This is a genomic window from Porphyrobacter sp. HT-58-2, assembly GCF_002952215.1.
Lineage (GTDB): Bacteria > Pseudomonadota > Alphaproteobacteria > Sphingomonadales > Sphingomonadaceae > Erythrobacter.
On sequence record NZ_CP022600.1, the window covers coordinates 2,141,508 to 2,198,222 of the forward strand.

Here is a 56,715-nt window from a genome sequence, read left to right on the forward strand (position 1 = left end):
ATCACCCGCAAGGATCCTGGCGCGCTGCACGCATGGCTGATGCGCGCCGCCGGGGCGCAGGAGTTGTGGGAAGGGCCGGACGGCTGGCAGCCGCCGATGGACATGCGGGTGCGCCAGATGCTCGGGATGCCCGCGGATGCGGACGAGGCTTGGGCCGACGAGCCGCTGCACCCCGACATCTTTCCCGACGATCACGTCATGGCAATGATCCCTCCGCTTGAAGCATGGGGCACCGCTACCGCCGACAAGTGCCTCGCCTTCATGCGCGATTGGCTGGCCCTGGACGGATCGGCGCGGGTGGCTGCGGTGGCCGGTTTCCGCGGCACGCTGCTGAAGGCCGATGGCACGCCCAGCCTCAACCTGAAGAAGCCCCGCGAGAGCGATCCCGACTTTGCCGACAATCAGGAGATGGTGGCCGAAGCCCTGCGCGTTCATGACGACCGCCGCGCTCTGCTCGCCTGCGCCGGGATCGTCACCAGCGCGCTGGAGATCGGCCGCGCCTTTGCCGTCCGCTGGGAAGCGCGCAAGGCCCGCGAAGGCCTGCTCGATTTCGGCGATCTGATCCGCAAGGCTGCGGCGCTGCTTGGCCAGTCGGACGCTGCCGACTGGATCCGCTACAAGCTTGATCGCCACTTCGATCACATCCTGATCGACGAGGCGCAGGACACCAACCAAAGCCAGTGGGACATCGTCGAGGCGCTGATCGACGATTTCTTCACCGGCGAGGGCGCGCGCGGTGACAAGCTGCGCACGATCTTTACAGTGGGTGATTACAAGCAGGCGATCTTCGGCTTCCAGGGCACCAGCCCGGAAAACTTCGCCCGTGCCAAGGAACGCATCCACGCCCGCATCCGCGCCGCGCAGGACGGCATCCGCGCCAGCCGCACCAATCGCGGCATTCCCGGCTGGAAGGATCTTGATCTTGGGCGATCATTCCGCACCGCCAACATCGTGCTCGGCTTCGTCAACCGCATGATGGAGGTGCTGGGCTTTGCCGCATTCGGCCTAGACAAGGCGCCGCCAGAGCACGAGGGCGCGGAGCGGCCCGGGCTTGTCACCTTGTGGCCGCCCGTGGTGCCCGAAAAAGGGGAAATCACAGAAGAGGACGAGGACGAGCAGGATAACGCGCGCGACTGGCTGCCGCGCCACGATACGCTGCTGGCCGAAAGGATCGCCGAGCAGGTGCGCCGCTGGGTGAGCGGTGAAGAACCGTTCGTGCTCGAAAAGGGCGGACGCCGTCATGCGCAGGCGGGCGATGTCATGGTGCTGGTGCGTCAGCGCAAGGAGCTCGCCGCGCAAATCGTCGCCAAGCTCTATGCGCGAGGGGTGCCAGTTGCCGGCATCGACAGGCTGCGGTTGGGGACGCCGCTGGCGGTGAAGGATGTGCTCGCCGCCCTGCGCTTTGCCGCGCAGCCGCAGGACGATCTTTCGCTCGCGAACCTGCTTGCCTCGCCGCTGCTCGGGTGGACGCAGGAGGATATTCTCGAACACGTCCCGCGCGCGGAAAAGCAGCGCCTGTGGGATCACTTGCGCCGCGAGGACGCGCCGCCGCTGGTGGCACAGACCGCCGAACGGCTGCGCGATTTGCTGCGCCGCGCCGATTACCAGACCCCGCAAGCCCTGATCGCTTGGCTTCTCACTGGACCGTGGCAGGGGCGTGCGCAGCTGGTCGCGCGGTTGGGGGCGGAGGCCAATGACCCGCTCGACGAACTGCTTAACGCCGCCTTCGCCTACGAGGCCGAACACTGGCCGAGCCTGGCCGGCTTCCTGACGTGGTTCGATTCCGGAACAAGCGAACTCAAACGCGATTCCGACAGTGCCGGCGGGCGAGTAAGGGTTATGACGGTGCATGGTTCGAAGGGCTTGCAGGCGCCGATCGTGATCCTTGCCGATGCCACCGGCGCGCCGGGCGATGCAGGCGATCTCGCGCTGGAGGACGAGGTGCTTGGGCTGGCTTCTGGACGCAAGCGCCTCGTACCGCTTCCCCAGCTCGGTAAGGATGAGAAACGAGGACGGATTGCCGAAGCCGAGCAAGCCAAGCAGATTGCTGCGCTGCAGGAGCACTGGCGGTTGCTTTATGTCGCTTTGACCCGCGCCGAAGAAGCGTTGTTCATCGGTGGGTCGTTGAATAAGAACGAAGCGAAAAAGGGCTTGCCTCACGAGGATAGCTGGCACGCGCGCCTCGCGCCGTTGTTTGAAGATGAGCCGCTGGAAGACCCAGTATGGGGCTGGCGCAAGGAATGGGGAGAGCGTGCCGCGCCGCTCACGCTGGATGGCGACGCGGGGGAAGTCCCGGCAGCACCGCTCGAACTGCCGGGCTGGGCCGTGACGCCGATTGGCCCCGAACCGCGCCCTCCGCGCCCACTTGCGCCGTCTTCTGTCGGTGAGGACAAAGGGGCAGAGCCGCCGCTGCCGCCAGAGGCAGCGCGCGATTCTGCGCGGCGCGGCAGTCTGATCCATGCACTTCTAGAACGCCTGCCTGATGTCCCCTCGGCCGAACGCAGGGAAGCGGCGCTGCGCTGGCTGAAGCGGCAGGCGGGCGACCTCGACGACACATTGCGCACTGAGATGCTGGACGCGGCGATTGGCGTGCTCGATCACCCGGATTTCGCCGCCATCTTCTCGGAAAGGGCGCTCGCCGAAGTGCCTCTGGCCGCGACCGTCGATGGCGTGGTCGTGGCCGGCACCGCCGATCGGCTGCTTGTGGAGGACACCCATATCACTGTCGTAGATTTCAAGACCACCCGCCGACCGCCTGCCAGCCTCGCTGAGGTACCTGTTGCCACGCTTGGGCAAATGGCGGCCTATGTTGCCGCGCTCCAGGCGATCTATCCAGGGCGCGACGTGCGTGCCGGCGTGCTCTATACCCACGCGCCTGTATTGTTCGAGCTGATGCCGGCCACGCTTGCTGCGCACAAGCACAGCTTGCAGGCCCCGCAGCAATCATTCTTGCCGCCAGATATTGAGTGATAAGCCCGGCAAACTAGATTGCATTCATGAGACCGGCGCTCCAATGCTCCGGCAAAAGGAGACAAGCGACATGGCGACCGTCAACGTGACTGATGCAAGCTTCAAGGCCGACGTGCTGGAGAGTGATACTCCCGTATTGGTGGATTTCTGGGCTGATTGGTGCGGGCCGTGCAAGATGATCGCCCCGGCACTGGAGGAAATCAGCGATGAATTGGCCGGGCAAGTGAAGATTGCCAAGGTCGACATCATGGAGAACACCGACATCGCCACGCAGATGGGGGTGCAGTCGATCCCGCTGATGGTGCTGTTCAAGGATGGCAAGCCCGTCGCACAAAAGCTGGGTGCAGCGCCAAAGGGCGCGCTCAAGGCATGGCTTGAAGGCGAGCTTTAAGGCTCAACCCGTTACCCGCGCGACGAACGCGTCCCAGATGGCCGGGTTCGACGCGCCCACGAGGCCGGGCGCATCGTGCTGGTCGACCCGGTAGGCGCTGCCGTCAAGTCGCGCCGCCTTGCCGCCCGCTTCATTGAGCCACAGCACACCTGCCGCGTGATCCCATGCGAGCGTGCGCTTGAAGCTGGATATGTCGTTCTCGCCCAGCGCCAGACGCGGATACTGCTCGGCGGCGCAGCGTGGGATGTCGACCAAGGTGTAATGGGGTGCAAGTTTTGCGTCGACCATCGCGGATTGTTCTGGGGTGAGGAAGATACGGCTGACCGCAGTGACCGGCTGTTCGTGACCAGTGGTGCGGGCCGCGACCTTGTCGCCGTTTACAAACGCCCCTTCGCCGCGCCGCGCGTGGCAGAAACGGTCCTTCACCGGATCATAGATCCACCCTGCAACGGCCTCTCCCCCATCGGCAAGGGCGATGATGATCCCGAAGGGTTCCTTGCCTTCCGCAAAGTTGGCCGTGCCGTCGAGAGGATCAATGATCCAGCACTGGCCCGAGAGGTGTTCAAGCACCGCAGGGTCGGCGTGCGCGGCCTCTTCGCCCACCACTGCGACCCCGGGGGCAAGGCGGGTGAGGGCTTCGGTCAGAAAGCCTTCCACTTCGCGGTCAACGATGGTCACGGGATCGTCCGCGCCCTTCATTTCCACCTCGTGCGCGGCAAGTTGGCGAAAACGCGGAAGCATTGAACGCTGCGCAGCAAAGCGCATCAGATCGCGAATCTCGTCGTCGAGCGCACTCATGAGCGGTAATCCGCGTTGATCGCGATGTAGCCGTGGGTGAGATCGCAGGTCCAAACACAAGCGCGGCCTGCCCCGATCCCGAGGTCGACCGCGATGTCGATCTCCTCGCCCGTCAGGTGCGCGGCGACGGGAGCTTCGTCATAGTCTTCGACCGGCACCCCGTTTCGCGCAGTCCATACCCCCCCGAAGGCGATGGAGAGCCGGTCGCGGTCGGCTGGCTGTCCTGCCTTGCCGACCGCCATGACCACGCGGCCCCAATTGGCATCCTCGCCAGCGATGGCGGTCTTGACCAGAGGCGAGTTGGCGATGCTGAGGCCCACGCGGCGCGCGCTGTCGTCACTGGACGCGCCCGAAACGCGGATGGTGATGAACTTGCGTGCACCTTCCCCGTCGCGCACCACCAATTGCGCAAGGTTGCGGCACACGTCTGCGAGCGCCGCTGCGAAAGCATCCGCGCCAGGGCTGTCCCAGCTTTCGATGCGGGCATTGCCTGCCTTGCCGGTGGCGAAGACCAAAACTGTGTCGCTGGTCGACGTATCGCCATCGACTGTAATGCAGCTGAATGTTGCGGCATTGGCGCATTCGAGCGCCTCTTGCAGGAAGGCAGGCGCAATGTCGGCATCGGTAAAGATGTAGCCGAGCATGGTCGCCATGTCTGGGGCGATCATGCCGCTTCCCTTGATGATCCCGGCAAATTCGACACGCTGGCCCCCCACCATTGCGCTTGCGCCAGCCCCTTTCGCGAAGGTGTCGGTGGTGCCGATCGCATTGGCGGCTTCCTCCCATCCGCAAGGTTCGGCGGCGAGCGCGGCGGCGATCCCGGCCTCAGCCTTGTCGATGGGCAGTGGCACACCGATCACGCCGGTCGATGAGACGAACACCTCGTCAAGGCCGCAGCCCAGCGCACCAGAAACTTGCGCCCGGATCGCTTCCACTGCAGCGCGCCCGCGCCAACCGGTGAAGGCGTTGGAGTTGCCCGCATTGACGACCAGCGCCCGCGCACGGCCAAGTTTGAGTGCCTCGCGGCCGAGTTCCACTTCAGACGACGCACAGGCGCTCTTGGTAAACACGCCCGCTGCTGCCGTACCCTCGGCGAGTTCGGCAAAGGTCAGATCACAGCGATCCCATGTCTTGTAGCGCGCCCGCGCGACGCGCAGGCTTACACCCGCAATCATTGGCATGGCGGGGAAGGGACGGGCGAGGGGTGAACGATCGATCTGCATGGCAAAGCCCTCTAGGCACGTGATGGTAGACAGTAAATCGGCAAAGCTGGTGGACGAAACGCACGGACTTGCCTATTTAGCCCTCACCATGACCCGGCATTTTCTTGCGCTTCTGGCCCTGCTGACCGGCCTTGCCGCACTTGGCGGCCCGGCCCATGCGTCGCTGGGCGAGGCCTTGGCTTGCAGTGCCAGCATTGCGGCAGCGGCGGGTGACGAGGTTGCGGGTGGAGAGACTGCCGCTGTTCAGCCTGTCCCTGCCACAATCATGGAAACCCGCGCTCTGGCCGTACCAGAAGCCCGCCCGGCCATGCCTGATGCGCTGCGCCTGCCGGTCTTGATGGGGATCGAACGCGCCTTTGAATAGGCTGCGGAAAGTCGATTTTCTTCGTTTTTCAGCGTTTTGCGCTGCTGCCTACGGCCACGCCGCGCTTTGTGTTTCGATCCGTTTCAGGCCCATGCACGGCCCGCACCCCATCAAAGGTTCTCTTTCCCATGTTCAATGCTCTCGTCAAATCCGTGTTCGGATCCGCCAATGATCGTCACGTGAAATCGCTGCGCAAGATCGTCGACAAGATCAACGCGCTTGAACCGCAAATGCAGGCGCTCTCCGATGAAGAATTGCAAGGCCAGACGGCCAAGCTGCGCGGTTTGATCGATGGCGGGGCGAGCCTTGATGACATCTTGCCCGAAGCTTTTGCTACCGTGCGGGAGGCATCAGTGCGCGTTTTCGGGATGCGTCACTTCGATGTGCAGATGATCGGCGGGATCACGCTTCACCGCGGCGAAATCGCCGAAATGCGCACGGGCGAGGGCAAGACCCTGATGGCGACGCTCGCAGTCTACCTCAATGCGATCGAAGGCAAGGGCGTCCACGTCGTCACGGTCAATGATTACCTCGCCCGGCGCGACGCTGCCGAAATGGGGCGGCTTTACAATTGGCTTGGGCTGACGGTTGGCGTGATCGTTCCGGGCATGCCGGAGGAAAGCAAGCGCGACGCTTACAACGCCGACATCACCTACGGCACCAACAACGAATTCGGCTTCGACTATCTGCGCGATAACATGAAGCACGAACGCAGTCAGATGGCGCAGCGGCCGTTTAACTTCGCGATCGTCGATGAAGTGGACTCGATCCTGATCGACGAGGCCCGCACCCCGCTGATCATCTCCGGACCAACCGAAGACAAGTCGGAGCTTTACGTCGCGCTCGATCAGGTGGCGCGGGAGATCCCGGTTGAATGGCTGGACATCGACGAGAAGGTGAAACGCGTCCAGTTGACCGAGGAAGGGCTGGAAGAGGTTGAGAAACTGCTTCTCGAAAAGGGTCTGCTGGCGACCGAGAACCTTTATGATGTCGAGAACACGCAGGTCGTCCACCATCTCGATCAGGCGCTTGTTGCCAATTTCGCCCGCAAGCGCGACACCGATTACATCGTCAAGGATGGCAAGGTCATCATTATCGACGAGTTTACCGGCCGCATGATGGATGGCCGTCGCTGGTCGAACGGGCTGCATCAGGCGGTCGAGGCCAAGGAAGGCGTCCGAATCGAGCCCGAAAACCAGACGATGGCGTCGATTACCTTCCAGAACTATTTCCGCATGTACCCGAAGCTTTCGGGCATGACCGGCACGGCCGCGACCGAGGCGGCAGAATTCTGGGACATCTACAAGGTCGGTGTGGTCGAAATCCCGACCAACCTTCCGGTCGCTCGCATCGACGAGGAAGACGAGTTCTACAAGAACACGCTCGACAAGTTTTCAGCCATTGCCAAGGCGATCAAAGAGAAGAATGCGATCGGTCAGCCAGTGCTGGTCGGCACGGTTTCGATCGAGAAGTCGGAACTGCTCAGCCAGTTTCTCGACAAGGAAGGGGTCAAGCATTCGGTGCTGAACGCGCGCTTCCATGAACAGGAAGCCGGTATCGTGGCCCAGGCTGGCCGGCTTGGCGCGGTGACCATTGCTACAAACATGGCAGGGCGCGGGACTGACATCCAGCTCGGGGGCAATGTCGAATACCGTATCCGCGACGAACTCGCCGATATGCCCGAAGGGCCGGAGCGCGATGCCGCAATTGCCCGCATCAAGGCTGAAGTTGCCGAGGAAAAGGAAAAGGTGAAGGCAGCGGGCGGCTTGTTCGTGCTCGGCACCGAGCGCCACGAATCGCGCCGCATCGACAACCAGCTGCGCGGCCGTTCGGGCCGTCAAGGGGACCCTGGCCTGTCCCGGTTCTACCTGTGCCTTGAGGACGACCTGCTGCGCATCTTTGGCCCTGACACGCTGTTCGCCAAGATGATGAATTCCAACCTTGCTGACGGCGAAGCGATCGGTTCGAAGTGGCTGTCCAAGGCGATCGAGACCGCGCAGAAGAAGGTTGAGACGCGAAATTACGACACCCGCAAACAGGTCGTTCAATACGATGACGTGATGAATGATCAGCGCAAGGTCGTTTACGAACAACGCGCTGAAATCATGGATTCCGAAGCGGTCGATGACGTGGTCGTCGATATGCGCCATGACACGATCAACACTATCGTCGGCAGCGCCTGCCCGCCAGGCTCCTATCCCGAGCAGTGGGACATGGCGAGCCTCAAGGCCAAGGTCGAGGACATCTTCGGGCTTCAGCCGCCCTTTGATGAATGGCTTGAGGAAGATCAGGTCGAGCCGGAGCTGCTCGAAGAACGCCTGCGCGAAATGACCGATGCGATGATGGAGGAAAAGATCACGCGATCCGATCCCGCGATCTGGCGGATCGTGGAAAAGGACGTGCTGCTGCGCCAGCTTGATCATCACTGGAAGGAACACCTCGCCACGCTCGATGCGCTGCGGCAGGTGATCTGGATGCGCGGCATTGCTCAGAAACAGCCGATCAATGAATACAAGCAGGAAGCATTCGGCCTGTTCGAAACCATGCTCGATACCCTGCGTGAGGAAGTGACTAAGATCCTGTTCCGTGCTGAACTCAGGATCGAACCGCCGCAGCCGCAGCGGCTCCCCGAACTGCCGGATTTCCTGACGGGCCATATCGACCCGCTGACCGGGCTCGACAATTCGGCTGACGGCGACGGGTCGGAACTGCGTCCCGAATTGTTCGGCTCACTGGCAGGAAGCCCGCGGGCGGCAACTGGGCCTGGCGGAGCGAACATTGACAACCCCTGGGCCAATCTCGACATCAGCCGCAATGCGCCCTGTCCTTGCGGCAGCGGCAACAAGTACAAGCACTGCCACGGCGCGATTGCGGGTGCGCAGATCGTCTGAACGGGGTGCAGGTTAGGCGGGGGCTGCGATGATGATCGGAGCGGTTCCGGCGTTTCTGGCGCTGACCTTCGGAGTGACGGCGCTGCTTTATGCCAGCGTCGGCTTCGGCGGTGGTTCCACCTATTCGGCGCTGTTGGCACTATCGGGGCTGGATTACCGCCTGCTGCCGCTGGTCAGTCTTGCGTGCAACATCGTGGTGGTAACGGGCGGGAGCATCCGCTTTGCCCGCTCGGGGGTGACCCCTTGGAGAAAGGCGCTGGTGATCGTCAGTCTCGGGGCTCCGGCGAGTTTTGTCGGCGGCCTGACCCCGATCAAGGAAGCGACTTTTCTGACGCTGCTTGGTGCCAGTCTGGTGCTGACGGCGCTTACCATGCTGCTTCCGGTGCGGGACAGCGTCAACGGGTCAGCGACCAGGCTTGCGCGCTGGATGCCCCTCGCAGCTGCACCGCTGGGTTATCTTGCCGGGCTGGTGGGGATTGGCGGCGGGATCTTTCTTGCGCCTCTTCTGCATCTTGGCCGATGGCACGAGGCGCGCGGAATTGCTGCAACAGCAAGCCTGTTTATCCTCGTAAACTCACTCTTCGGCCTTGCAGGTCAAATGCTCAAGAACGGCCCCGATCTGTTCGGGACGGCAATCAACGCGGCGTTGCCTCTGCTGCTTGCAGTCGTGATTGGCGGTCAAGTCGGCAGCCTGATGGCCGCGCGTCTGCTTCCGCCCAAGTGGATAAGGTGGCTAACCGCCCTGCTGGTACTGGTGGTGGGCGCGCGCCTGCTCGCCGGAGTGTGAACTCCGTTATAGCGGCGAAAATGGAGGAAAATGGCTCCCCGAGTAGGATTCGAACCTACGGCCATTCGATTAACAGTCGAATGCTCTACCGCTGAGCTATCGGGGAGCAACCGGCAGACAAGTCCGCTGGCAGAGGCGCGCGTATATGGGGGGTGCTGCGGGATTGCAAGGGGGTTTTGAACAGCCTGCGATCACAAGCGATCCAACCCGGTGCGCGGCGGCCTCGCGGCTTTGCGAGCAAGAGCCGCGCGCGGCATGATGTGCGCAAAGCTAGGCCGTGACAAACTGCTCCGCCACGATCCGCTCCTCCAGGCTCTGGCCCGGGTCGAACAGCAGCGTGAGGTCATTGTCATGCGCGATTCTCAGGCGCACTTCCGCAATGTCGCGCAGTTCCTTCTGGTCAGCCACGGCCGCGACCGGGCGTTTGGCCGGATCAAGCACCTTGAGAATGATTGGCATCCGGTCAGGCAGGATCGCCCCACGCCAGCGCCGCGGGCGAAAGGGGCTGATCGGGGTCAGCGCAAGCATCTTGCTGTCGAGCGGCAGAATTGGCCCCTGCGCGGACAGGTTATAGGCGGTCGATCCCGCTGGGGTCGCCACCAGAACCCCGTCGCACACCAGTTCGCGGATCCGCACACGGTCGCCCACGGTGACCTCGATCTTGGCGGTCTGTCGGGTTTCGCGCAGCAGCGACAGTTCGTTGATTGCATTCAGAACGTGCGTTTCGCCATCCTGTGTTACGGCCTCAACACGCAGAGGTGAAATCGTCCAGCGTCGCGCCTTGTTGACCCGCGGGGCGATCAGCGCGCGCTTGTCATAGCGGTTCATGAGGAAACCGACCGTGCCGAGGTTCATCCCGAAGGCAGGGATCACGCGTCCGGCATCCAGCATGGCATGGAGCGTCTGGAGCATGAAACCGTCGCCTCCCAGCACAACCACGGCATCAGCCTCGGCCAGCGACACCCACTCGCCCTGTGAGAGCAACGCCTCATGCGCTTCAAGCGCGCGGGGCGTATCGGAGGCCAGCAGCGCGAGGCGCTGATAGGTCACATCATTGCTCGCCATTCTTTCCCCTCCGGCAGCAAAGCAGACCGGGAGCACTTATCCCCGACGCTTCGCTTGGCGATGGCCCTGATGTGCCATATCGGCTCGGATTGCAATTGATGCGAGGCATGGGGCCGTTCAATGGCTAAGGAGAGGCGGGCAAGAGGAGCGTGATGGAACAGGGTCGGACATCCTTGCGCGGGCCAGCAACCCGTGGGCGCTTTCCCGGCGTGAGCCCGGGTGTGCTGGAGGCCGATCTGTTGCGCGCGCTTGACCGGCGCGAGATCGAGGTATTGTTCCAGCCGCAATTCTCCTGCGTTACCGGTGCGGTTGTCGGGGCCGAGGCCTTGGCACGCTGGCGGCACCCGACATTGGGAGCCATCGGTGCGCGGGATCTGTTTGCAGTGGCCGAGCGTGCAGCACTGGTTGCTCCCTTGTCGCGCCATGTCGTTGCCCGTGCATTGGAAGACGCGGCGACCTGGCCGGATAATCTTACCTTATCGCTCAACATCACGCCCGAGGAACTGGGCGACCCGCGCTTTGCGGCGGATTTCGCTGCCCTGATCGGGCGGTCTGACATCGCGCCAAAGCGGTTGATGCTGGAGATCACCGAGGATTTGCTGCTGCGCAATCTGCCGCAGGCCGCAAGTGCGCTGAAAGCCTTGCGCGGCCTCGGCTTCTGCACCGCACTTGACGATTTTGGTGCGGGCTTCTGCAATTTCCGTTACCTGCGCGAACTGCCCCTGGATGCGCTCAAGCTCGACAAGGTGATGGTTGAGGGCGTGCCAGCCGACCCCACGGCCCTTGCGGTGTTCCGGGCGATTGTCCAGCTTGGCAAGGCGCTCGGCCTTTCAATCTATGCCGAAGGGATCGAGACGGAGATCCAGCGCGCCGCGATCACTGCCGAGGGCTGCGATTACTGGCTGGGTTTTTTACGCGCCCAGCCCATGCCGAGCGAAAGCGTGCTGGCAATGGCTCGCACAGCGCGCGGAATGGGGCACGGTTAACCGGGAAGGCTATGGGCTGGGCGTGGCGCCTTTGAGGTGCCGATCGAACCAGTCGATGATCCGCCTCAGCGAATCGATCTGGTTCTCTCGCTTGGCAAAACCGTGGCCTTCGTCGCGGTAGAATACCGTCTCGTTCGGAATACCGATCTCGGCAAGAATTGCCGCGACTTCCTCTGCCTGTCCCCGCGGCACACGGATATCGCGGTCGCCCTGCAGCGAAAGCAGCGGTGCTTTGATGTTCCGGATATAGGTGATCGGCGAGTTCGAGGCGTAAACCTCGCGGTCCCTGACTGGATCGCCCAGCAGCGAGATCAGGTATTGCTGCAGCAAGGCATCGGCCGTGTCGTACATGCTGAACCAGTTAATGATGCCAAACAGCTGCGCTCCGGCCGCGAATTCATCGGGCGTTCTGGCGAGCGCGATAAGGGTCATGTAGCCGCCGTAGGAGCCGCCCGTGATCCCGACCTTGTCCGGATCGACATAGCCGCTATCGATCAGGAACTGCTTGCCCGCGATCACATCGCGCAGGTCGCCGCCGCCCAGATCCTGATAATTCGCGTTCTGGAACGGTTGTCCATAGCCGGTCGAGCCGCGAACATTGGGTTGCATCACGATGTAGCCACGGCTGGCAAGCGCGGTGGCCGTGCGGTTGAACCCGTCGCGGCTCTGGCCGGTCGGGCCTCCGTGTGGCAGCAGGATCGCCGGGTTGGTGCCGTCGCGCTTGAGGTTGAACGGCATGGTGACGATCGCGCTGATCAGTGTCCCGTCAAAGCTCTTGTAGGTGACGATCCGGGTTTTGGGCAGGGTTTCGGACTTCAGGCTCGCCACGCCCATCGCGGTGATCGGTCTGGCATTGCCGCTTGCAAGATCGACCAGTTGAAGGTCGCTCGGCCGGTCGGCTCCCGAATGGATTGCCAGAACGCGTCCACCATCGGGGGAAAACGGCGTATCGGCACCTGCAAAGCCATTCGTGCCGGGCGGCAGCGCCAGGGGCGTCTCTGCCAGCGTTTCGACATTCACCAGTGAGGCAATGGTGCGGCCATCTTCATTGCGGGTCACCGTAAGAGTGCGGCCATCGGGGCTGAATGATCCTGCCGATTGCTCCCACGGAGTCGGTTTCAGCCAGCGCCATGCGCTGGTCTTTGTGTCGTAGATCCCTGCGCGCAGCTGGCCGGTCTCCTGGTTGGTGGTAACAGCCACCAGCCTGCCGTCGGCGGTCACGTCGCTTGCTTCGTAGATTGTGCCGGGCTGGCCTAGCATCAGGCGTTTTGCGCCGCTTGGGACGTCAACGCGCCAGACCTCCGCCATGGTGCTGTTGGCGTTGGAGCGCACTGCAATCAAGGCCTTCCCGTCCTCGATCCAGGCCACAGGTGCCCAGCGCAACGCCGGGTCAGGTTCTGTGACAAGCGGCGTTGTCCTGCCGCTCGTCAGATCGATCAGGGCAAGGTTGACCTGCCCTTCGCTTTGCAGCTTGGTCGCGATCACGCCCCTCTGGCCATTGGGCGCGATGATCAGCGACGTTTCGCGCAGCTCAGGGGTGTTGGTGAGGTTGCGCACCGGGCCGCCATTGGCTGGTACGGCAAAAATATCGAACTGCTCGTCGCCGCCAACATCCTGTGTGAAATAGAGCACGCGTCCGTCGAGCGAGGGCATCAAGCCGCCCTGACGCTCCTCCGAACGGGTCAATTGTACCGGCCAGCCGCCGGTTGCTGGGATCTTCCAGATATTGTTCCGACCCGTAAGATTCGTGACGAGGAAGATCTCGTTCCCGTCCCGGCTCCATGCGGTAGCGCCCAGCGTGCGTGAATAGGACAGATCCTCTACCGGAACGGGGACGGCATCGGGGTTGGTGGGGCTTTCCAGCTCTGCGGGATTGCTGACGGGACGTTCGGGGCTGGGGACTTGAGCCGTCGCCGGAACCGCAAGGAAGATGAGCGAGGCCGATGCCAATGGCAAACATGATGGCAAAAGACGGCTGCGACTGATTGACCTTGATGTGCGCATGGCATTCCCCCTTGGCTTCCCTTGTTCTCCCCGGAAAAGCTAGCAGAACAAGATGCCGTGTCACCCTGGATTCAACGGCAAGGCTAAGCTGCTCTCTTTGCTTTCGCCGCCTTCTTCACGATACCGGAAAGGCCCTTGGTCAGCTGAAACAGTCCGTTGAGGCGGCTCAGAGGGTCACCCCAGGCCCGGTTGATCACCAGCTTCATGTCGGGGCGCAGGCGGGCAGTGTCTTTGCCGCCTTCGTTGAGGCGAGAGACATAGGCGATCAGGCCCGCCGGTTCGGGGAAATCATCCCTGTGGAAGGTCACGAGCGTGCCACGCGCGCCGACATCGATCTTGGCGATGTTGGCGGCAATGGCCTGATGCTTGATCTCGATCAGGCGAATGAGGTTCTTGGTCGGCTGCGGCAGGTCGCCGAAGCGGTCGATCATCTCGGCGGCGAGGCTTTCGATCTCGGTCTGCCCCTCTGCCTGATTAAGGCGGCGGTAGAGCGCCATGCGCACGGCGAGATCGGGGACATAATCCTCGGGGATCATGATCGGCGCATCGACGGTGATCTGCGGGGTGATCTTGTCGGGCGCCGGGGCAAGGCCCATCTCGCCCGCCTTGGCGGCAAGGATCGCCTCCTCCAGCATCGCCTGATAGAGTTCGAAGCCGACCTCGCGGATATGGCCGGACTGCTCGTCGCCCAAAAGATTGCCCGCGCCGCGAATGTCGAGATCGTGGCTCGCCAGCTGGAAGCCCGCGCCAAGGCTGTCGAGATCGCCCAGCACCTTCAACCGCTTCTGCGCCACTTCGGACAGGGCGACGTCCTTCTCATGCGTAAGGTAAGCATAGGCGCGCAGCTTCGCCCGCCCGACACGGCCCCTGAGCTGGTAGAGTTGCGCCAGACCGAAGCGGTCGGCGCGGTGGATGATGATGGTGTTGGCGCTCGGGATGTCGAGGCCGCTTTCGACGATGGTGGTTGAAAGCAGCACGTCATACTTGCGATCATAGAACGCTCCCATCCGCTCCTCGACCTCGGCGGGGCTCATCTGGCCGTGGGCGGAGACGCATTTCACCTCCGGCACATTTTCGCGCAACCATTCTTCGACGTCGGTCATGTCGGAGATGCGGGGGACAACAATGAAGCTTTGCCCGCCGCGATGGTGTTCGCGCAGCAGGGCTTCGCGGATCACCATGTCGTCCCACTCCATCACATAGGTGCGGACCGCAAGGCGATCGACCGGCGGGGTCTGGATGGTGGAAAGCTCGCGCAGGCCCGACATCGCCATCTGAAGCGTGCGCGGGATCGGGGTGGCGGTAAGGGTAAGGACGTGAACGTCGGCGCGCAGCTGCTTGAGCTTCTCCTTGTGGGTGACGCCGAAGCGCTGCTCCTCGTCGACGATCACGAGACCGAGGTTCTTGAACTTGGTCGATTTGGACAGGATCGCATGGGTGCCGACCACCAGATCGATCTGGCCATTTTCCAGCCCCTCGCGGGTCTCGGCGGCTTCCTTGGCGCTGACGAGGCGCGAGAGGCGACCGACCTTAAGGGGGAAGCCCGCGAACCGCTCAGCGAAGTTCTGGTAATGCTGACGGGCGAGCAAGGTGGTTGGCGCAACGATGGCCACCTGTTGTCCTGCCATTGCCGCAACAAACGCAGCCCGTAGCGCCACCTCGGTCTTCCCGAAACCGACATCGCCGCACACCAGCCGGTCCATCGGGCGGCCGCTTTCGAGGTCGGCGAGGACATCGGCGATGGCGCGTTCCTGATCCTCGGTCTCGGCCCAGGGGAAGCGGTCGGTGAACTGGGTGAGGCTGGCCGCGTCGGTCGCCAGCACGGTTGCCTGCCGCAGCGCACGGGCGGCGGCGACCTGCATCAACTCGCCTGCGATGGCGGTAATGCGCTCCTTGAGCTTTGCCCGCCGCCGCTGCCACGCCTCGCCGCCCAGTTTGTCGAGCGGGACGGCCTGTTCGGACGAGCCATAGCGGGTGAGGACATCGAGGTTTTCGACCGGGATGAACAGCTTGTCTCCGCCCGCATATTCGAGCGCGACGCAATCGTGCTGGCTCTTGCCGACCGGGATCGGCTCAAGCCCGAGATAGCGCCCGATCCCGTGTTCGACATGGACCACCAGATCGCCGCGCGACAGGGCCTGAAGTTCGGCAAGGAAAGCGTCAGAATCGCGACGTTTCTTCTTGCGCCGCACCAGCCGGTCACCCAGCACATCGGCTTCGGTGACGAGGTCGATGGTGTCGCTGGCAAAGCCGTGTTCGAGTGGGAGGACAACCACCGCGGTCTTGGCTTTGGCAGAGAGGCCCAGGGCCTGCTGCCAGCTGTCCGCCAGTGCGGTGGGCGCGCCTGCTTCCTCAAGGATTGCCGCGATCCGCCGCGCGCTTCCGGTCGAATAGGCGGCAAACAGCGGCTTGCGCCCGGCCTTGGCGACCGCCTTCAGGTGCGCGGCGGCAGCCTCATAGACATTCTCGCCGCGCCCCCGTTCCGGCGCGAAATCGCGGCCCGAACGGAAGCCGAAATCGACCGTCGCCGGCCCCGGCTCGGCGGCAAAGCCGGTGGCGCGGTGGGCGGGGAAGGCGGCCAGCGCCGCTTCGAATTCGGCGCGGGTGAGATAGAGCGCTTCGGGGCCGAGCGGGCGGTAGGAGCCCTTCTTCTCGCCCGCAATCCGGCTGCGCTGTTCGTGGTAATCGGTGATGTCGGTCAGGCGTTCTTCCGCAGCGCCCAGCGCGCTTTGGTCGATGATCACGACATCGTCCTTGGCAAGGTGATCGAACAGGCTGGCCAGCTTGTCCTCGAACAAGGGCAGCCAGTGTTCCATGCCTGCAAGGCGCCGACCCTCGGACACGGCTTCGTAGAGCGGGTCCTGCGTCGCATTGGCGCCGAACAACTCGCGGTAACGGGAGCGGAACCGTTTGATGCTGTCCTCGTCCACCAGCGCCTCGGATGCCGGGAGCAGCAGGTGGCTGTCGATCCGCTCCACCGTGCGCTGGGTGGCGGGGTCGAACAGGCGCAAGCTCTCCAGTTCGTCTCCGAAGAAGTCGAGCCTCAGACCCGCCTCAAGGCTGGAAGGGAAGATGTCGACAATCGAGCCCCGGACAGCGAATTCGCCGTGGTCGATCACTGTGTCGGTGCGGCTGTAGCCCTGCCGCGTCAGCAGCGCGGCGAGGCTTTCGTGGCCGATCTGCGTGCCGACCTTGAACTCGCGGACGGATTCGCGCACCCGGAACGGGGTCAGCACGCGCTGAAGAACGGCGTTGATGGTGGTCACCAGCAATTGCTGGCCTGCACCCGGATTCTGCAAGCGGTGCAGCGTAGCGAGGCGCTGGGCGCTGATCGTCAGCGCCGGGCTGGCGCGGTCATAGGGGAGGCAGTCCCACGCCGGAAACTCGATCACCTCAATCTCGGGCGCAAAGAATCGCGCTGCCTCGGCCGTCGCGCGCATGGCCGCGTCGTCGGGCGCGATGAACACTGCGCGGCGCTTGGCCGCGCGCGCCAGATCGGCGAGCACCAGCGGCAGGCTCCCGCGCGGGAGCGAGGCGAGGGTCAGCGGATCGGTGCCGGCAAGGATGCGTTTAAGGTCGGGCATGGGCTTCCATAAAGCGGCGCGGGCGCATTGCGTTCCCGCCGCCCGGTCTTCGCGCGGCCCCTTAGCGCGGAATGTCGACGTAATCGAGGCGCTGCATCGCGGTGAGCAAGTCGCCAGCGATATGTTCCGGTGCGGGCTGCGATCCCAGCGCCCAGGCCATCACGTCGACATCATCGGCATCGAGCAGGGCTTCGAACCACGCCAGTTCCGCCTCGCTCCATTGCGCGTGATAGCGATCATAGAAGCCGCCGATCATGTAATCGGCCTCGCGCGTGCCGCGGTGCCAGCTGCGGAACTTGGCGCGGGCAAGACGTTGTTCGAAAGAGGGCGTGTCGGTCATGATGGCCACCTAGCCACAGCTTCCCGCTGCTTCAACTCGCAAAGACGCAAAGCGAGTGATAGCGAATGCAACCATGCGCCCCGAGGCTCTCAATCCGCTGTTTGCTGAAGTCCAGACGCTCGAAGGCGTTGGGCCGAAGCTTATGAAGCCGCTCGAACGGCTTGGCCTCGCGCGGGTCAAGGACGTTGCCTATCATCTGCCAGAACGCTTCGTGAGCCGCCGCGCGATTGCCAATCTCGACGAGGGAAGCGAGGGCGAACAGGTCATTATCGCGCTTACCCCGATCGAGCATCGCAGCCCTCGTGCGGGTAGCCGCGGACCTTACCGTGTGCTGGCGCAGGACGTGCGCGGCAATATCTGCGCGCTGACATGGTTCGGAAAAGCGGCCTATGCGGCAAAGAAGCTGGTACCGGTGGGCGAGACGCGCTGGGTGGCCGGGCGGCTCGATCGTTATGGCGACATGCTTCAGATCGTTCATCCCGATCATATCGAAGTGGAAAGCGCGGCGCATATGGGCCGCCTGTCAGAGCCGGTCTATCGCCTGTCCGAAGGCCTCACCCAGCCGCGCATCGCCGCCTTTACCGAACAGGCGCTGGCGCGGCTGCCCGAACTTCCCGAATGGATCGAACCCGGCCAGCTTGAACGCGCCGGCTGGCCATCATGGGCGGCGGCGCTGCGGATGGCGCATGAGGGCACCGAGCCCAAGGCCCGCGATCGGCTGGCCTATGACGAATTGCTGGCGAACTCCCTCGCACTGCTGCTGGTCAAGGCCGAAGGGCGGCGGCGCAAGGGGACGGCGCTGGTGGGCGACGGGGCCTTGCGCGCGAAGTTGCAACTGCCCTTCGCCCTGACGGGGGCTCAGGCGCGCTCGATTGCCGAGATTGCGGGCGACATGGCGCAGGAAGCCCCGATGCTGCGCCTGCTGCAAGGCGATGTCGGCGCGGGCAAGACGGTGGTCGCGCTCAACGCGATGCTGATCGCGGTCGAGGCGGGCAAGCAGGCGGCGCTGCTCGCGCCCACCGAAATTCTCGCGCGCCAGCATTTTGAAACGCTGCGCAAGATGCTCGGCCCGACGGGGGTGGAGATTGCCCTGCTGACGGGCCGCGCCAAGGGCCGCGAGCGCGAGTCCATCCTGATGGGGCTGCTCGATGGGTCGATCCAGCTTCTGGTCGGAACGCATGCGATCTTTCAGGACAGCGTGAACTACCGCGATCTAGGCCTCGTGGTGATCGACGAACAGCACCGTTTCGGCGTCGCGCAACGTCTGGCGCTGGCCGCCAAGGGCCGCCGCGCGCCGCATACCCTCGCCATGACCGCCACCCCGATCCCGCGCTCGCTGACGCTGGCGCAATATGGCGAGATGGACGTGAGCCGCCTTGATGAACTGCCCCCGGGGCGGCAGGCGATCGACACGCGGGTGGTGGCGATGGAGCGGATCGAGGATGTGGTCGCCGGGGTTGAGCGGCACCTTGCCAGCGGGCAGCAGGCCTATTGGGTCTGCCCGATGGTGCGCGAGATCGACGGCGTCCCCGACATGGCCGACATCGCCGCCGCCGAGGCGCGGTTTGCGGCGCTGAAGGAGCGTTTTGGCGACGCGGTCGTCCTCGTCCACGGCCAGCTGCGGCCTGAGGTCAAGGACGCCGCAATGGAGCGGTTCGCCAGCGGGCAGGCGCGGCTACTGGTGGCGACGACGGTGATCGAGGTGGGTGTCGATGTGCCGTCTGCCACGCTGATGGTGATCGAACAGGCGGAGCGCTTCGGCCTTGCCCAGTTGCACCAGCTGCGCGGGCGGGTGGGGCGGGGGGCGGAGAAGTCGACCTGCCTGCTGCTGCGCTCGGCCCAACTGTCCGAGACCGGCCGCGCACGGCTGGCCCTGATGCGCGAGACGCAGGACGGGTTCAGGATCGCCGAGGAAGACCTGGCGCTGCGGGGCGGGGGCGAGCTGCTCGGCACGCGGCAATCGGGGGAGGCGGCGTTCCGGATCGCTGACCTCGAACAGATGCAGCGTCTGCTACCGGTAGCTCATGGCGATGCGCGGCTGCTGATGGAGCGGGACGGAGGCCTGACCAGCCAGCGCGGCGAGGCGGCCCGGCTACTGCTTTACCTGTTCGAACGTGACTGGGGCGTTCAGCTATTGCGCGGCGGTTAGGCCCGGAAGCGGACACTTTCGCGAAGCAGTCGCTCTGCCCATGCTTCGACACCAAGCGTGATCATCTGCCATGCGGCCTCAAAAGCCTCGGTTTCGCCATAGTAGGGATCCGGCACAGGCTCTCCCCGGCGCCCGTCGACTTCATCCATCAGCATAGCCAGCCTAGCGGTACCATTGCGCGGTGCGCGCGAGCGCAGGGCCTCAAGGTTGGCGCGGTCGAGCGCGATGATGTGGGTGAAGCGGAAGAAATCGTCCCGTTCGATCTGGCGAGCGGACTGGCCGGAGATATCAATTCCATTGAGGCTGGCGATGGTCACGGCACGCGGATCGGGCCGTTGGCCGACGTGATAGGATGCGGTTCCGGCCGAATCCACAATGCAGGAAAGCCCGCGCGCCTCGGCCACTGCGCGGAACGCCCCTTCGGCCATTGGTGACCGGCAAATGTTGCCGAGACACACAAACAGCAGGCTGGTTTTATGTTCAATACCCCCGTGCATGGACGGCCAACTATAACAAATCTGCGCCTCTGTCCACGTCCTATCTTGTTGGTTTCACGTGAAACATATCGATTTCAGCCGATAGCGCGGGGAGGGAGCGTGCTGCGCCGGGGCAAGGCCGGGGCAGGGCTCGGCCAAGGGAGGCCTGAAGGGGGGCTAACGGGGGTCTACACCCCCCCTGAGACCGCGTGTATTGCTCGGGGCGATGTGCTCGACAGCACATCTTCGGTGATCCTGCGGATGTTGACCTTGGCCTTCAGTCGCGCGCCGAGCAGCGCTGTGCCTGAAACCTTGCGCTGGACAAAAAGCGTTTCGATCGGCGGGAAGGCCCATGTCTCCTTGTCCTGCGCGATGGCATAGCCTTCGTCCCGCAACAGGGGAATGAACGCGCGGTCGCCAAAGTCGAATGGCGCATCCTCGCGCATTTCATTGATGACGATATCGATCATGCGGTTCACGCGCTCGGGGTGCTTTTCGGCGACGATCGGCATCATGAACCCGGCCTCGATGGTCGCCTTGAGCACTTCCTCGGCATTACCTCTGAGGCCCGCTTCCAGCATCCGGCGATAACCGTTGGCGACAGCTGGATCGACCGGGCGGCAGGCGCCGAAATCGAGCAGCACGATCTCGCCTGTCTCGCGCCGGTAGCGGAAATTGGCAAAGTTCGGATCGGTCTGCATCACGCCGAAATCGAACAGTTCGCGCGCCACCAGCCGGATCAGCCGGGCAAACACAGCGTCGCGGCGTTCGGGCGATTCGTTGCCCAGCTCCTCGATGCTGACGCCGTCCTCGAAACTCATTGCCAGGATCGAACCACGGGTCAGACCTTCGTGGAGCTTTGGGACGACGAAGCCTTCGACGCCTGCCAGTTGCTCGCGATACATCGCCATCTGGGCGCCTTCGCGCTCGTAATCGGCTTCCTCGTGAAGCTGCTGCTTTGCTGCCGCCATCAGCTTGTCCATCTCAAGTTCCGGCGGTGCGAAGCCTGCGATCTTGAGCAGCGTCATGACATTGTCGACATCGGAATCGATACTTTTGGCGACGCCCGGATACTGCACCTTGATTGCCAGTTCCTCGCCATCGCGGGTCAGCGCCTTGTGCACCTGTCCAATGCTGGCGGCGGCGATGGGGCGGGGGTTGAACCAGCGGAACTGCTTGCGCCATTCCGGTCCCCATTCGCTTTTCAGCACCTGATCAAGCTGGCGGGTCGGCATGAAATTGGCCTGATCGCGCAAGGTCGCGAGGATTTTCGAGAGCTCCTCCGGCAGAAAGTCACCCGCATCGAGGCTGATCATCTGCCCCATCTTCATCGCCGCACCGCGCAGATGGCTGAGGCGGTCGGTCAGGCGCTGGACATTGCCGGGAGTGAGGATCAGGTCGCGCGCATTGATGCCATCACCGCTCGCCAGCCGCCGCGCACCTTCGGCAACCATGCCGCCGGCAACGCCCCCGACCAGTCGCCCGAAGGTGCCAAGCCGCGCGATCCGCCCAGCCGGGACGGCACGCTGGCGGCTGCGGTCTTCGGGGAACTGGCTGAAATCAGGGGTCTGGTCATCGTCGGCCACGGGGGAGGGTGCTTCCGGCTTGCAAGGGGCTTTGGCGGGCAACGGTTCATCTGCGCGCGTGTTCCGCCCGAAATGGTGTTGGCTTAGCTGATACTCAAGCCGCCATCGACCGGCAGGCACTGCCCGGTGATGTAATCGGAGTGCGACGAGGCAAGGAATACCGCCAGCCCTTCCAGCCCTGCGTGATCACCGGGGCGGCGCAGCGGAATGCGCTTGGCCATCCATTCGCCGAACCGGGGATCGGCCTTGGCAGTGATGTCGGTCTCGTAATAGCCGAAAAGCAGGGCATTGGCGGTGATCTGGTAGCGCGCGAGTTCAAACGCTGCCGCGCGGGTCAGACCGTTCAGCGCGGCTTTGGAGGCGGCGTAATCGGAACTGCGGTTGACCCCCATGATCGACTGTCCGGATGAGGTGGCAATCAGCTTGCCGCCGGGATCCCCGGCCTTGGCGCGGGCGATCATGTGACGGCTGACATGCTTGTAGAGGAGCGCCGCCCCGCGCGTGTTGACGGCCATGGTGCGATCCCAGCCGTCCGCCGTGATGTCCGGGATCGCGGTGCCAGCGCCTGAAACTCCGGCATTGGCAAAGCATGCGTCAATGCGGTCGAAGGCGCGCAGGGTCTGTTCCAGTGCAGTCTCGATACTGCCTTCTTCGCCAATGTCGCAGGTCAGCGCCAGCACGTCCCCGGCGCCATGCGTGCGCAACTCTTCGACGGCAGCAGCGTTCTTTTCCGGATTGCGCGCCAGGATCGCGACATGGGCGCCCGCTTTCGCGAGGCCACGTGCCATGGCAAGGCCAAGGCCGCCATTGCCGCCGGTAATCAGGGCCACGCGGCCAGTCAGATCGAACAGGTTCATGGCTGTTCAAGTGGCGCAAAGCCGCGCATCCCGCAAGATGCGCGGGAACCGCGCCCGACCCCAGGTTTTGACGCGGCATGGACGGACAAAACTCGCTTTCACCTGCCGCGCGCCTGCTTGGCTATGCCGGGCTGTTGCCCCAGATGCTCTGCATCGCCTTGATCCTGATGGGCCACGAATACCGCTACTCGGCGCTGGCGGGCGGCTATGCCTATGCGGCAGCGATTTTCAGCTTTCTTGGCGGCGTATGGTGGGGGCAGGCGGTCACCGGCGGGCGCGCGACCACCGGCGCCTATGTGCTGGCCGTGATGCCCAGCCTGATCGCGGTGGCGCTGTTCCTGCCATGGACCTTCGGTTGGGAATGGCCCGGCCCGGCGCTGTTCTATCTCGGGGCGCTGATCCTCGGGTCGCCGCTGATCGACCGGGCGCTGGGCTTTGCACAGGCCGATTTCCTGCGGCTGCGCTGGCACTTGTCGCTGGGGTTGGGCGGGCTGACGATTGCCTTGGGAATGCTGGCCGGACAGGTGATCTGAGCGCCTGCTGCGCCTATGCGCCATTGCGATCTTTGCGATGAATTAACCAAGCGAGCCTAGGGAGAAGCTTGGCTTTTCCTTTGGAAACACGCGCACAATGATCCGATCGCTTAACTCACTGGCCGGGAAAATCCGGCGCGCGCTCGGCCCGTCCGGCAAGAAAACTGCTGTTCTCAAAGGAGAATTGCAGGGCCAACCCGGGGGCGCATTGCTTCGCAAGAAGCGCGTGAGGATCGCAGTGCTGGCGATTGTATTTGGGCTGGTTTCTGGCTCCATTGATTTGCCGCTTCCCGTTGAGGATCTTTACCGCGCGGCGCGTGCGCAGCTTCGTTCGCGGCCGGCCCCGCAGGATATAGCCTTCATTGCGATTGACGACCGGACACTTGCCAGTTTCGGAGGTAAGGTTCCGGGCCGTGAGTATGACAGCCGCGTTGTCGAAACACTGTTCGAACGGGGGGTGACGCGCGTGACCTTCGACCGCGCGCACGCTGATCCTGAAAGTCCGGCCGCCGATGCGATTTTCGCCGACACGCTCGCCCGCCACAAGGGTAAGGTTTGGCTTGGCTTTTCGCCAACGGTGCAGATCGGGATGCAGCAGATCGAGGAAATCGTGCCGCTTCCAGCCTTTCGCCAACATGCTGGTATGGCGGCAATGAACGGCTATGGTGCGCCGTTCGGCCTGTCGGTCAGCTTCGGCACACAGGTTGATCTGGGTGACGAAGCGCACCCGTCGCTCTCTGCCGTTCTTGCCGAGTACAGTGGGGAGCGCATCAAGTATCGGCCTGATTATGCCTTTGACCCCAGCACCATACCCGCTTTCAGTTACATCGATATCCTGAACGGAAAGGTGCGCGAAAGCGAGCTGCAGGGAAAGAAGGTCATCATCGGGGAAGCATTCCTCAGGTCGACCGATTTCTATCTTGTGCCCTTCAGTTCAGAGAGGCTGGTTCCCGGAGCCTATTTCCATATCATGGGTGCGCATACGCTGGAGCGTTCTGTTCCGCGCGATTTCGGTTGGGTTCCAGCCATGCTGCTGGCCGCCTTTGCGATAATCTGGCAGGTTATGGAGCGATCGCGCAAAGTTTCGTCGATGGGCCTCGTGATATCGGGATTGCTGGCCTTTCCGATCCTGCTCGACGAATTCGGAATCAACATCGACGTCATGTCCGCGGTGGTCGCGCTGACAGGGGCCTGGATCGCATTCTACCTGCTTAATCGCAAGTATTTCAGCAGCGAAGCCAACGCCATGACAACCTCGGCGATCAGCTCCGACAAGCCGAGCTTTGAACGGGATGTCTTTGCGCTCAAGATCGCCAATCTCGCCGAATTGTCGGAGGATTGGTCGGCGCGCGAGACTGGGGACTTCGTCAACACGCTGATCGGCTATGTTCAGGGACCGGGCGAGGTCGGTGATGTCGCCTTCGAACGCGACATGCTGGTTTGGCTTTCGCCGCGGATGGAGATTGATGATCTGGAGCGCCATGCCGATGGTCTGGCACTGATGCTGAGGACAGCGATCAACCATGACTGGCAATCCACCAATGGTGCTCCTGCACTTGGGATCGATACCAATCACGATTTGCCGGTCGGCTTGCGGATCAAGAAGGCGATGCAGGCGGCGGACGAGGCCGCCAGCCGAGGTGTACGCTTCATTGTCAATGATGCAGCCCATCTGGAGGCCCGCAATCACCGCCTCGGCCTCATCCGCGTGCTCGAAAAGGGACTGCGTGATCGCTATATCGGCGTTGCCTATCAGCCCAAGGTCGATCTTGCTTCGGGACGGATCGTCGGCGCGGAAACGTTGATCCGCTGGCAGCCCGATGGCCGTGAATTCGTCAATCCGCAGGACCTCGTGCTTGCTGCCGAGGCCGCTGATCTGATCAACGATCTGACTCTGGTGGTGATGGAAACCGCGCTGGTCGACGGCAAACAGGCCATTACCCTTGATCCGCGCTTCAAGCTGGCGGTCAACATGTCGGCCAAGAGCCTGTCAGACACGCACCTGCTCTTCGACATCATGACGATGCTGGGTCGGCACGATTTCCCGCCTGAAAACCTTACGCTCGAACTGACAGAGACCGCGAAGCTCGACGATCAGCGAATCGCTCCGCAGGTGGCAGCGCTCAAGCAGCGCGGCATCGGCCTGTCGATCGACGATTTCGGAACGGGGCAATCGAACCTCGAATACATCGAGACCTTGCCGAGCTCCGAGCTCAAGATCGACAAGCGATTCGTTCAGCACATGGCGAGTTCCGAAGAAAGCCGCGCAGTGGTGCGCGCCACGATCGAGATCGCCCATTCGCTCGGCAAGGTGGTGGTCGCTGAAGGGGTGGAGGATCTGGAGACGGCCGCCGCCCTGCGCGAACTCGGCTGCGATCAGGCGCAGGGCTATCTGTTCTCGGCCGCCATATCGATGCCCGAACTGATCAAGGCGATGGGAGGCAAGCGAGCCATAATTAACTCTTGATTAGGGTTAATAATGTGTTAAACCTTTCAGTGCGTTTTCGCATTGCAAGGAGCATTGTCATGATCTGGGAAGGTTGGGACTGGATCTTCGGCGGTCGCTAAGCTGAGATCGAGATTCACAAAGAAAGCCCCGGGAAACCGGGGCTTTTTTCTTGTCTGCAGGATGGATGCCGGGGCCGGGGATTCCCACATTTTGCCCCGCGCGTTGGCGGCGTATGGTTAACGGTCTTGCCGCCAGTCAAAGCTGCACGAACCCATCACGAAGGACGTCGCGTTAACCCGTTCAAGCGATTTCTTGGCAAAATGGCGCGACCGCAGCCTTACGCAAAATTGGTCGGGGAGAGAGGATTCGAACCTCCGGCCCCTGCCTCCCGAAGACAGTGCTCTACCAGGCTGAGCTACTCCCCGACCGTGTCGGCTCCGCAGAGGCAAAATCCCCGTGCGGATCGAGGCAAGGCGCGCCCTATAGGTGTGGATGAGCACAGTGGCAAGCGGGCAAATGCGGCGTATAGTCGCAGCCATGGCTAGCGCAGCGAATCCCCTTTCCGTCAGCGGCAAACTTCACCCTGAACAGCAATATCTCGATCTGATGCGGCAGATCTGGGAGAGCGGGAGCGAGCGGGTCGACCGCACTGGCGTCGGCACGCGTTCGGTGTGCGGTGCGACGCTGCGATTCGATCTGGCGGGCGGGGCAATGCCGCTGCTCACCACCAAGCGGGTCTACTGGAAGACCGCGACGCGCGAGTTGCTGTGGTTCCTGACCGGTGAAACCAATATCCGCCCGCTGGTGCTGCAGGGTGTGAAGATCTGGAACGAATGGCCGCACGCGAAATATGTCCGCGAGAGCGGTGATCCGATCAGCCTTGACGATTTCGTGCAGCGAATCGCCGAGGACGAAGGTTTCGCCGCCCGTTGGGGCGATCTGGGGCCGGTCTACGGCAAGCAGTGGGTTGACTGGCCGACCTACCGCTATCGCCCGGACGGTCTGTACGAGAAGGGTGAAGGCATCAATCAGGTCGCGGCCGTGATCGAATCGCTGCGCACCAATCCGGGCAGCCGCCGCCACATCATCGAAGGCTGGAACGTCGCCGAGCTTGATCGCATGGCCCTGCCGCCGTGCCACAAGACCTACCAGTTCCATGTCGCGGGCGAGGGCGAGAGCGCGCGGCTCAACTGCCTGCTCTACCAGCGTAGCTGCGATGTTGCGCTGGGCCTGCCGTTCAACCTTTGGTCGGCCGCGCTGCTCACCGCGATGATCGCGCAGCAGGTGGGGATGCAGCCGGGCGAACTCGTTTGGATGGGCGGAGACGTGCATCTCTATCTCAATCATGCGCATCTGATCGAGGAACAGCTTGCCCGTCAGCCGCAGGGCCACCCGCGTCTGGAGATCACCCGGCACCCGGAAACAATTTTCGACTACCGGATCGAGGATTTCCTGGTGCATGATTACGCGCCGCTACCGCCGATCAGCGCCCCTGTTGCGGTTTAGCCCAGAGCCCTCTGCCGCGCTTGACCGCACCCTGCCGTTGAAATAAAAATACGTATGCAAGCAATGATTGCACCCGCCACCCGATAACCGGCTGCGGGCTGCCATACAGGGGAGAGCGCGCGACATGGCCGATCCAGCGACACCGGGGGCCAGGGCTGGTGACAGCAATCGCCCGGCGCTTACGCTGCACGTGCCTGAGCCGAAGTACCGGCCCGGCGATCAGGCGGATTTTTCGCATATTGATATTGGCGCCCCGGGTGACCAGCCGCGCCCGGATGAAAGCATCCACCCCTCACAGATGGCTGGACTGGCCTATGGCCTAGTTCGTGTGCTGGGTGATGACAATCAGGCCCATGGGCCCTGGAACCCGCGGCTCGATCCCGAAACGCTGCGCCAGATGCTCGGCCACATGGCGATGGTACGGGCGTTCGATGAACGCATGTTCCGCGGGCAAAGGCAGGGCAAGACCAGCTTCTACATGAAGTGCACCGGCGAGGAGGCGACCTCGATCGCGCCCGCCATGGCGCTGGCTAGCGATGACATGATTTTTCCCAGCTATCGCCAGCAGGGCATTCTGATCGCGCGCGGATACCCGCTGATCGAGATGATCAACCAGATCTATTCGAACAAGGCCGACAAGCTGAAGGGCCGCCAGCTGCCGATCATGTATTCGAGCCGCGAACACAGCTTTTTCTCGATTTCGGGCAACCTTGCAACGCAATGCCCGCAAGCCGTGGGCTGGGCGATGGCGAGCGCGATCAAGGGCGACAGCCGGATCGCGGCGAGCTGGGTGGGCGAGGGCTCGACCGCCGAGGGCGATTTCCACTCCGCCTGCACCTTTGCCGCGGTCTACAACGCGCCCGTCATTCTCAACGTCGTCAACAACCAGTGGGCGATTTCGAGCTTTTCGGGGTTTGCCGGAGCCGAGCGCACCACCTTTGCCGCGCGAGGCCTCGGCTATGGCATTGCGGCCCTGCGGGTCGACGGCAATGATGCGCTTGCCTGCTATGCCGCGACCGAATGGGCGGCCAACCGGGCTCGCGGCAATCATGGCCCCACGCTGATCGAATACTTCACCTATCGCGCCGAGGGCCACTCCACCTCCGACGATCCCTCGGGTTACCGTAGCGCGCAGGAGCGCGAGGAATGGCCGCTGGGCGATCCGGTCACGCGGCTCAAGAACCACCTCATCGCGATCGGCGAGTGGGACGAGGAGCGCCACGCCGCGATGGACCTCGAATGTGCCGAGACAGTCAAGGCCACCACCAAGGAGGCCGAGAAGAACGGTATCCTCGGCCATGGCCTCCACCACCCGTTCCACACCATGTTCGAGGATGTCTACGAGGAGCTACCCTGGCACCTCGAAGAACAGGCAGAGCAGGCGATCCGCGAACGCATCACCAAGTTCGGCACGGAAAGGCCCTTCGGATGAGCGAGGAAACCGAAATCGTGACCGAAGCGACTTCCGAACGCCGCCTCAACATGATCGAGGCGATCAACGAAGCGCTCGACATCATGCTGGAGCGCGATCCCGATGTGATCATCATGGGCGAGGATGTCGGCTATTTCGGCGGCGTGTTCCGCGCCACGGCTGGCCTTCAGGCCAAGCACGGCAAGACCCGGGTGTTCGACACGCCGATCTCCGAATGCGGGATCATCGGCGTGGCCGTGGGGATGGGGGCCTACGGCCTGCGCCCTGTGCCGGAAATCCAGTTCGCCGATTACATCTATCCCGGCCTCGACCAGCTGATCTCCGAAGCCGCGCGCCTGCGTTACCGCTCTGCGGGCGATTACATCGCGCCGCTGACCGTGCGCTCGCCCTTCGGCGGGGGGATCTTCGGCGGCCAGACGCACAGCCAGTCGCCCGAGGCGCTGTTCACCCATGTCTCGGGCCTCAAGACCGTGATCCCCTCCACGCCCCACGATGCCAAGGGGCTGCTGATTTCGGCGATCGAAGACAATGATCCCGTGATCTTCTTCGAGCCCAAGCGCATCTATAACGGGCCGTTTTCGGGCTATTACGACAAGCCGGTCGAGCCGTGGAAGAAGCACGCCGATAGCGTGGTGCCCGAGGGCTATTACAAGGTGCCGCTCGGCAAGGCACGCATCGTGCAGGAAGGTGAGGCGCTGACCGTGCTGGCCTATGGCACGATGGTCCACGTGGCCGAAGCGGTGTGCAAGGCCAAGGGCGTCGATGCCGAAATCCTCGACCTGCGCACGCTGGTGCCGCTCGACATCAAGGCGATCGAGGCCTCGGTCGCAAAGACCGGGCGCTGCCTGATCGTCCACGAAGCAACCCGCACCTCCGGCTTCGGCGCGGAACTCTCGGCGCTCGTCACCGAACGCTGCTTCTACCACCTCGAAGCGCCAGTGGAACGCGTCACCGGCTTCGACACGCCCTATCCCCACAGCCTCGAATGGGCCTATTTCCCCGGCCCCGTCCGCATCGGCGAGGCGATCGACAAGCTTCTCAAGGACTGACCCGATGGCCAAGTTCATTTTCAAGATGCCCGACGTGGGCGAAGGCGTGGCCGAGGCGGAAGTCGTCGAATGGCACATCAAGGTCGGCGACCGGGTCGAGGAGGATCAGCACCTTGTCGACGTGATGACCGACAAGGCCACCATCGACATCGAAAGCCCTGTGGCGGGGACGGTGGTCGAAGTGGCGGGCGAAGTCGGCGATGTGATCGCGATTGGTTCGATGCTGCTGGTGATCGAGGTTGAAGGCGAGGTCTCTGAAGAACAGGCCGAGGCTGCTGCCGAGCAGATCGAAGACGAGATGTCGGATGCGGACGAGGCGGAGGAGGCAGTTGCGCCTGAACCCGTTCGTGCTGAGCCTGTGGAAGCCCCCGCTTCGCCTGCGCCCGCGCCTGCTCCGGTGGTCGTTGCGCACAAGGTTCTCGCCAGCCCCGCCGTGCGCCAGCGCGCGCGCGATCTCGGGATCGATCTGGCAGAGGTAAAGCCCGCCGAGGATGGCCGGGTGCGTCACGGCGATCTTGATGCGTTTCTCGCCTATAACGTCGGCAGCGGTTTTGGCGCCGCGGGCAAGGCACGAGCGGACGAAACCATCAAGGTCATTGGCCTGCGCAAGCGCATCGCTCAGAACATGGCGGCGGCCAAACGTCACATTCCGCACTTTACCTATGTCGAGGAATGCGACGTCACCGATCTCGAAACCCTGCGCGCGCAATTGAACGCTGGCCGGGGCGAGCGGCCCAAGCTCACCATGCTCCCCCTGCTGATCCGGGCGATCTGCAAGGCGTTGCCCGACTACCCGATGATCAACGCGCGCTATGACGACGAGGCGGGCGTGGTGACGCGCTATGGCAGCGTGCATCTCGGCATGGCGGCGCAGACCGATTCGGGCCTGATGGTGCCGGTGATTCGCGACGCACAGGCGAAGAACCTGTGGCAACTTGCCAGGGAGATCGGCCGCCTGGCCGAGGGCGCGCGCAGCGGCAAGGCGACTTCGGAGGAACTCTCCGGCTCGACGTTGACGATTACTTCGCTCGGGCCGCTCGGCGGGGTTGCGACCACGCCGGTGATCAACCGGCCAGAGGTGGCGATCATCGGCCCCAACCGCATCGTCGAGCGTCCGATGTTCGTTTCCGACGGCATGGGCGGCGAGCGAATCGCCAAACGCAAGCTGATGAACATCTCGATTTCCTGCGATCACCGCGTGGTAGACGGACACGACGCGGCAAGCTTCGTGCAGGCCATCAAGCGGCTGATCGAAACGCCTGCTCTGTTGCTGGTCGACTAGGCGAAAAATTTGCGCCGGGGGCGGTGACAGGGGCGTTGACAGCCCGCTGCACCGGCCCTAATGGCGCTGCTCCACGAGCGGGACGGCAGCGCCGGAACACTCGGTCAGGACAAGATGCGCGGGTGTAGCTCAGTCGGTTAGAGCGCCGGCCTGTCACGCCGGAGGTCGCGGGTTCGAGCCCCGTCACTCGCGCCACTTGTCCAACGGAACGCCCTTAAGGGCATTGGCAAAGGCGGGCGTCAGTCCGCCTTTTCTTTTTCCGGTTCCGGCGCGTTCCAGCGGCCCGTCTCCATCCAGATCAGAAATCGCTTGAGCGGCAGCAGCCAGACGAGGCCAAGCACGACATAGACGACGGTTTGTGCGCCGCCCGACCAGCTGCCGATGATGCCGGGCGCATAGCGGGCGATCACCACGCCATAGATGATCAGCAGGACGAACAGGCCGACGATGCCGAAGGGGATTCGCCAGGTGGGGGTCTCGCGCATTACAGGGTTCCGTAAATCCGGGTGGGGGTGACGACTGCATCGAGCGTAATGTCATGCGGTTCGGTCGGCAGGGCCTCGCAGGCTTGCGCGTCCCATGCCAGCCCAACGGCGAGAGTGGGGCGATGTTCCGCCAGCCAGCGATCATAATGCCCGCCGCCTTGCCCCAGTCGCGCGCCCCCGGCGGTGAAGCCCACCAGCGGGACGAACAGGACATCTGGCACCAGCGGCTCGGCGTCGGGCCCGGGCTGGAGGATGCGGTTGGGGCCGGGGGCAAGGTCGCTGTCTGTGTGCGGATCGCTGTAACGCGCAAAGGCCATCGGCGCATCGGGTGCGGCAAAACGCGGGAGGGCAATTCTATGTCCGGCTTCGTGAAAGAAGCGCGCATAGCCGCCGGTCGGTGCTTCGTAGGGCCCCGCGTGATAGAGACCGATCACCGCCTCATCCCCGATCCGCGCGAGCAGCGGCGCAGGCGGGCGATGGAACAACAGCCCGCGGATGTTGTCTGGCAGCGCCTCGACATGAGCGCGGCGTGCGGCGCGGAGCTGTTTGCGAAGTTCGGTTTTGGCGGGGTCGGTCATTACACCCTTAGCGGTAGGCTACGGCCCACGGGGCCGCAAGGGCGACCGCCCGCCCGCAGCGGGCGCAGCTTGCTGCGCGTCTAGCGAGGATCGCAGCCCGGACGGGCTGCGAAAAGCAAAAAACGGCCCACGGGGCCGCAAGGGCGACCGCCCGCCCGCAGGGGTGGCCCTGAAAGGGCCGGGCCCCCGGAGGAAAGCCAAGCGCGCGGATGCGCGCGCCGGCGCTTGAGGCCAACAAATAGAGTGGCGGAACCACCATGGGTCGTTTGCGCTAGAAATCCTCTGACGCGTGGTACGTCAGGTGGGCGCCGTATACCCAAGCCTTCCGGACGAACCAGCAGGCGAGGGCAGGGACAACTCCCATTTGGATTACTTATAGCCTCAGGGATATTCAATCGGCTCGTGCCGGGCAGTCCCGCCGCCCTGCTATTTAGGCGCTGAAGATGGCGGCTTCAAGCTCGGCCGCACTTGCTTCGGCACGGGTGGCAAGGGCTTCAAGGCGATCGGCCAGGTCGGACGGCGCGCTGGGAGCTGCGACCGGGTCACCGAACAGGTCGATCTGCGGCGCTGATGGTGAGGGCGAAGGCCGCTTCGCGGCCTCCCGCGCGGCGGCAAGATCTGCTTCAAGAGCGACGATGGCGCTACGCAGAGCCTCAACTGCTTCAGCATCGGCCGGATCGGTGGACGGGGCTGTTGGTGCGGACTGCGCGGCTTCTGCGAGGCGCTTCCTTGCCTCGGTCAGTTCATCGGCGAGAAACAGCGCGGCAAACAGCAGGTTCTGCGCTTCCAGCGGCGCGCGCGACGTTCCCAGCTGCGCATATTTCTCGGCAATGATTGCGCCGAGTGCAGCAACATGTGCTTCCTCGCCATCGGCGCAGGCCACCGTGTAGCTTTTCGGGCCGATGGTCAGCGTGACAGTGCTCATCGCGCGCTATTCCTCGAGGCGGGCCAGCAGATCGTCAAGTTCACGCAGACTGTCAGAGACTTGCTCGCGCAACTTTTCATGGGCGTTGACCAGTTCCACCACCCGTGCCGATCCGCCCGATGATCGCGCCTCGACATCCGGGAGGGCAACCCGCGCGGCATCGATCCGCGCCATGGCGGCCTCGATGCGTCCAAGTGCGCTTGCAATGCGATCTGCGCTCATGAGCGCGTTCGATACCAACAGAAGCCTTCACACGCAAAGCCTTGGGGCGGGCTGTTGATAAGTGACACGCACTTCGCGCCGTTCCAACGGGTTGCAGGCTGCGCACGCAAGGTTGACCTCCCCCTTGGCCTCGGCAATGGCACGCCCACCGTAACCGGGGCCGAATCGCGCGCGATGGCGCGGCGGCTCCCGCAGGAGAATTGCGTGCCGATGAGCCTTGATGCCGCCCGCCTCCAGCCGATGGCCAATGCCATCCGCGCCCTGTCGATGGACGCGGTCGAAGCCGCCAATTCGGGACACCCGGGGATGCCGATGGGCATGGCCGACGTCGCAACCGTGCTGTTCACGCAGCATCTGAAGTTTGATCCCAGCGCGCCGCACTGGGCCGATCGCGACCGCTTCGTGCTGTCTGCGGGGCATGGCTCTATGCTGATCTACAGCCTTCTGTACCTCACGGGCTATGCCGCGCCGACGATTGATGACATCCGCAACTTCCGGCAGCTTTCCAGTCCCTGTGCCGGCCACCCGGAAAACTTCCTGCTCGACGGGGTGGAATGCACCACCGGCCCGCTGGGCCAGGGGATCGCGATGGCGGTCGGCATGGCTATGGCCGAGCGGCACCTGAATGCCGTGTTCGGTGACGATCTGGTCAACCACCGCACCTGGGTGATCGCGGGCGACGGCTGCCTGATGGAGGGCATCAACCACGAAGCGATCGGGCTGGCGGGGCATCTAGGCCTTGGTCATCTCAACGTGCTGTGGGACGACAACCGCATCACCATCGACGGCGCGACCGATCTGTCGACCTCGGAGGACATCAAGGCCCGTTATGCCGCGACCGGGTGGCACGTCACCGAGTGTGACGGCCATGACTTCGCCGATATCGACCGGGCGCTGGCTGAGGCGAAGGCCGATCCGCGCCCCTCGCTTGTCGCCTGCCGTACGCTGATCGGCAAGGGCGCCCCCAACAAGCAGGGTACCAGTGCCACCCACGGCTCGCCGCTGGGCGCTGCCGAAGTCGCCGCCGCGCGCGAGGCGCTGGGCTGGACGGCTGCACCGTTCGAAATTCCGTCCGAGATCCTCGCTGACTGGCACATGGCGGGTGAGCCGGGCCGCCGCGCGCACGGCACCTGGGCGGGCCATCTCGAAGCCAGCCCCCGCAAGGCCGAGTTCGAACGCCGCATGGCAGGCGGCTTGCCCGAAGGCTTCAGCCTCGATGCGCACATCGACGCGCTGCTCGCCAATCCGCAGAAAATCGCCACCCGCAAGGCGAGCGAAATCGCGCTTGCCGCGATCAACCCGCAGCTGCCCGACACCATCGGTGGCAGCGCCGACCTGACGGGATCGAACAACACCCTGGCGGGCGGGATCGGCACCTTTGCGAAGGACGATTATTCCGGCCGCTACGTCTATTACGGCATCCGCGAATTCGGCATGGCCGCGGCGATGAACGGCATGGCGCTGCATGGCGGCGTGATTCCCTATGGCGGCACCTTTCTCGTCTTTACGGACTATGCCCGCGGCGCGATCCGTTTGTCGGCGCTCCAGCATTGCCGCGTGGTCTATGTGATGACCCATGATTCCATCGGGCTTGGCGAGGACGGGCCGACCCACCAGCCGGTCGAGCATCTCGCCTCGCTGCGGGCGATGCCGAACCTGTTGGTGATGCGTCCGGCCGATGCAGTCGAGACGGCCGAGTGCTGGCAGATTGCGCTGGAGCAGAAGGATCGCCCGACGGTGCTGGCGCTGACCCGCCAGAACCTGCCGCAGCTGCGGCTTGAAGCGGGCGAGAACCTCTCGGCCAAGGGTGGCTACCGGCTCAAGGCCGCCGAAGCCTCGCGCAAGGTCGTGCTGCTCGCCACCGGATCGGAAGTGGAGCTGGCGATGGCTTGCGCTGCGCAGCTGGAAGGGCAGGGCGTGGGGGCGGACGTCGTGTCGATGGTCTGTACCGAACTGTTCGACGAGCAGCCCGCGGACTACCGCGCCGACCTGCTGCCACAGGACGCGCTGATCGTTTCGGTAGAGGCGGCGAGCACCTTTGGCTGGCAGCGCTACACCGGCACCACCGGCCTCAATATCGGGATCGACAGCTTCGGCGCTTCGGCCCCGGCGGGCGATCTGTTCGCCCATTTTGGTTTCGCAGCGGATAAAATTGTTCCGCAAATCCTGAACAAATTGAACGCTTAAGCAGGAGAACCTCTCATGGCCACCAAAGTTGCCATCAATGGCTTTGGCCGCATCGGCCGCCTTGTCGCTCGCGCTATCCTAGAGCGGACCGACCACGATCTCGATCTCGTCGCGATCAACGACCTTGCCGATGCCAAGGCCAATGCTCTGCTGTTTGCGCATGACTCGATCCACGGGCGCTTCAATGGGGATGTGACCGCCGATGGCGATGCGATCATCGTCAATGGCAAGCGCATCGCCGTGACCAAGGAGCGCGATCCCGCCAATCTGCCGCACGCGGCAATGGGCGTTGATATCGTGCTGGAATGCACTGGCTTCTTCCAGTCGGACGAAGCGAGCCGGCCCCATCTGGCCGCCGGGGCCAAGCGCGTGCTGATTTCTGCGCCTGCAACCGGTGTTTCCAAGACCATCGTCTATGGGGTGAACCACGAAACCCTGACGGCTGAGGACGTGATCATCTCCAACGCGAGCTGTACCACCAACTGCCTTGCGCCGGTCGCCAAGGTGCTGAACGACGTGATCGGGATCGAACGCGGGTTCATGACCACGATCCATAGCTACACCAACGACCAGCGTATGCTCGACCAGATCCACTCCGATCTGCGCCGCGCCCGTGCAGGCGCGCAGAACATGATCCCGACCACCACTGGCGCCGCGCGTGCGGTGGGTCTGGTGCTGCCCGAACTGAAGGGCAAGCTCGATGGTTCGTCGGTCCGCGTGCCGACCCCCAATGTCTCCATGGTCGATCTCGTCTTCGTGCCGAGCCGCGATACCACCGCGGAGGAAATCAACGCGGCCCTCAAGGCCGCAGCGGAAGGCGCCATGAAGGGTGTGCTCGACTATACCGACCAGCCGCTGGTTTCGAGCGATTTCAATCACTACCCGGCGTCTTCTACCGTCGATTCGCTGGAAACCAGCGTGATGGAAGGCAAGCTCGCCCGCGTGGTCAGCTGGTATGACAATGAATGGGGCTTCTCCAACCGGATGATCGACACCGCCGGGGTGATGGCGAAGTTTCTTTAAAACTCCCGACAGCACCGTTCGTGTCGAGCGAAGTCGAGACACTGCCCGACGCGAACGGTTCTCGAAGGCTATACTGGGGCCACCCGCCTGATGGTCGGGCGGTGGGCTCGAACCGAACGGATATGTTGGCCGATGAGCTTCAAGACCCTCGATGATCTCCCCGCCGATCTGACCGGCGAAGTTGCGCTGGTGCGCGTCGATCTCAACCTGCCGATGAAGGATGGCTCGGCCACCGACGTCACCCGGGTCGAGGCGGTGAAGCCGACCATCCTCGAACTGGCCGCGCGCGGGGCCAAGGTGCTGCTGCTGGCCCATTTCGGGCGGCCGGGCGGGCAGCGGTCTTCGGTGCTTTCGACCAGCATGGTGATCGGCGATGTCGAGCGGGTGCTGGGCAAGGAAGTGATGTTCATCCCCGAAATCGCTGGGCCGGTGGTCGATCAGGCGGTGGAGACTATCCTGCGGGCAGGGGATGTGGCTTTGCTGGACAACACGCGCTTTTGGCCGGGCGAGGAGGCGAACGACCCCAATCTGGCGCAGGCGATTGCCGCCCACGGTACGCTCTATGTCAATGATGCCTTCAGCGCTGCGCACCGCGCCCACGCGACGACCGAGGGCCTGGCGCATGTCCTTCCGTCCTATGCGGGCCGCTCGATGGAAGCGGAACTCAAGGCGCTGGATGCGGCGCTCGGCAATCCCGAGCAACCCGTGGCGGCGGTGGTCGGCGGGGCCAAGGTTTCGACCAAGCTGGCCGTGCTGGAAAACCTTGTGGGCAAGGTGCAGCACCTGATTATCGGCGGCGGCATGGCCAACACGTTCCTCGCGGCAAGGGGCGTCGATGTGGGCAAGAGCCTGTGCGAGCATGATCTTGCGCCCACGGTGGCAAAGATCATGGACGAGGCCGACCACGCTGGCTGCACTGTCCACCTGCCCTATGATGTCGTTGTGGCCAAGGAATTCGCCGCAAACCCTGCATCCTTGCGGGTCTGCAACGTCCACGAAGTCGCCGCCGACGAGATGATCCTCGACCTCGGCCCGCAGGCGGTCGAAGCGCTCGCCGATGTGCTCAAGACCTGTCGCACGCTGGTGTGGAATGGCCCGCTGGGCGCCTTCGAGACCGAGCCCTTCGATGCGGCGACCGTGGCACTGGCGCGCACGGCGGCGGCGCTGACGCTCGAAGGTTCGCTCACCAGCGTGGCGGGCGGCGGGGATACGGTCGCGGCGCTCGCCCATGCGGGGGCTTCCGAAGATTTCACCTATATTTCAACTGCTGGCGGGGCGTTCCTCGAATGGATGGAGGGCCGCGTCCTGCCCGGTGTTGCGGCTCTCGAAGGTCTGGATGGCTGATACTGCAGTCGAAGTCGAAGCCCTCGCCCTTGGCGTGATGCGCGCCTGGGTGGCGGGCGATGGCAAGGCGCTGAAAAAGGTGCTGGCACGCGATTTCATGATGATGGTCGGCACGCACCCGCCGCAGTTGCTCGACAAGCCGAGCTTTCTGGCGGCGCAGGAACGCGGGTTTCAATGCAGCCGCTTTGCCTTGCGCGAGGTGTTTGTTCGCCAGCATGGCAAGGCGGCATGGCTTGTCGCCGGTGCGGAACTGGAATTGCAGCTTGGCGGCAAGCCGTGGCACGGCGCGTTCCTGATGACCGACCTGTGGCGCTGCGGGACGATCAGCGGGTGGAAGCTGGCAGAGCGCAGCCTCGCCCGGCTCGACAGCGACGACAGCCTCGCCCCAGCCGTGGCGCGCCTGCAATTATGGACATGACAGCATGAGCGAAGCGGTAGAGACGAGTTACGGGCAGCTCAGCGTCATGGAGACGGGCGAATTTGCCGGTTGGCGATATTGGCAGGGGGACCCTTATGAGACGCGCTCCGGCCCGTTCTACTATCGCCGCGAGGAAGATGGCACCTATGTCAGCGCCTTCCGCGCCGAGCCGCGCCACATGAACGGCGGCGGCTTCATGCATGGCGGCTGCATGATGACCTTCGCCGATTTTGCGCTGTTCGCGATCGCCACCGATGTTCTTGATGGTGACCACGCGGTCACGCTCAACCTGTCGGGCGATTTCCTCGGCCCTATCGCCAGCGGCGCGCTGGTCGAGGCGCGCGGCGAGGTGACGCGGGGCGGGGGCAAGACGATCTTCGTGCGCGGGCTGGTGACCGGCGACGGCTCGCCTGCGCTGAGCTTCACCGGCATCATCCGCCGGCTTGCGAAACGCTGATTGCTGGCTGTTGGCCTTCGCGGTTGCAGCACCGCCGGCGACTGGCTAAGGGCGCGCGCGTGAGGCTTTTGCATAGGTATGCAGAGGCCATCGGAACATGGCCACGACAACAGGGGAAACCAGCGCAATGAACACCCGTGAAATGACCGACCGCATCGCCACCGGACAGGGGTTCATCGCTGCGCTTGACCAGTCGGGCGGCTCGACCCCCAAGGCGCTGCGCGGTTATGGGGTGGACGATTCCGAGTGGTCGGGTGACGAGGAAATGTTCGCCCAGATCCATGCGATGCGCGCCCGCGTCATCACGAGCCCCTGCTTTTCCAGCGGCAAGGTGATCGGCGCGATCCTGTTCGAGAAGACCATGGATGGCGAAGTCGACGGCAAGCCCACCGCTGATGCGCTCAAGGATCGCGGGATCGTCCCCTTCATCAAGGTCGACGAAGGCCTCGCTGACGAAGCGGACGGCGTGCAGCTGATGAAGCCGATGGTGAAGCTCGCCGCGCTGCTAGAAAAGTCGGTCGCCAAGGGCATGTTCGGCACCAAGATGCGCTCGGTCATCAAGGCGGCGAACCCCGCCGGGATCGCCGCCGTGGTCGCCCAGCAGTTCGAGGTGGGCGCGCAGATCACCGCCGCAGGCCTGATGCCGATCATCGAGCCTGAATATGACATCACCGCCGAGGACCGCGCCGAGGGCGAGGCGATCCTGCTCGCAGAGATCGTGAAGCACCTCGACGCTCTGCCCGAGGGTCAGCAGGTCATGCTCAAGCTCTCGATCCCCGCCACCCCCGGCCTCTACACGCCACTGGTGAACCACCCCAAGGTGCTGCGCGTGGTTGCGCTGTCGGGCGGCTTTTCCACCGACGATGCCTGCGCCCGCCTTGCCCAGAACCCCGGCATGATCGCCAGCTTCAGCCGCGGTCTGCTGCAGGACCTGCGCAAGCAGCAGAGCGACGCCGAGTTCGACGCTGCGCTCGGCAAGGCCATCGACCAGATTGCCAGCGCCAGCGTCTGAGCGCGTGACAGCCGGGGCGTGAGCGGTTAGCGAGCCGCGCCATGAACGACACACAGCTCTATCTGATCTCGCCGCTGGATGTTGGCGGCGAATTTCCCGCCCGGCTCGAACGTGCGCTGGCGGCGGGCGCGCGGCGGCACGGCGATCTTGTCACGGCGTTCCAGTTCCGGGTGAAGGGGATAGACCAGCACGAGGCCGCCCGCCTCGCCGCGCCGCTGCAAGCCATCTGCGCCGCGCATGACGTGGCCTTCATCGTCAATGATTCGGTCGCGCTCGCCAAGCGGTTGAAGGCCGACGGGGTGCATCTCGGGCAGGGCGACGGCTCACCCAAGGACGCCCGCGCCGAACTGGGCCGCGAGGCGCAGATCGGCGTCACCTGTCACGCCTCGCGGCACCTGGCGATGGAAGCGGGCGAGGCGGGGGCGGATTACGTGGCCTTTGGAGCCTTCTATCCCTCGACCACCAAGGACAAGGGTGATGCGGAACGCCCACTCCCCGAACTGCTCCAGTGGTGGACACAGCTGTTCGAAATCCCCTGCGTCGCCATCGGGGGCATCACGCCGGAAAACTGCAAGCCGCTGGTCGAGGCGGGCGCGGATTTCCTCGCCGTCAGCCATGCCGTGTGGGGCGGGGACGAGGTTGCCGCGATCGAGGCTTTTGCCAAGGTGATGCGGGGCGCGTAAGGCCCGTGCGGCTCAATTGGCCTTCAACGCATCGCGCACGAAGGGGTTGAGATCACTCGGCAGGAAATGGCCGACAACGGTCACCGCGCCGCCCTCCGCCAGCCGCACCAGTACCACCTCGCCTTCGGACAGCTGCACACCGGTCAGCTGGTGGATCATTCCCCCATGGCCGACAAGGGCGATATTGGTTCCTGGCAGGCCAGGGGCAAGTTCAACCAACAGTTCGCGCATTTCCGCCGAGGCGACCGCGAGATTGCGCGCTCCGTCCGGGTCCTGATGCAGCATCCGCCGGTCAGTTTCATAGCCAACGCCGAACATCCCGCGCGCGGTTTCGGTGGCGCGGCACATCGGGCTGGCGATAACCCTGCCGACGGGGATTTCCAGCGCCCGGAACACCACACCCGATTCCGCCGCACCTGCCGTTCCCGCGACCGAAAGGTTGCGCTGCGCCCGGCAATCTGTGTCAGAGCGCGAATAGTCGTCTTCGCGAGAGGGCAGTTCGGTGCGTTCGTGCCGGATCAGCATCACAAGACCGCCCTGCCGCATCGCCGCGATCATGTCGCGGAAAGCATCCAGCGGAACGCCTGCCAGTGGCTTGCCATCGCGTCCGGTGACAGGCTGGGCCTCGGCCGCATGAAACGGCCCGGCGGCCAGCACCATGGCGGCAAACAGAAGAGCGAAGCGGCTAAGCAAGGCAGGCAAAAGGAAGCGAGATTTCACAGGACAAACCCTCTTTCGGACAGGTCGGCACAAACAGTCTCTGACGTGACGCCAAACCCGCTGGCGGGCAAGCCTTGATCGCGCCTCAGTTGCCGCTGCCAACCCGTGTGCAGATCAGCTTGCTGAGGCTCCCGTCGCTGTTCAGCTTCTGCAACGTATTCTCGCCCAGCACCCTGAAGCGTTCGTCCTTCTTCGGACCACGGGTAAAAATCACCTCGCGCCCGCGCATGAGGTAGATGCCAGAGCCCGCCGGACTTTCGTAGCTCGAGGCGGTGCCGATGCGGAAGGCTTCTTCCGGTACCTCGATAAAGGTCTCGCCCCCGGCATCGCCGGGCAGGGCGCATTGCCAGTTGCCGTGCCGCAGAATGCCGAGCATCCCGCTGGTCGCACTGCCTTGCGGGCGCGACGCGTTGCGGTCTTGTCCCTTGGCACTGCCGGGCAGCAGCGCAGCGGCAGCAGCGGCGCTCATGAGAAGAAGAAAGACATAGCGGGTCTTCATGGCGGAGCCTCTATCAGCCCGTGCCGCCCCGCGCCACGTCATTAAGCATCATTCGGCATCCTTTGCGCCCGCTTGCCCAGCGATGCGCTATCGGCTATCGGCGCGCATCCTTTCAGGCGCGGCGCTGTATCGGCTGCCCGCCTGCTCGCTCTTTCCATCTCGTAAAAAGGCCCACAGCCATGAAGATCAGCGGCGTCGATATTCGCCCCGGCAATATCCTCGAATATGAAGGCGGCATCTGGAAGGTCGCCAAGATCCAGCACACCCAACCCGGCAAGGGCGGGGCCTATATGCAGGTCGAGATGAAGAACCTGCAGGATGGTCGCAAGACCAACGTGCGCTTCCGCAGCGCCGACACGGTGGAGCGCGTGCGGCTTGATACGAAGGACTTCCAGTTCCTCTATGCCGAGGGCGATGATCTGGTGTTCATGGACAATGACACCTACGAGCAGATCACCCTGCCGGGCGACCTGCTGGGCGACGCGCGCCCCTTCCTTCAGGACGGGATGCAGGTCGCGCTTGAGCTGTGGGACGAAAAGCCGATCAGCGTCGAACTGCCTGCGCAGGTCGAAGCCACCATCGTCGAGGCCGACGCCGTGGTGAAGGGGCAGACCGCCTCGTCCAGCTACAAGCCCGCGATCCTCGACAACGGCGTGCGCATCATGGTTCCGCCGCACATCGGCAGCGGCACCCGCATCATCGTCGACGTCTACGAGCAGGCCTACGTCGGCAAGGCGGGCTGAGTCGCCTGAACCCGTTCGTGTCGAGCGAAGTCGAGACACCTTAGCGCCGTTACCCAAGCCTCTCGACTGCGCTCGAGGCGAACGGCAGAGAGTATTGCAATGGCAGCTATATCCGGCCTCATCCGCGTCATGGAACGCGCCGCGCGCAAGGCGGGCGGGCGTTTGCGGCGCGATTTCGGCGAAGTCGAACACCTTCAGGTCAGCCGGAAAGGCCCGGCCGATTTCGTCAGCAAGGCCGATATGCGCGCCGAGCGCACGATCTATGACGAACTGACCGCCGCCCGTCCGGGCTGGGGCTTCGTGATGGAAGAGGCGGGCGTGATCGAGGGCGATCCGGGGATGCCGCGCTGGATCGTCGATCCCTTGGATGGGACCAGCAATTTCCTCCACGGCATCCCGCATTTCGCCATTTCCATCGCCGCGCAGGAACCGCGCCCCGATGGCAAGGGCTGGGGCGATGTCGTCGCCGGCGTGGTCTATCAGCCGATCACCGATCAGACCTTCTGGGCCGAAAAGTCGCGCGGCGCATGGCTCCACGATGCGCGGCTGCGTGTCTCGTCGCGCTCACGCTTGACCGATGCCCTGGTGGCGACAGGCGTGCCGTTCTTCGGCCACGGCGACTTTGCCGAATGGAGCAAGATTTTCGGTGCGATCGGGCCTGAGGTTGCCGGAATCCGCCGCTTCGGTGCGGCCAGTCTCGATCTCGCTTACGTCGCGCAGGGCCGGTTCGACGGGTTCTGGGAAAGCGGGCTTTCGGATTGGGACACGGCCGCAGGCTGCCTGCTGGTGCGCGAGGCGGGCGGGTTCGTTTCCGACTTCCGGGGGCGGTCTGAACAGATTCACTCGGCACAGGTGCTCGCCGCAAACGATGCGCTGCACTCCAAGCTGCACAAGCTGCTGGCAGGGGCGCTTCGCTAAGGGCTGACCGGGGTCTCGCGCGGGGTTGACCCCCACTTGCCCCCCTTCAGACCTCCTTTAGGCCCCCCTCAAATGCAGTGTTTCGCGTGAAACATTTGCCAGAGCGAGTGGCTCTCGCTAACAGCGCGGTTCTTCCGCTCTGGTTGCCCCTGTGGTGGAATTGGTAGACGCGACCGACTCAAAATCGGTTATCGAAAGATGTGCCAGTTCGAGTCTGGCCAGGGGCACCAACATTCCCGCAGCATAACAAACCGCTTGCCCGCTCCCCGCCGGACTGGTTAGCCTTGGTGCAACCTCATGCTGGAAGCACCATCCCTCCACGCGATCGCAGCCATGGCGGTGACCATCGCCATGTTCATCGGTTTTGCCCGGGGGCGCTACCCTGAAGAGATCATCTCGCTGGTGATCATCGCGGTGATCGGGGTGGGACTCTATTTCGCGCCGCTGGAAGGTAACAAGCCGACTGACGGACTGGCGCTGGCCTTTGGCGGGTTCGGCCATTCGGCACTCATCACGATTTGCGCGCTGATGATCATGGGGCGGGGGCTGGTGGTCACCGGCGCGCTCGAACCTTTCGCACGCCTTCTTGAAAATGTGTTTCGAATCAATGGGCAGCTGGGCCTTCTGGCAGCCTTGTTGTTGGCGTTCTTCCTGTCGATGTTCATCAACGACACGCCGGTGATGGTGCTGCTCATCCCGATTGTCGTGGCGATTGCAGCCAAGGGGTTGATGGCCTCGTCGAAGATCCTGATGCCGATCAATTGCGCGGTGCTGCTGGGCGGGATGGCAACCACGATCGGTACCTCGACCAATATTCTTGTCGTCACCATCGCCAACGACATCGGCATGCCGCCCATTGGGGTGTTCCAGTTCACGCCGATCGTGCTGATGGCCGGGCTGGCGGCGATCCCGTACCTGTTCTTCGTCATGCCGCGTCTGCTGCGCGATAACAGCGTGACCCCGGACAGCGCCCGGCGCATCTTCCATACCAGGCTGCGGGTCGGGGCGGGCAGTCTGCTGGCGGGCGGTGATCTCTCCACGCTTCAGGGCAAGCTGCCCGAAGGAATCACCTTCCACGATGCGCCCTCTGGCCCGTTTCAGCCAGACCACCGTCTGCACATCTCCGGCACCCACGAAGCCATCGAGGAAGCCGCCCGCGCCTTGAAGGGAGAACTGGCACCAAGCTGGGTGGTCGATCGCATCCGCCGCATTTCCAAATCGCAAGGGCAGGACATCGTCGCGGTGGAGATGACGGTGACGGCGGATTCGCGCCTTATCACCCGCACGCTCGCCAGTTCGGGAATTGCCGATCTTTACGGCGTGGCGGTGCTCGGGATCCACCGGCCCAACCGGGTGCTGGGCGAACGCGATACCTATAGCGAGGCAGGCGACCTCAGGATCCTCGAAGGCGATGTGCTGCTGGTCATGGGGATCGAGGAGGACTTGCAGGCCTTCGCCCGGAATGACGGGTTGCTGCGGCTCGAAGGTGCGCGCGAGCTGCCACGCCGTTCGAAGGCGGTGCTTGCGGGTGCGATCATGCTCGGCGCGATTGCAACCGCCTCTATCGGGCTGCCGTGGTTCGATGCGAGCGGCTTTGCACCAATCAAGCTGCCGATTGCGATTTCGGCGCTGGCGGGCGCCATCATCATGTTCGTGACCGGCTGCGTGAAGTTCGACCGTGTCGGGCGGGCGCTGTCAGCGAAGGTGATTGTGCTGATCGCTGCGAGCCTGGCCATCGGACGGGTGATCGATGAAAGCGGCGCGGCAGAATGGCTGGGGCAGGCGCTCTCGCTCGGGCTTGGCTATCTGCCGCCGGCGCTGGTGCTGTCGGCGATCATGCTGTTCGTGACGTTGCTGACGAATTTCGCTTCCAATGCAACTGCGGCGACCATCGGGACGCCTATCGCCTATAACATCGCGATCCAGTTGGGCCTTCCGCCCGAACCGCTGGTGCTGGCGGTGCTGTTCGGGTGCAACCTGTCATTTGCCACGCCCATCGCCTATCAGACCAACCTGCTGATCATGTCCGAAGGCGGATATGAATTCCGCGATTACGTGCGCGCCGGGGTGCCGCTGGTGGGTCTGATGGTCACAGTGCTCTCGGTGCTGCTGGTGGTGTGGTACGGCCTGTGACGACAAGGGGAGGTATGGTCATGATGAGGGCAATGATGCTGGCAAGCGCGGGGCTGCTGACGCTGGCGGCTGTACCGGCGCGGGCCGATGATCTGCGTGATGCGGTGGCGGCTGATCTGCCGGGGCTGGTTGCGCTCTATCAGGATTTGCACGCCAATCCCGAACTGTCCTTCCAGGAGGTGGAAACCGCTGCCAAGCTGGCTGCCCGCGCCCGCGCGCTGGGTTTCGAGGTCACCGAAGGCGTCGGCAAGACCGGTGTGGTTGCGGTGATGCGCAATGGCGATGGCCCCACGGTGATGCTGCGCGCGGACATGGACGGGCTGCCGGTGATCGAACAAACGGGACTGCCTTACGCCTCGAAGCGCCGGGCGGTGCCGGCGACGGGCATCGAGACCGGGGTGATGCACGCCTGCGGGCACGATACCCACATGGCTGCATGGGTGGGGACGGCACAATTGCTGGCCGAGCGGCGCGATCAGTGGTCTGGCACGCTGGTGATGATCCTTCAGCCCGCCGAAGAAATCGGCGAAGGTGCCAAGGCGATGCTGGACGATGGCCTCTTTACCCGCTTTCCCAAGCCCGACTACGTGCTCGCCTTCCATGATGCCGCACAGGCTCCTGCCGGTTTTATCGGCTATTCCAAGGGCTTCGCGCTTGCCAATGTCGATTCTGTCGATGTCGTGGTGCCCGGCGTGGGTGGGCATGGTGCCTATCCTCACACGACCAAGGATCCGATCGTGATCGCGTCCAGCATCGTGACGCGGCTGCAGACACTGGTGGCGCGCGAACTCGATCCGCAAGAGCCCGCCGTGGTGACTGTCGGCAGCTTCCAGGCCGGTTCCAAGCACAACATCATTCCCGACGAAGCCCGGCTCCAGATCACCGTGCGCAGCTATGCCGACGAGACCCGCCAGCACCTGCTTGACGGGATTGCCCGGATCGCGCGCGGCGAGGCGATCGCTGCGGGGATGCCTGAAGACAAGCTGCCGCGTGTCACGGTTTCCGATCCCTATACGCCTGCGACCTATAACACACCGGAATTCACTGATCGGGTGATGGAAGGGCTCAAGGGCCGTTTTGAAGGCCGGGTGTTCGAGACCAAGGCGGTGATGGGGGGCGAGGATTTCAGCCAGTTCTACCGCGCTGACCGCGAGAATGTCGAATCGCTGATCTTCTGGGTTGGCGGGGTGCGTGCATCCGAATGGGAAAAGGCGCAGAAGGGCGAGATCGAGTTGCCGTCCCTGCATTCGCCTTTCTGGGCCCCCGATGCGCCGGTGGTGATTGCGACGGCTACAGAGGCGCTCGCCGCTGCGACGCTGGATCTGATGAAGAAGAGTTGACGCGCTCGGGGATGGCGTAGCGGTAAGGCGGCAAACCCGCCCTCAAGCAGCGAAGCGGTAGAGCGGCAAACCCGCCCTCAAGCAGCGCAAGCGGTAGAGGCGGCAAACCCGCCCTCAAGCAGCGCAAGCGGTAGGGCGGCAAACCCGCCTCAAGCAGCGCAAGCGGTAGGGCGGCAAAGACTCAAAATTTGGCCGCCGGAGCGCGCCTTTGAGGGCGCATTCCGACGGCCGTTTCTCCTCCCCAGGAGAATTGTGGAACTGAAACAGTTTTACGAAGGGACGTAAGTGCCCAGGCGGTGGTGCAGGGCGTTGATCTTGGCCAGCTCTTCGCGGTCCTCGGTGTTGCGGGCATGGCTTTCGAGCGCGCGGCGCAGCAGCTTCATGTCGGCGGTCGAAAGCAGCGCACGGGCGCGGGCAGGTTCGGGGTTGGTGGTTTCGGTATCGCTCATCGTCACTCTCCTAGGGTGCTTGCCCGGCCAGCCTTAGGCGGCTTTGGGGGCGACCGGAAGGCTACAAAATGTAACCCTCCGGTCCTCTCCCCCAGACTATGCAGCCTCGAACTGGTTCATCGTGTTGTGGATGCCACCCGCTTTGAGTGCCGCTTCACCGGCGAAGTATTCCTTGTGGTCATCGCCAATGTCGGATCCCGACATGTTCTGGTGCTTCACGCAGGCGATGCCCTGGCGGATTTCCTCGCGCTGCACGCCCTTGACGTAGCCGAGCATGCCGGCCTCGCCGAAGTATTCGCGGGCGAGATTATCAGTGCTCAGCGCGGCGGTGTGGTAGGTCGGCAGGGTGATGAGGTGGTGGAAGATCCCGGCCCGCGCAGCAGCATCGCGCTGGAAGGTGCGGATTTTTTCGTCGGCTTCGTTCGACAGCTCGGTGCCGTCATAATCGACGCTCATCAGCTTCGCGCGGTCGTAGGCTGACACGTCCTTGCCCGCCGCTTCCCAGGCGTCGAACACCTGCTGGCGGAAGTTCAGCGTCCAGTTGAAGCTGGGCGAGTTGTTGTAGACCAGCTTGGCATTGGGAACGACTTCGCGGATGCGGTCGACCATGCCCGCGATCTGCTCGACGTGGGGCTTCTCGGTCTCGATCCACAGCAGGTCGGCGCCGTTCTGGAGCGAGGTGATGCAGTCGAGCACCACGCGGTCCTCACCGGTGCCGGGGCGGAACTGGTAGAGGTTCGAGGGCAGGCGCTTGGGCGCAAGCAGCTTGCCATCGCGGCTGATGAAGACCTGACCGTTGGTGATGTTGGCCGGATCGACTTCCTCGGCATCGAGGAAGCTGTTGTACTGGTCGCCCAGATCGCCCGGCTCCTTGGAGAAGGCAATCTGCTTGGTGAGGCCGGCGCCGAGCGAGTCGGTGCGCGCGACGATGATCCCGTCTTCCACGCCCATTTCGAGGAAGGCATGGCGGCAGGCGCGGATCTTCTGGAGGAAGTCCTCGTGCGGCACGGTGACCTTGCCGTCCTGGTGACCGCACTGCTTTTCGTCCGAGACCTGGTTTTCGATCTGCAGCGCACAGGCACCGGCTTCGATCATCTTCTTGGCGAGCAGGTAGGTCGCCTCGGCATTGCCGAAGCCAGCGTCGATATCGGCGATGATCGGAACCACGTGGGTTTCGTAATTGTCGATCGCGTTTTCAAGCCGCTTGACCTCGACCGCGTCACCGGCCTCGCGGGCCTTATCGAGCGCGCGGAACATCATGCCCAGTTCGCGGGCGTCGGCTTGCTTGAGGAAGGTGTAGAGTTCCTCGATCAGCGCCGGCACCGAAGTCTTCTCGTGCATCGACTGGTCGGGCAGCGGGCCGAATTCGCTGCGCAGCGCGGCGACCATCCAGCCCGAGAGGTAAAGGTAACGCTGCTTCGTGGTGCCGAAGTGCTTCTTGATCGCGATCAGCTTCTGCTGCGCGATGAAGCCGTGCCAGCAGCCCAGCGACTGGGTGTACTGCGCGGGGTCGGCGTCATAGGCTGCCATGTCGGCGCGCATGATCCCGGCGGTATACTTTGCGATGTCGAGACCGGTTCTGAAGCGGTTCTGGATCACCATGCGCGCGGCGCTTTCGGGATCGATCGCAGCCCAGCTCGGACCAGCGGCGGTAACGACATCGCGCATCCGGGTGATGGTGTTCTGGTAGGTCATGTGCTTCTCCTGTCCGTCCTGGGGAGTGGCCCGAGTCTGCCTGATCCCGCTTGGGAGACTCGCACCGCCTGGATGGGCAGTCTCTGGCGTGCTGCGGCGCACCATGACAGGGAAAGTTACAGAAAATCGTGTCGCTATCCCGACAATCGCCCGTGATCTTGTGTAAATCTGTCAATTAATTTACACAAGACATATGGCCGACACCAATCTCCTCGCAGGGCCCGCCCTGCGCCGCCTGCGCAAACGCGAAAGTCTCACACAGGCCGCGATGGCGAGCATCCTGGGCATCTCGCCTTCCTATCTCAATCTGATCGAGCGCAATCAGCGCCCCCTTTCGGCCCGAGTACTGGTGCAGGTGATCGAACGTTTCGATTTCGACCCGCGTTCCATACGGGAAGACGAGGCGATCGGTGGGCTCGACGGGATGGTGCGGCGCCTGTCCGACAAGCGTTTCGCTGATCTTGGGATCGACCGCGAGGAAGTGCAGGAGCTGCTCGCTGCCGCACCCCAGATCGCGGCAGCCTTCGCGCGCCTCTATGACACGGGCGGCGGTGAGCGCGTGATCCTTGAGGATACTTCGGCAGCAGTGCGCCGTGCGATCGAGCGGTGGCAGAACCATTTCGCCGATCTTGATCACGCCGCCGAGGATCTGGCCGATGAACTGCGCCTCTCCCGCGGGGAAATTAGCGCAGCTCTGTCCGAGCGACTGCGGGAAAAACACCAACTCCAAGTTCGCATTCTGCCCGCAGAAGTAATGCCGGGTCAGGTTCACCGGCTCGATCTGCATGCGCGGCAATTGCAGCTTTCCGAGATGCTTCCCGGTGCTGCCAGGCGCTTCCAGATCGCACGGCAGGTGGGAATGCTGGAAATGCGCGAAGGGATCGAGACTCTGGTTGCAGGGGCGAACCTGACAAGCAGCGAAGCCCGCAACGCCTTGAGAGAGCATATCGCCGATTACCTCGCGGGGGCGTTGCTGCTGCCCTATCGTCGGTTCCTGCGCGCCTGCGAGGCGACAGGATATGATCTGGCGGTGCTGCAACGCCGTTTTGCCGTGAGCTTCGATCAGGTCGCTGAGCGGTTGACGACCTTGGGCCGCGTGGGGGAGCGGGGATTGCCGTTCTTCACTGCCACCATCGACCGCGCCGGAAGGATGACCCATTTCACAGCCGGGGGCAGCGGAGCGCTCTACCCGCTTGAAGGCGCGCGTTGGCCGGCCTTCATCCCCTATGCCGCCTTCGAGCGCCCTGGCACAGTGCTGACACAGGCTGTGACCTTCGGCGAGGGTGAGGCGGTTCCGCGCCACTGGTTCATCATCACGCGAACCGTTGACGGCGACGGCGTGATGTGTGCCGGCCGACGTGCGGTGGCGCTTGGGATAGAAGCGCGCTTTGCCGGAGACCTGGCCCATGCTCGCGGCGTCTCGCTTGATCGCGATGATGCAGTGCCGCTCGGCGTACCGTGTGGGCGCTGTGGCCGAATTGAATGTCTGACCCCAGCACCGGCTCGGATCGCCAGCACTCTGCCCCGACCGCGCGCCTCATCATAACCGGCAGGTTAACCCTTACAACCCGCGGAAATTGAGGCTCGGCGAAGGGGTGTAAAGTTTACCGACACTTAAGGTCTCAGCCGTAAAAGCGGATGCTCTGCACCAGAGGCCGCCGCTACGATGATCCGATTGTTCAAGCACTACATTCCGCACGCTGTGCTGTTGCTTGGTCTGCTCGATCTGGCGCTCTTGGTCATGGCCAGCGAGATCGCCTGGCAATGGCGTGCGCATCAGATAGGTATGGATCCGGGTACTGTGAGCGGGCGCGGCCTTGCTCTGTTCGGCACGGCGATGGTGATCTGGCTGGCGATGATCGCTGTCGGGGTATACGGACCTTATGCCTTACGATCGCTGCGCTTTGCGGGCGCACGGGTGCTGGTGGCGATCAGCCTCGGGATCATTGCTCTGGCGGTGATCGATTTTGTCTTGCCCAGCGACCTGTTCTGGCGATCGACGCTGCTTTACACCATGGGCCTTGCGATCCTGGTGCTCGTGGCCGACCGGCTCCTGCTCAACTCCTTTCTCGGTTCCTCCGCTTTTCGCCGCCGGGTCATGGTGCTTGGTGCGGGTGACCGGGCGCAGCGCCTGCGCGAACTGGGCGACAAGCCTGAGTCAGGCTTTGCGATTGTCGCCTACATTGCGATGAGCGAGGACAACCGCATTGTCGAGGAAGCGATCCCGCGCTCGGCGATTCATGATCTGGGCCGGTTTGTCGAGAACCTCGGCGTGTCCGAAGTGGTGCTGGCACTGCAGGAACGTCGCAACGCCCTGCCGCTGAAGGACTTGTTGCGGATCAAGACCAAGGGCGTCCACGTCAATGATTTCTCCAGCTTCATCGAGCGCGAAACCGGCCGTGTCGATCTCGATACGGTCAATCCCAGCTGGCTGATCTTCTCCGATGGTTTTTCCAGTTCGCGGATGTTGTCGAGCGCGGTCAAGCGCATCTTCGACATTACCGCCAGCGTCATCCTGCTGACGTTGACTCTGCCGGTAATCGGCCTGTTCGCGCTCATCGTGAAGCTTGACAGTAAGGGGCCGGCCTTTTTCCGACAGAAGCGTGTGGGGCTGTACGGTGAGCCTTTCACTCTCATCAAACTGCGTTCGATGCGCACGGACGCCGAAAAGGACGGAGCCAAGTGGGCAGAGGAAAATGACCCGCGCGTCACTCGTGTCGGTCGTTTCATTCGCAAGGTGAGGATCGACGAACTGCCGCAGACCTGGAGCGTGCTGAAGGGGGAAATGAGCTTTGTCGGCCCACGCCCCGAGGTGCCGTCCTTTGTCGAAAGCCTGGAGGAGGAAATACCCTTCTATGGCGAGCGGCACATGGTGAAGCCCGGGATCACCGGATGGGCGCAGATCAACTATCCCTACGGCGCATCGGTCGAGGATAGCCGCTGCAAACTGGAATATGATCTGTACTACGCTAAAAATTACACGCCCTTCCTCGATTTCGTAATCCTGTTGCAGACCCTGCGCGTGGTCTTGTGGCCGGAGGGCGCGCGGTGAACGGGCTGGAGGCACCTTTGCAGCTGGTGGGTTTCATTGCCTGGCTGGTCGGCGCGGTGCTCAGCGCCGGAGCGATGGTGTGGATCTGGCAGAATGGCGAGCAGGCGCGGCCTGATCGCACGTCCTTGATGATCGCCGCCGGACTGAGTGCCTTGTGGTGTGCTATTTCGGCCGGGCTGGGGCCTGAGCACAATGCCGCGATCATCGCTGCAATGGGCCGCAATCTTGCTCTGATCGCGACGCTCTTCTGCCTGTTTGCCGCCGATGGCCGGACGGCGAGCCTCAAACCGGTGCGCCCGGTCATCGTCGCGCTGGTGCTGGTGCAGTTGTTGCAGCCCTTGCTTTTGCTGGTCGGTGCAAAGGGCAGTGGATCGGCGGGCATGGTGTTCGAGGCGCGGATGCTGATCGACATGCTGGTATCGATCGGTGTCCTGATGTTGCTCCACAATCTCTATGCTGGTGCAGCAAGCGGCCTGCGCCCGGTATTGCGCTGGACCGGGATCGGGCTGGCGGGGATCTTTGCCTATGATCTCAATCTCAGCACCGTGGCCTATCTGGGTCAGGAAATGCCCAGTGCGCTGCGCGACATGCGCGGATTGTTTGCTGGTGTCATGGCAGGTCTGTTCGCGCTTGGCATGAGCGCCGCCGGACCGCGAGTGCAGTTCAGTCCTTCGCGTGCGGTGACTTTCCGCACGCTGTCCCTGCTTCTGATCGGTGGCTATCTGGCTGGTATGGTGCTGGTGACCAAGTCGCTGGCGCTGATCGGCGGCGACATCGCCCGGGCGTCTCAGGTGGTGTTTGTCGTGATCGCCGTTGTCGCTGCCGCCATCGCGCTGCCATCGCCGCGGATGCGGGCCTGGCTGCGGGTCATGGCAACCAAGCATCTGTTCCAGCACCGTTATGACTACCGGCAGGAATGGATGCGTTTTACGCGGACCATCGGCCACGGCGGCACCGGCAGCGCAAGCCTCGAGGAACGCGTCGTAAAGGCACTGGCCGACATTACCGAGAGCCCGGCAGGGCTGTTGCTGATGCCTAATGAGCAGGCTCAGCTCGAACTGACCGCGCGCTGGAACTGGCCGACGCTTGCGGTGCCTGCCGTTGCCGCGGATTTCGCGCTTTCGGGTCTGCTTGAACAGCATAACCTGATCCTCGCGCTAGATGAGGCGCGCGCCGGGATCGACCATCATGGCGAAGCACGCGAAGTGCCTGACTGGCTATGCGAGGCCGATGATGCCTGGGCGCTGGTGCCGCTGATCCACTTTGACCGGCTTGTAGGGGTGATCGTTCTGGCCCGACCACTCCATCCGCGCCAGCTCGATTGGGAGGATTTCGATCTGCTGCGCGTCACCGGTCAGCAATTGGCGAGCTATCTGGCAGAACAGGCCGGGCAGCAGGCGCTGATGGACGCCAGCCGTTTCGATGAATTCAACCGTCGCATGGCGTTTGTCATGCATGACATCAAGAATCTCGTCAGTCAGCTGTCGCTGCTGGCGGCCAATGCCGAAAAGCATGCCGACAACCCCGCCTTCCGCGCCGATATGCTGGTGACCTTGCGCAACTCGGCCGACAAGCTTTCGGCCTTGCTGGCGCGGCTTGGGCGGTATGGTTCGGGGCAGGTCAATGCCATTGCTCCGATCGCGCTGGTGGATCTTGCGCGTACGATCGTTGATCGCTTCGAGGGCGTTCATCTGGTGGCCTTGACCCGCGATACGCCGGTCAGCGTCATGGGCAACCGTGAGGCTTTGGAACAGGCCCTTATCCATCTCGTCCAAAATGCGATTGACGCCAGCGAGGCGGGAATGCCCGTGTTTCTCGATGTTACCGCGGATGCCCTGCATGGTGCGATCGATGTGGTGGATTCGGGGAAAGGCATGAGCCCCGAATTCGTGCGAAGCGGGCTGTTCAAGCCTTTTGTCTCGTCCAAATCCGGCGGATTCGGGATCGGAGCCTTCGAAGCGCGCGAACTGGTCAAGGCGATGGGCGGGCGGATTGCCGTCGAGAGTCGCGAAGGACTCGGCACGCGCTTTTCGATCGTCCTGCCCCAAGCCAATGCCGCCCGACTGTTCGGAGCGCAGGAGAACGACCAGCTCGATCAACAGCCACGGCATCAGGAGGCCTCGTGATGGCGGACAAGAAACCCGTACTGCTGGTGATCGAGGATGATCCGGGCCTGCAGGCGCAGCTCAAGTGGGCCTACGACGATTTCGAGGTTGTAATCGCGGGCGATCGTGACAGCGCGATTGCAGCGTTACGTTCGGAAGCACCTGGGGTCGTGACGCTTGATCTCGGCCTGCCGCCCGATCCCGATGGCACCACCGAAGGCTTTGCCGTGCTTGATGCAATCATGGCGCTTAAGCCAGATACCAAGGTGATCGTCGCCAGCGGCCACGGTGCGCGGGAAAGCGCGCTCGCGGCGATCGCGCGCGGGGCCTATGATTTCTACCAGAAGCCGATCGACATTGACGCGCTCGGCCTGATTGTGCGCCGCGCCTTCAATCTGCGGACTATCGAGGAGGAGAACCGTCGTCTGCTCGCCTCCAGCAGTGCCGATAAGACGGTGCTTGGTCGCATGGTCACGGGCGCACCGGAAATGGTCAAGGTGGCACGCACGATTGAACGCGTGGCGCGCACCAACGTGTCAGTGATGCTGCTGGGCGCGAGCGGGACAGGCAAGGAGCTGCTTGCGCGGGGGCTGCATGATGCGAGCGACCGGGCCAGCGGCCCGTTTGTTGCGATCAACTGCGCGGCAATCCCTGAAAACCTTCTGGAAAGCGAGCTGTTTGGTCACGAAAAGGGCGCCTTTACCGGAGCAGTCAAGACCACTGAGGGCAAGATCGAAAGTGCCAACGGCGGGACGCTGTTCCTTGACGAGGTGGGCGATATTCCGCTGCCGCTTCAGGTCAAGCTGCTGCGCTTTCTGCAGGAACGCACGATCGAACGCGTTGGCGGGCGCCGAGCGATCCCGGTCGACGTGCGAATTGTCTGCGCGACCCATCAGGATCTTGAAGGCATGATCCAGCAGGGCCTGTTCCGGGAGGATCTGTTCTACCGCCTTGCCGAAATCGTGGTCCGTATACCGGGACTGGCCGAAAGGTTCGGCGATCCGGTGCTGCTGGCCAAGGTGTTCCTCAAGCGGTTCGCCGCCGAGATGAATCCTGCCGTTACCGGCTTTGCCCCCGACGCCTTGGCCGCGATCGATGCGCATGATTGGCCCGGCAATGTCCGCGAGCTGGAAAACCGGGTGAAGCGAGCGGTCATCATGGCTGACGGCAAATTGGTGGGTGCCGAAGACCTCGATTTCGGCAAGGGTGAAGACGAGGATGCCGACGTCCTCAATCTCAAAGCCGCGCGCGAGGCTGCCGATCGCCGGGTGATCCGCCATGCGCTCGCCCGTAGCGAAGGCAATATCTCCAGCACCGCCAAGCTGCTCGGGATCAGCCGTCCGACGCTGTACGACCTGCTCAAGCAGTATGACCTGCAGACCTAGTCTCCTGACGATCTTTGCCGCGCTGGCACTGGTTCTGGCGGGCTGTTCGGAACCGGCGGGAGAGACCACGTCCAGTCAGACAGCGGCCCGCAATCCTGCCTATGCCAAACTGATGGCCGAAGCCGATGCGGCTTTGGGGCGCGGCGCTTTGGAGGAGGCGGGGCAATCGCTTGATGCAGCTCGCGAACTGGCACCGGATGATCCTCGCCTATGGGTTGCCATTGCACGCCTGCGATTTCGCGGGGTGAGCAACTGACCGCGCTTGAGGCGGCGGATCGCGCGCTTGCGCTGGGGCCGCGGCATGGCCCGGCGCTGCTGATGCGCGCGCTGATGGTCCGCGATGTGCATGGCGCGTCGGATTCTTTACCCTGGTTCAAGGCCGCGATTGCCGCGGATCCCGAAAATGCCGACGCGCTGGCGGAATATGCGGCGACGCTTGGTGATGGCGGGCAGGCTCAGGCAATGCTCGAGGCGGTGCGCGCCTTGGCCGAGGCTGCTCCAGATGATCCCCGAGTTTTCTATCTTCAGGCAGTTCTGGCTGCGCGCGGCGGCGAATTTGCTCTGGCGCGCAGCCTGCTCGCCCGAAGCGGCATGGCCGCCCGCGGGATCCCTGCGGCTATGCAGCTTGATGCTGTCATCAATCTTGCTGAGGGAAACGCCGATAGCGCCGCCACCACATTGGAGACGCTAGTAGCACGCCAGCCTGCCAATGCGCGATTGCGCGATTTGCTGGCGCGGGCTCTGTTCGATGCCGGACGTCCGCAGGCAGTGGTGCAAAAATTCGCTGAGCAGGCGCAGCTACCCGAAGCCTCGCCCTATCTCGTCATGCTTGTGGCACGGGCTCACGAGCGGCTTGGTGATCGCGCAGAGGCTGCGCCTCTGCTTGTACGGGCCTATGGCGGCAGCACCGGCGCACCCGTGGTGCTGGCCCTGCGCGAGAATCTGCCTGCGCCGAGTGCCACCGCGCGCGCTGCCGGATTGGCCGGGAACTGGAGCGCGGCATGGTCTGGCGTTGATGCGTTGACGGCGCGGTTTCCCGCCTCTGCCGATGTTGCGGTTCTGACAGGGGACGTGGCCTTGGCCGACGGTGACCCCCGCGGCGCGCTGGAGGCCTATGCTCGTGCCGCGCTGGTCAAGCGGCCTTGGCCTTTGGCGCGCAAGGCGGCTTGGGCCTATGTGCAGGCGGGCGATCCTGAGGCGGCCAAGGTTCTGCTTGCGCGTCATGTTGCAGGAGAGCCCGATGCAGCCAGTGCGCTTGTGGCCTTGGCCCGGCGTCAGGCCGAGGGTGGTGCTTGGAGCCGGGCAGCGCTGCTGCTCGATCATGCGATAGCGCGCGAGGCGGGACATGATCCTTCGCTGCTCGCGCTGCGCCTGCGGGCGGCGCGCGAAACCGGAGATAAGGCGGGCGAACGTCGATTTGCCGCAATGCTGGCAGAGGTTCAGCCCCGCCCGCTCACGGTGCGCTGACGTCTTTCGCTATCGACAAACCGGAAGGGTCAGGGCAGGGCGCCGTGCCGATGGCCAAGCCCTTTGCCCTGCCGCGTCTGCCGTTTCTGACCGATCCAATGATCGCCGTGTTGCTAGCAGCCACGGCTCTTGCGCTTGTGCTGCCCGCGACGG

At 63.7% G+C, this 56,715-nt stretch carries 48 protein-coding genes, 4 tRNA genes and 1 other RNA gene (2 of these 53 running past the window's edge); 33 read left to right on the forward strand and 20 right to left on the reverse strand.

Annotated features, from left to right (window positions below; all coding sequences use genetic code 11):
- Together addA and trxA are read left to right on the forward strand one after the other, a co-directional pair.
- Positions 1-2,970, forward strand: partial view of a double-strand break repair helicase AddA gene (gene addA, locus CHX26_RS10070; protein ID WP_104942250.1) — the 3' portion only. It extends 561 nt beyond the left edge of the window; only the last 2,970 of its 3,531 coding nucleotides appear in the window; its start codon lies beyond the left edge, outside the window; it ends in the stop codon at positions 2,968-2,970.
- Positions 2,971-3,040: 70 nt separating this feature from the next.
- On the forward strand, positions 3,041-3,361 hold the full coding sequence (gene trxA / locus CHX26_RS10075; protein ID WP_104943370.1) for a thioredoxin: 321 nt from the start codon (positions 3,041-3,043) through the stop codon (positions 3,359-3,361).
- 3 nt (positions 3,362-3,364) lie between these two features.
- On the opposite strand, the gene CHX26_RS10080 is transcribed toward trxA, so the two are convergent.
- Positions 3,365-4,159, reverse strand: a complete 795-nt coding sequence (locus tag CHX26_RS10080; RefSeq protein WP_104942251.1) for an inositol monophosphatase family protein — start codon at positions 4,157-4,159, stop codon at positions 3,365-3,367.
- The gene (gene argJ / locus CHX26_RS10085) at positions 4,156-5,382 is read right to left on the reverse strand and encodes a bifunctional glutamate N-acetyltransferase/amino-acid acetyltransferase ArgJ (protein WP_104942252.1); all 1,227 of its coding nucleotides are present in this window, start codon (positions 5,380-5,382) and stop codon (positions 4,156-4,158) included. The genes CHX26_RS10080 and argJ overlap by 4 nt, the downstream gene beginning before the upstream one ends.
- On the opposite strand from argJ, the gene CHX26_RS10090 reads away from it, so the two are divergent.
- From CHX26_RS10090 to CHX26_RS10100, 3 genes are all read left to right on the forward strand, one after another.
- Complete coding sequence (locus tag CHX26_RS10090) at positions 5,381-5,746, forward strand: hypothetical protein (RefSeq protein WP_233997115.1); 366 nt, start codon at positions 5,381-5,383, stop codon at positions 5,744-5,746. The two genes, argJ and CHX26_RS10090, sit on opposite strands and share 2 nt — an antisense overlap.
- Before the next feature lie 128 nt (positions 5,747-5,874).
- Entirely contained in the window at positions 5,875-8,637 is a 2,763-nt protein-coding gene (gene secA / locus CHX26_RS10095) for a preprotein translocase subunit SecA (RefSeq protein ID WP_104942254.1), read from the forward strand.
- 31 nt (positions 8,638-8,668) lie between these two features.
- On the forward strand, positions 8,669-9,424 hold the full coding sequence (locus tag CHX26_RS10100) for a sulfite exporter TauE/SafE family protein (protein ID WP_104943371.1): 756 nt from the start codon (positions 8,669-8,671) through the stop codon (positions 9,422-9,424).
- A 31-nt stretch (positions 9,425-9,455) separates the two neighbouring features.
- Here CHX26_RS10100 and CHX26_RS10105 read toward each other — a convergent pair.
- Together CHX26_RS10105 and CHX26_RS10110 are read right to left on the reverse strand one after the other, a co-directional pair.
- A tRNA-Asn gene (locus tag CHX26_RS10105) sits at positions 9,456-9,530 on the reverse strand.
- 164 nt (positions 9,531-9,694) lie between these two features.
- Positions 9,695-10,489: an NAD kinase gene (locus CHX26_RS10110; RefSeq protein WP_104942255.1), complete on the reverse strand. Its 795-nt coding sequence runs from the start codon at positions 10,487-10,489 to the stop codon at positions 9,695-9,697.
- A 152-nt stretch (positions 10,490-10,641) separates the two neighbouring features.
- Here CHX26_RS10110 and CHX26_RS10115 point away from each other — a divergent pair, with 152 nt between their 5' ends.
- Complete coding sequence (locus CHX26_RS10115) at positions 10,642-11,475, forward strand: EAL domain-containing protein (protein WP_104942256.1); 834 nt, start codon at positions 10,642-10,644, stop codon at positions 11,473-11,475.
- Positions 11,476-11,484: 9 nt separating this feature from the next.
- Here CHX26_RS10115 and CHX26_RS10120 read toward each other — a convergent pair whose 3' ends face one another.
- From CHX26_RS10120 to CHX26_RS10130, 3 genes are all read right to left on the reverse strand, one after another.
- Entirely contained in the window at positions 11,485-13,425 is a 1,941-nt protein-coding gene (locus CHX26_RS10120; RefSeq protein ID WP_233997117.1) for a S9 family peptidase, read from the reverse strand.
- A 137-nt stretch (positions 13,426-13,562) separates the two neighbouring features.
- Positions 13,563-17,063, reverse strand: a complete 3,501-nt coding sequence (gene mfd / locus CHX26_RS10125; protein ID WP_104942258.1) for a transcription-repair coupling factor — start codon at positions 17,061-17,063, stop codon at positions 13,563-13,565.
- Positions 17,064-17,124: 61 nt separating this feature from the next.
- Positions 17,125-17,403: an FAD assembly factor SdhE gene (locus tag CHX26_RS10130; protein ID WP_104943372.1), complete on the reverse strand. Its 279-nt coding sequence runs from the start codon at positions 17,401-17,403 to the stop codon at positions 17,125-17,127.
- Positions 17,404-17,476: 73 nt separating this feature from the next.
- Here CHX26_RS10130 and recG point away from each other — a divergent pair, with 73 nt between their 5' ends.
- A complete protein-coding gene (gene recG / locus CHX26_RS10135) occupies positions 17,477-19,552 on the forward strand; it encodes an ATP-dependent DNA helicase RecG (RefSeq protein ID WP_104942259.1) in 2,076 nt (691 codons plus the stop codon).
- Here the strand turns inward: recG and CHX26_RS10140 are convergent.
- The 3 genes from CHX26_RS10140 to CHX26_RS10150 form a co-directional block, all read right to left on the reverse strand.
- Positions 19,549-20,049, reverse strand: a complete 501-nt coding sequence (locus CHX26_RS10140) for a low molecular weight protein-tyrosine-phosphatase (protein WP_104942260.1) — start codon at positions 20,047-20,049, stop codon at positions 19,549-19,551. The genes recG and CHX26_RS10140 overlap by 4 nt on opposite strands.
- 167 nt (positions 20,050-20,216) lie before the next feature.
- On the reverse strand, positions 20,217-21,614 hold the full coding sequence (locus CHX26_RS10145; protein ID WP_104942261.1) for an ABC1 kinase family protein: 1,398 nt from the start codon (positions 21,612-21,614) through the stop codon (positions 20,217-20,219).
- Positions 21,615-21,697: 83 nt separating this feature from the next.
- Positions 21,698-22,471, reverse strand: a complete 774-nt coding sequence (locus CHX26_RS10150) for an SDR family NAD(P)-dependent oxidoreductase (protein ID WP_104942262.1) — start codon at positions 22,469-22,471, stop codon at positions 21,698-21,700.
- A 77-nt stretch (positions 22,472-22,548) separates the two neighbouring features.
- Here CHX26_RS10150 and CHX26_RS10155 point away from each other — a divergent pair, with 77 nt between their 5' ends.
- Together CHX26_RS10155 and CHX26_RS10160 are read left to right on the forward strand one after the other, a co-directional pair.
- Positions 22,549-23,004: a DUF3429 domain-containing protein gene (locus CHX26_RS10155; RefSeq protein WP_104942263.1), complete on the forward strand. Its 456-nt coding sequence runs from the start codon at positions 22,549-22,551 to the stop codon at positions 23,002-23,004.
- 97 nt (positions 23,005-23,101) lie between these two features.
- Positions 23,102-25,471: an EAL domain-containing protein gene (locus tag CHX26_RS10160; protein ID WP_104942264.1), complete on the forward strand. Its 2,370-nt coding sequence runs from the start codon at positions 23,102-23,104 to the stop codon at positions 25,469-25,471.
- Positions 25,472-25,801: 330 nt separating this feature from the next.
- Here the strand turns inward: CHX26_RS10160 and CHX26_RS10165 are convergent.
- Positions 25,802-25,878: transfer RNA gene (locus CHX26_RS10165), tRNA-Pro, on the reverse strand.
- A 112-nt stretch (positions 25,879-25,990) separates the two neighbouring features.
- On the opposite strand from CHX26_RS10165, the gene thyA reads away from it, so the two are divergent.
- From thyA to CHX26_RS10190, 5 genes are all read left to right on the forward strand, one after another.
- Positions 25,991-26,959: a thymidylate synthase gene (gene thyA, locus CHX26_RS10170; RefSeq protein WP_104942265.1), complete on the forward strand. Its 969-nt coding sequence runs from the start codon at positions 25,991-25,993 to the stop codon at positions 26,957-26,959.
- Positions 26,960-27,083: 124 nt separating this feature from the next.
- The gene (locus CHX26_RS10175) at positions 27,084-28,391 is read left to right on the forward strand and encodes a thiamine pyrophosphate-dependent enzyme (RefSeq protein ID WP_104942266.1); all 1,308 of its coding nucleotides are present in this window, start codon (positions 27,084-27,086) and stop codon (positions 28,389-28,391) included.
- Positions 28,388-29,440, forward strand: coding sequence for an alpha-ketoacid dehydrogenase subunit beta (locus CHX26_RS10180; RefSeq protein WP_104942267.1), 1,053 nt, complete (start codon positions 28,388-28,390; stop codon positions 29,438-29,440). The genes CHX26_RS10175 and CHX26_RS10180 overlap by 4 nt, the downstream gene beginning before the upstream one ends.
- A gap of 4 nt (positions 29,441-29,444) precedes the next feature.
- Positions 29,445-30,722, forward strand: a complete 1,278-nt coding sequence (locus CHX26_RS10185; protein WP_104942268.1) for a dihydrolipoamide acetyltransferase family protein — start codon at positions 29,445-29,447, stop codon at positions 30,720-30,722.
- 118 nt (positions 30,723-30,840) lie between these two features.
- Positions 30,841-30,917 (forward strand) — tRNA-Asp (locus tag CHX26_RS10190).
- A 44-nt stretch (positions 30,918-30,961) separates the two neighbouring features.
- Here CHX26_RS10190 and CHX26_RS10195 read toward each other — a convergent pair.
- The 5 genes from CHX26_RS10195 to CHX26_RS10215 form a co-directional block, all read right to left on the reverse strand.
- Entirely contained in the window at positions 30,962-31,207 is a 246-nt protein-coding gene (locus CHX26_RS10195; protein ID WP_104942269.1) for a DUF2842 domain-containing protein, read from the reverse strand.
- On the reverse strand, positions 31,207-31,785 hold the full coding sequence (locus CHX26_RS10200; RefSeq protein WP_104942270.1) for a 5-formyltetrahydrofolate cyclo-ligase: 579 nt from the start codon (positions 31,783-31,785) through the stop codon (positions 31,207-31,209). Before CHX26_RS10200 ends, CHX26_RS10195 begins: the two co-directional genes overlap by 1 nt.
- Positions 31,786-32,030: 245 nt before the next feature.
- A non-coding RNA gene (ssrS, locus tag CHX26_RS10205) (6S RNA) lies at positions 32,031-32,204 on the reverse strand.
- A gap of 11 nt (positions 32,205-32,215) precedes the next feature.
- Positions 32,216-32,710, reverse strand: coding sequence for a cell division protein ZapA (gene zapA, locus CHX26_RS10210; protein ID WP_104942271.1), 495 nt, complete (start codon positions 32,708-32,710; stop codon positions 32,216-32,218).
- A 6-nt stretch (positions 32,711-32,716) separates the two neighbouring features.
- On the reverse strand, positions 32,717-32,932 hold the full coding sequence (locus CHX26_RS10215) for a hypothetical protein (protein WP_104942272.1): 216 nt from the start codon (positions 32,930-32,932) through the stop codon (positions 32,717-32,719).
- Positions 32,933-33,142: 210 nt separating this feature from the next.
- Between CHX26_RS10215 and tkt the strand changes: the two genes are divergently transcribed.
- The 7 genes from tkt (at position 33,143) to thiE (ending at position 40,056) form a co-directional block, all read left to right on the forward strand.
- Positions 33,143-35,119, forward strand: a complete 1,977-nt coding sequence (gene tkt / locus CHX26_RS10220) for a transketolase (RefSeq protein WP_104943373.1) — start codon at positions 33,143-33,145, stop codon at positions 35,117-35,119.
- Positions 35,120-35,134: 15 nt separating this feature from the next.
- A complete protein-coding gene (gene gap / locus CHX26_RS10225) occupies positions 35,135-36,142 on the forward strand; it encodes a type I glyceraldehyde-3-phosphate dehydrogenase (protein WP_104942273.1) in 1,008 nt (335 codons plus the stop codon).
- 132 nt (positions 36,143-36,274) lie between these two features.
- Positions 36,275-37,486, forward strand: coding sequence for a phosphoglycerate kinase (locus tag CHX26_RS10230; protein WP_104942274.1), 1,212 nt, complete (start codon positions 36,275-36,277; stop codon positions 37,484-37,486).
- The gene (locus tag CHX26_RS10235; RefSeq protein WP_172449784.1) at positions 37,479-37,904 is read left to right on the forward strand and encodes a nuclear transport factor 2 family protein; all 426 of its coding nucleotides are present in this window, start codon (positions 37,479-37,481) and stop codon (positions 37,902-37,904) included. Before CHX26_RS10230 ends, CHX26_RS10235 begins: the two co-directional genes overlap by 8 nt.
- 4 nt (positions 37,905-37,908) lie before the next feature.
- Positions 37,909-38,361 (forward strand): PaaI family thioesterase, encoded by a 453-nt coding sequence (locus tag CHX26_RS10240; protein ID WP_104942276.1) that lies wholly within the window; start codon positions 37,909-37,911, stop codon positions 38,359-38,361.
- A 127-nt stretch (positions 38,362-38,488) separates the two neighbouring features.
- Entirely contained in the window at positions 38,489-39,373 is an 885-nt protein-coding gene (locus tag CHX26_RS10245) for a fructose bisphosphate aldolase (RefSeq protein ID WP_104943374.1), read from the forward strand.
- Between the two features lie 41 nt (positions 39,374-39,414).
- Positions 39,415-40,056 carry a thiamine phosphate synthase gene (gene thiE / locus CHX26_RS10250; RefSeq protein WP_104942277.1) on the forward strand — a complete coding sequence of 214 codons (642 nt, stop codon included), beginning with the start codon at positions 39,415-39,417 and terminating at the stop codon, positions 40,054-40,056.
- Between the two features lie 12 nt (positions 40,057-40,068).
- Here the strand turns inward: thiE and CHX26_RS10255 are convergent, their stop codons facing one another.
- Together CHX26_RS10255 and CHX26_RS10260 are read right to left on the reverse strand one after the other, a co-directional pair.
- Complete coding sequence (locus CHX26_RS10255; RefSeq protein ID WP_146107716.1) at positions 40,069-40,776, reverse strand: hypothetical protein; 708 nt, start codon at positions 40,774-40,776, stop codon at positions 40,069-40,071.
- An 85-nt stretch (positions 40,777-40,861) separates the two neighbouring features.
- Positions 40,862-41,275: an elongation factor P gene (locus tag CHX26_RS10260; RefSeq protein ID WP_104942279.1), complete on the reverse strand. Its 414-nt coding sequence runs from the start codon at positions 41,273-41,275 to the stop codon at positions 40,862-40,864.
- A 179-nt stretch (positions 41,276-41,454) separates the two neighbouring features.
- Here CHX26_RS10260 and efp point away from each other — a divergent pair, with 179 nt between their 5' ends.
- The 5 genes from efp to CHX26_RS10285 all read left to right on the forward strand — a co-directional run bounded on the left by efp (position 41,455) and on the right by CHX26_RS10285 (position 46,409).
- A complete protein-coding gene (efp, locus tag CHX26_RS10265; RefSeq protein WP_066527865.1) occupies positions 41,455-42,018 on the forward strand; it encodes an elongation factor P in 564 nt (187 codons plus the stop codon).
- A gap of 99 nt (positions 42,019-42,117) precedes the next feature.
- The gene (locus CHX26_RS10270) at positions 42,118-42,936 is read left to right on the forward strand and encodes an inositol monophosphatase family protein (RefSeq protein ID WP_104942280.1); all 819 of its coding nucleotides are present in this window, start codon (positions 42,118-42,120) and stop codon (positions 42,934-42,936) included.
- Positions 42,937-43,081: 145 nt separating this feature from the next.
- A tRNA-Leu gene (locus CHX26_RS10275) sits at positions 43,082-43,166 on the forward strand.
- A gap of 67 nt (positions 43,167-43,233) precedes the next feature.
- Positions 43,234-45,069, forward strand: coding sequence for an SLC13 family permease (locus tag CHX26_RS10280; RefSeq protein ID WP_172449785.1), 1,836 nt, complete (start codon positions 43,234-43,236; stop codon positions 45,067-45,069).
- A gap of 20 nt (positions 45,070-45,089) precedes the next feature.
- Positions 45,090-46,409, forward strand: coding sequence for an amidohydrolase (locus CHX26_RS10285; protein ID WP_199797826.1), 1,320 nt, complete (start codon positions 45,090-45,092; stop codon positions 46,407-46,409).
- A 269-nt stretch (positions 46,410-46,678) separates the two neighbouring features.
- Here CHX26_RS10285 and CHX26_RS10290 read toward each other — a convergent pair whose 3' ends face one another.
- Complete coding sequence (locus tag CHX26_RS10290) at positions 46,679-46,858, reverse strand: hypothetical protein (RefSeq protein ID WP_086607411.1); 180 nt, start codon at positions 46,856-46,858, stop codon at positions 46,679-46,681.
- Between the two features lie 96 nt (positions 46,859-46,954).
- A complete protein-coding gene (locus CHX26_RS10295) occupies positions 46,955-48,553 on the reverse strand; it encodes an isocitrate lyase (RefSeq protein ID WP_104942281.1) in 1,599 nt (532 codons plus the stop codon).
- A 193-nt stretch (positions 48,554-48,746) separates the two neighbouring features.
- Between CHX26_RS10295 and CHX26_RS10300 the strand changes: the two genes are divergently transcribed.
- The 7 genes from CHX26_RS10300 to CHX26_RS10325 form a co-directional block, all read left to right on the forward strand.
- The gene (locus CHX26_RS10300) at positions 48,747-50,099 is read left to right on the forward strand and encodes a helix-turn-helix domain-containing protein (protein WP_104942282.1); all 1,353 of its coding nucleotides are present in this window, start codon (positions 48,747-48,749) and stop codon (positions 50,097-50,099) included.
- Positions 50,100-50,219: 120 nt separating this feature from the next.
- Positions 50,220-51,605 (forward strand): TIGR03013 family XrtA/PEP-CTERM system glycosyltransferase, encoded by a 1,386-nt coding sequence (locus tag CHX26_RS10305; protein WP_104942283.1) that lies wholly within the window; start codon positions 50,220-50,222, stop codon positions 51,603-51,605.
- Positions 51,584-53,731 (forward strand): XrtA/PEP-CTERM system histidine kinase PrsK, encoded by a 2,148-nt coding sequence (prsK, locus tag CHX26_RS10310; RefSeq protein WP_104942284.1) that lies wholly within the window; start codon positions 51,584-51,586, stop codon positions 53,729-53,731. The genes CHX26_RS10305 and prsK overlap by 22 nt, the downstream gene beginning before the upstream one ends.
- Entirely contained in the window at positions 53,731-55,095 is a 1,365-nt protein-coding gene (gene prsR, locus CHX26_RS10315; protein ID WP_104942285.1) for a PEP-CTERM-box response regulator transcription factor, read from the forward strand. Before prsK ends, prsR begins: the two co-directional genes overlap by 1 nt.
- Positions 55,079-55,351: a hypothetical protein gene (locus CHX26_RS15715; protein WP_146107717.1), complete on the forward strand. Its 273-nt coding sequence runs from the start codon at positions 55,079-55,081 to the stop codon at positions 55,349-55,351. The genes prsR and CHX26_RS15715 overlap by 17 nt, the downstream gene beginning before the upstream one ends.
- Complete coding sequence (locus tag CHX26_RS10320; RefSeq protein ID WP_104942286.1) at positions 55,306-56,562, forward strand: tetratricopeptide repeat protein; 1,257 nt, start codon at positions 55,306-55,308, stop codon at positions 56,560-56,562. The genes CHX26_RS15715 and CHX26_RS10320 overlap by 46 nt, the downstream gene beginning before the upstream one ends.
- A 50-nt stretch (positions 56,563-56,612) precedes the next feature.
- Positions 56,613-56,715 carry the start of a bile acid:sodium symporter family protein gene (locus CHX26_RS10325; RefSeq protein ID WP_104942287.1) on the forward strand. Its footprint extends 875 nt past the window's final position, so the window shows 103 of its 978 coding nt (coding positions 1-103); its start codon is at positions 56,613-56,615; the stop codon falls past the right edge of the window.

Excerpts from the sequence above, each read along its gene's own strand:
- zapA (WP_104942271.1), bottom strand. The coding sequence starts at position 32,710 with ATGAGCACTGTCACGCTGACCATCGGCCCGAAAAGCTACACGGTGGCC.
- gap (WP_104942273.1), top strand. The coding sequence starts at position 35,135 with ATGGCCACCAAAGTTGCCATCAATGGCTTTGGCCGCATCGGCCGCCTT.
- thiE (WP_104942277.1), top strand. The coding sequence starts at position 39,415 with ATGAACGACACACAGCTCTATCTGATCTCGCCGCTGGATGTTGGCGGC.
- CHX26_RS10270 (WP_104942280.1), top strand. The coding sequence starts at position 42,118 with ATGGCAGCTATATCCGGCCTCATCCGCGTCATGGAACGCGCCGCGCGC.
- CHX26_RS10245 (WP_104943374.1), top strand. The coding sequence starts at position 38,489 with ATGAACACCCGTGAAATGACCGACCGCATCGCCACCGGACAGGGGTTC.
- argJ (WP_104942252.1), bottom strand. The coding sequence starts at position 5,382 with ATGCAGATCGATCGTTCACCCCTCGCCCGTCCCTTCCCCGCCATGCCA.
- mfd (WP_104942258.1), bottom strand. The coding sequence starts at position 17,063 with ATGCCCGACCTTAAACGCATCCTTGCCGGCACCGATCCGCTGACCCTC.
- CHX26_RS10175 (WP_104942266.1), top strand. The coding sequence starts at position 27,084 with ATGGCCGATCCAGCGACACCGGGGGCCAGGGCTGGTGACAGCAATCGC.
- tkt (WP_104943373.1), top strand. The coding sequence starts at position 33,143 with ATGAGCCTTGATGCCGCCCGCCTCCAGCCGATGGCCAATGCCATCCGC.
- CHX26_RS10130 (WP_104943372.1), bottom strand. The coding sequence starts at position 17,403 with ATGACCGACACGCCCTCTTTCGAACAACGTCTTGCCCGCGCCAAGTTC.
- trxA (WP_104943370.1), top strand. The coding sequence starts at position 3,041 with ATGGCGACCGTCAACGTGACTGATGCAAGCTTCAAGGCCGACGTGCTG.
- CHX26_RS10215 (WP_104942272.1), bottom strand. The coding sequence starts at position 32,932 with ATGAGCGCAGATCGCATTGCAAGCGCACTTGGACGCATCGAGGCCGCC.
- CHX26_RS10160 (WP_104942264.1), top strand. The coding sequence starts at position 23,102 with ATGATCCGATCGCTTAACTCACTGGCCGGGAAAATCCGGCGCGCGCTC.
- CHX26_RS10235 (WP_172449784.1), top strand. The coding sequence starts at position 37,479 with ATGGCTGATACTGCAGTCGAAGTCGAAGCCCTCGCCCTTGGCGTGATG.
- CHX26_RS10305 (WP_104942283.1), top strand. The coding sequence starts at position 50,220 with ATGATCCGATTGTTCAAGCACTACATTCCGCACGCTGTGCTGTTGCTT.
- CHX26_RS10300 (WP_104942282.1), top strand. The coding sequence starts at position 48,747 with ATGGCCGACACCAATCTCCTCGCAGGGCCCGCCCTGCGCCGCCTGCGC.
- efp (WP_066527865.1), top strand. The coding sequence starts at position 41,455 with ATGAAGATCAGCGGCGTCGATATTCGCCCCGGCAATATCCTCGAATAT.
- CHX26_RS10115 (WP_104942256.1), top strand. The coding sequence starts at position 10,642 with ATGGAACAGGGTCGGACATCCTTGCGCGGGCCAGCAACCCGTGGGCGC.
- CHX26_RS10200 (WP_104942270.1), bottom strand. The coding sequence starts at position 31,785 with ATGACCGACCCCGCCAAAACCGAACTTCGCAAACAGCTCCGCGCCGCA.
- CHX26_RS10285 (WP_199797826.1), top strand. The coding sequence starts at position 45,090 with ATGATGAGGGCAATGATGCTGGCAAGCGCGGGGCTGCTGACGCTGGCG.
- CHX26_RS10140 (WP_104942260.1), bottom strand. The coding sequence starts at position 20,049 with ATGCACGGGGGTATTGAACATAAAACCAGCCTGCTGTTTGTGTGTCTC.
- CHX26_RS10100 (WP_104943371.1), top strand. The coding sequence starts at position 8,669 with ATGATCGGAGCGGTTCCGGCGTTTCTGGCGCTGACCTTCGGAGTGACG.
- CHX26_RS10320 (WP_104942286.1), top strand. The coding sequence starts at position 55,306 with ATGGGTTGCCATTGCACGCCTGCGATTTCGCGGGGTGAGCAACTGACC.
- CHX26_RS10290 (WP_086607411.1), bottom strand. The coding sequence starts at position 46,858 with ATGAGCGATACCGAAACCACCAACCCCGAACCTGCCCGCGCCCGTGCG.
- CHX26_RS10195 (WP_104942269.1), bottom strand. The coding sequence starts at position 31,207 with ATGCGCGAGACCCCCACCTGGCGAATCCCCTTCGGCATCGTCGGCCTG.
- secA (WP_104942254.1), top strand. The coding sequence starts at position 5,875 with ATGTTCAATGCTCTCGTCAAATCCGTGTTCGGATCCGCCAATGATCGT.
- CHX26_RS10150 (WP_104942262.1), bottom strand. The coding sequence starts at position 22,471 with ATGAACCTGTTCGATCTGACTGGCCGCGTGGCCCTGATTACCGGCGGC.
- CHX26_RS10110 (WP_104942255.1), bottom strand. The coding sequence starts at position 10,489 with ATGGCGAGCAATGATGTGACCTATCAGCGCCTCGCGCTGCTGGCCTCC.
- thyA (WP_104942265.1), top strand. The coding sequence starts at position 25,991 with ATGGCTAGCGCAGCGAATCCCCTTTCCGTCAGCGGCAAACTTCACCCT.
- CHX26_RS10295 (WP_104942281.1), bottom strand. The coding sequence starts at position 48,553 with ATGACCTACCAGAACACCATCACCCGGATGCGCGATGTCGTTACCGCC.
- CHX26_RS10185 (WP_104942268.1), top strand. The coding sequence starts at position 29,445 with ATGGCCAAGTTCATTTTCAAGATGCCCGACGTGGGCGAAGGCGTGGCC.
- CHX26_RS10280 (WP_172449785.1), top strand. The coding sequence starts at position 43,234 with ATGCTGGAAGCACCATCCCTCCACGCGATCGCAGCCATGGCGGTGACC.
- CHX26_RS10230 (WP_104942274.1), top strand. The coding sequence starts at position 36,275 with ATGAGCTTCAAGACCCTCGATGATCTCCCCGCCGATCTGACCGGCGAA.
- recG (WP_104942259.1), top strand. The coding sequence starts at position 17,477 with ATGCGCCCCGAGGCTCTCAATCCGCTGTTTGCTGAAGTCCAGACGCTC.
- CHX26_RS10155 (WP_104942263.1), top strand. The coding sequence starts at position 22,549 with ATGGACGGACAAAACTCGCTTTCACCTGCCGCGCGCCTGCTTGGCTAT.
- CHX26_RS10090 (WP_233997115.1), top strand. The coding sequence starts at position 5,381 with ATGGCAAAGCCCTCTAGGCACGTGATGGTAGACAGTAAATCGGCAAAG.
- CHX26_RS10180 (WP_104942267.1), top strand. The coding sequence starts at position 28,388 with ATGAGCGAGGAAACCGAAATCGTGACCGAAGCGACTTCCGAACGCCGC.
- CHX26_RS10080 (WP_104942251.1), bottom strand. The coding sequence starts at position 4,159 with ATGAGTGCGCTCGACGACGAGATTCGCGATCTGATGCGCTTTGCTGCG.
- CHX26_RS10240 (WP_104942276.1), top strand. The coding sequence starts at position 37,909 with ATGAGCGAAGCGGTAGAGACGAGTTACGGGCAGCTCAGCGTCATGGAG.
- prsR (WP_104942285.1), top strand. The coding sequence starts at position 53,731 with ATGGCGGACAAGAAACCCGTACTGCTGGTGATCGAGGATGATCCGGGC.
- CHX26_RS10260 (WP_104942279.1), bottom strand. The coding sequence starts at position 41,275 with ATGAAGACCCGCTATGTCTTTCTTCTTCTCATGAGCGCCGCTGCTGCC.
- CHX26_RS15715 (WP_146107717.1), top strand. The coding sequence starts at position 55,079 with ATGACCTGCAGACCTAGTCTCCTGACGATCTTTGCCGCGCTGGCACTG.